Origin of the sequence: Paenibacillus polymyxa, assembly GCF_018614975.1 — a bacterium.
In the GTDB taxonomy this organism is placed as follows: domain Bacteria; phylum Bacillota; class Bacilli; order Paenibacillales; family Paenibacillaceae; genus Paenibacillus; species Paenibacillus polymyxa_E.
Map to the genome: position 1 here is coordinate 1 of NZ_JAGGNR010000030.1, position 57,671 is coordinate 57,671.

Sequence of the window (57,671 nt, forward strand, 5' to 3'; positions counted from 1 at the left end):
TTCAGAGAACAACACTCTGAAATGTAAGCTAAGCTATGCGTTTGGTGGCGATGGCGGAGGGGTTCCACACGTACCCATCCCGAACACGACCGTTAAGCCCTCTAGCGCCGATGGTACTTGGACCGCAGGGTCCTGGGAGAGTAGGACGCCGCCAAGCAAAGAACCACTGCCGATGTTATTCGGTGGTGGTTTTTATTTGTTTATAAGGAATAGATGCGGTGAACGGAAGCTCTGACATGATTAATAGTGGAAGGTAACATTTTTGTTACGGATAACAGCAGCAAAACCAGTATAATAGGACTATGTTAAATATGCTAAAAGTACCTGACCACAGAGCTGGAATGTGCAGCTGTGAAAAGGAGGGTGTGTGTGTTAAGTTGGCGGAGACTTGGACTACAATCATTTCTGTTGCTTTGTTTGACCGTTGTTCTGGCAGGATGCGGTGAAGCTTCAGGATCTGTATGGACTTCATATGAAGGTGCGGTGAACGAGAAGAGTTTTCCGGTGCCTAAAGTAGCGAATAAATCTGACCAGTCTGAAAATAATTCGGATATGGATTATGTTCGATATACGCTGTCTGGTATTAGTGAGAGTACTAGCTTGCCTGAGGTATATCTAGACGAGATTAAAAGCTGGGGTTGGACAGAGAGGCAAGCCAAGGGTACATCCAATGAATCCAGTACCTTGCGTGTATTTGCAAAGGAAGGACATACTGTGCATTTAGCAGTACATGATGGTTCCTTTACACTAATGGTTCCTAGAAATGATGCTACTCAAACGACAATTAAATCATTGGCTGAAGACGATTGAACTGCTGCGTGTAAGGTTGGATATGAAAATTAACGCTGTGATGTCCCTTATCATATAGTAAAGCTCCCGTGTACTTGATCGGGGGCTTTTTGTTATTTGGCGAAGTAGGCTTGAGTAATGATGGAAGAACCTATCACGTATGGTGGATCAGAGATCATAAAGGTACAGAAGGAATGGAGTTGTATCTTTCGTACACGTATAGGTGGTATGGGTGCTTGAAACATAGGGAAGTGTAGAGCGCTAAAAATAGAGGGGGAGAGATGTAATTTGTATAAAGGTATGAGGTAATGAATGGCTGATGGAAAGCGCTAGAAGACAGATAGAACTGAGAGTGAGCAATAGATCGTTCAAAGGTGTAAGATCTACGAGGTATCTGGCGTTATGAGGATATGGAACAGCAGGTGAAAAGAGGAGAAGAACGGAACCACGAGTGGGGATAACTCATTTTACTATACCCATACTGTGGATAAGGAGTAAGAAAGGAAAAAATAAAGGTTATCCACTGTGGATAACCTTTATTTGAGCTTGTGAGGCTGAGTCAACTGAACGGTACAACGATCATGTTTTTGCAACAGATGATCCGGAAGGGCTCAGTTGTTATGTATTACAAGTAAGTGAAGTACATTTAATACTGCTTAAACGAGGGATTGTTATTGCAGATAGTATGAGACATCTTGTTCATTCAATTTGATGAGTCCATCTTTGCGCTCACGGGAGAGAACCATTACAACATACAAGCGAGGACCCAGCAACCACAAATGCCAGAAGATCAGCGAGAGGGTGAAGGACAAAGGCGACCATATCAAACATACTGTAATGATACATAGTCCAATCCAGCTCATGTTAAGGTGTACCCGGACAAACATAAGGAAGCTAAAATGCTGATCAGGGATATAACCTAACCAGGGCATACGCAGATTCCAGCGCCAGCGTTTGGCGTAAGAGGTACGGACCAGAAGTAATATCGTTCTGGCGATGACATAATGAATCCAGATGGTGATTGGACCTGCCAGTACAAAAAAGAAGAGGGCAGTCCAGGAGAATGCGAGCAGATTAAATAAGAGCATGATGACCGGCAGACACAGATAGCTGTAAATGACACTGCGGGCGATAGCCTTTTTTTTCAGAAGCCGGTATTGATAAAATGTTGCCTTATTCTCCGGTTCGGCGATCATACGATTATATATCCTCCTTCGGATTCATGTATGTATATATGAACCTTGTATCTCACGCCATGACGATTGTACAAGATATTGAGATTCGACGGAGCTTATCTCAGTATACTCCCGAATACACGGACTGTCAGGCTTTGATATCGTTATCATGTATTATATATCGGCTGAGATTCCAAGTTTTTTTAAGGAAATTGAATTTAAGTTTGAGTCAGGCCATGGGATACGTGATGTAGAGGTAAATGCGATGGAATGTAGGATAACTGTATATACACAAGCAGGTGATGTTCTTGTAGGGAGAATGAATGTATTTTTCGGTACAGACACCCAAGAGGGGGTGGGCGAATATATATATTTTATAGAAAGAAAGCACTATGAAAATGTTTAAAATAATAGAAACTGTGCAATACTGATAGTAAACGTAAAACAAGGTGGGATGGTTCATGGAAGAACATGCCGAACACACATGTATTATCTGCGAGCAAAGAAAAAGAGAAGGCATTTTTATTGTATCTGAATTCATATGTGACACTTGTGAAGCAGAAATGGTTCATACCGATGCGCAGGATGCCAAGTACAATTATTTTATTCATCAAATGAAGCAAATTTGGGTACAAAAAAACGCATAATGAATGTTGCTGATAGAAGTAGAAGCGAAACATCGCATTGCAATGATGCTGATGTGTATAGAGGCCCAATGGGCCTTTTTCTGTTGTTAAGAGGAGAGAATGTCTTGTTTGCCGTCTTGGGAAGGCGTATGCTGATATAATGATATAGATCATTTGCAGTAGAGCGTGTGGAGATAGGGAAGAAGGGCGTTCCTTGGATTAGGAAGCATTTTGGAGCGCATAGGGCGCACATTATATATGTACAGGATGGTTATTTCATGGATCATAAAAATAAATCAAGTAGTGCCCCTTTATATGAAGCGTTGCTTGCTTATCGTGACTCGAAGCAGCGTTCTTTTCATGTGCCTGGGCATAAGAATGGACAAGCTTATCGACATTTTGTGGAACAAGCAGAAGCAGGGCAATCTCCAGCTAAGGATATCGTCAATGAGGAACACCAGCACAAGGTTGAGATTCAGAGTAATGCAGGAGGGAATGTTAACCGAAGGATAGAGCAATTCAGTTCAGTGGAGAAACATGGGGCTGATCTGGAGAGTGGGGAGCGTTATGGCGATGAAGGGGTTCGTTCAGAAATAGAACTGGCACCAGTGCGTTCATTTCTGGAAATGATGGAGATGGATGTTACGGAGATTACGGGCACCGACGATTTGCATCATCCGGAAGGTGTGATCCGGGAAGCACAGGAGCTTGCGGCAGATTGTTTTGGTGCTGAGGAGAGTTTCTTCCTTGTGGGAGGCAGTACAGCAGGTAATCTGTCCTTACTGCTTACCGTGTGTGATGAGCCGAACAGTATTGTCCTGGTGCAACGGAATGTACACAAATCCGTTATTCACGGGTTAATGCTGGCAGGCGCAAGAGCTGTATTTCTGGAGCCGTGGGTCGATCCTGCATCTGGACTTGCGGTCATGCCGTCGGTGGAGACGGTTCAGGCTGCTGTCCAGTCCTATCCTGAGGCAAAGGGCGTATTCGTCACTTTGCCTAATTATTACGGCATGGGCGCTGACCTGACGCCCATAGCCGAGGTATGCCACGCCGCTGGCATGCCATTGCTCGTGGATGAAGCGCATGGCGCGCATTATGGGCAGCATCCGGAGCTGCCTGTCTCTGCACTGTCATGCGGAGCAGACGGTGTTGTGCAGTCGACGCATAAGATGCTGACGGCCTTCACCATGGGTGCCATGCTGCACATTCAGGGACCACGGTTAAACCGGTCCCTGTTAAGGCAGCGACTGGCCATGGTGCAAAGCTCAAGCCCATCATACCCGGTGATGGCTTCGCTCGATCTGGCGCGCCGCCTGCTGCATGTGCAGGGCGCGAACACATTCACGGCGGGGCTCGCCGCCGTGGATGCCTTTAAGCGCGGTCTCGCGGAGCTGCCGCGCTTTCAGTTGCTGCAGCCTGCACAGCAGCTGCAGCCAGAACCGCCAGCCGGTACAGCGAAGCCGGCTGGCATGCCCGTGTCCGCTGCGCAGCGGACACGGGAGGGCCTGACCGCGGCGACGATGCCATCTGCCGCGGGGTATACCGCTCAGGACCCATTCAAGTCCGTCATCTATGACGGCGCAGGGGTGCTGAGCGGTTATGGGCTACAGCAACAGCTGGAAGCATGCGGCTGTGTGCCTGAGATGAGCGACGAACGGTACGTCGTCTTGCTCTTCAGCCTGGGCTCAACGGTGCAAGATGCTCAGCACCTGTTGCAGGCTTTACACCATATAAGCTCTGCCGATGGGCATGAACAGGTCCAACAATCTAATGCAGAGTCATCTCATCAGCTTGCGAAAGGTTCGGCGCATTATATTTCCACGTGGAACAATTTACAAGAAAAAACTCGCTACTCGGAACCAATCTCCTTTACACTGCAACCGATTGTAGAGACGGATACGATCAATGTCCCGATAGAAGAAAGCGCGGGTTGTCGATCAGCCGAGATGGTTATACCTTACCCTCCAGGGATTCCGCTTGTATATCCGGGTGAACGTATTAGTACATCGATGGTGGCACGTATACAACTCCTGCGGGATGAAGGAGCAAAGTTTCATGGGGTATCCGATGCGTCTCTACAGTCATTGAGGCTCATGAAGGAATGAAGGGAACACATGAAGATCTGAATTGCATTCACCAATAGGTAGGCAATATGACCAATACGGATAGCGATACCGGACCCTACACATGTGAGGGTCTCTTGGTCATTAATCTAGTTGCTATGGTGTGTCTTCAAACTCAAGCATGCAATACGTTGAAGGATGTCAGGGTCCAACATCTTGAAGTCAAGGATTGCTGATCCTGGCGAATTGTCCAGACGATTTTGTAAGGAACCGAGGACGTCTTATTTAGCCTTCGAGTCCTCCTTTTATTTTGTAAGGAACCTGAGACACGTTATTAACCAAATTCACCTAACAAACACGCTGTAAACGGCTGCTTATTCCAAAATAGCGTGTTTCAGATTCCTTAGATTGCTGCGGGCGCTTCAAATCGCTGAATAAGACGTCACAGGGTTCGTTAGCGCTCCGGCTTTCGGCAGGTATGAAGACACGCTCTAGTTCAGCTTACAAAGATAGACATAAGAAAGAAGGGAACAACTTGGGTATTCCGCTAAAAAAATATACAGGAATAGTCCTGCAAGTTTTGTTGATGTACGGTTTTTATTGGATTGGAAACTTGATTCAAGCTGTATTACATCTGCCGTTAACAGGCAGTATTGTGGGCATGTTGGTATTGTTTGTCACCATTCAACTGGGATGGATCAAAATGAGCTGGGGAGAAGAAGGGTCGACGTGGCTTCAATCTCATCTGCAATTGTTGTTCATCCCGCCAACTGTGGGCATTATTAATCATTTTGATTTTTTTCGAGCCAACACATTGTTATTGGTTCTTGGTTTAATCGTTAGCACATTAATCACATGTCTGATATCTGCCAAATTAAGTGAGTGGCTTATGACATGGAGATCGTCTCATTTAGGCAAAAAGGAGGCGATCACTTGTCAGCATTCATCCTCGGAATTGGAATGATCGCGCTAACCATCGCTGTATATATTCCAGCCACTCGACTATATAAAAGGCTGAAATGGCCGATCCTTATGCCTGTACTCACAACGACTGCCATACTGATCCTGATTTTGGTGATTTCCGGTATAAAGCTGGATACGTACATGCTTGGTGGCAAATGGATACAGGAGCTCTTGGGCCCAGCAGTGGTATCTCTCGCTTTTCCCTTGTCCAGACATCTGCATGTGCTGAAGCAAAATATCATTCCAATTGTGGGTGGAACGATCGGAGGCAGTATTACAGGTGTTTCCACAGGGGCTTTAATCGCCATTCTGCTTGGCTATCCTCAAGAGATGGTCATCGCTTTATTACCAAAATCCGTGACTACTCCTGTGGCTATTCAACTTGCTGATCAGGTTGGAGGCAACGCCTCATTCACATCGCTGTTTGTGATGATTGCAGGATTCTCAGGGATATTACTAGGGCCGATGCTCTTGAAATGGGCCAAAGTCCGCAGTAAACATGCCTATGGAATTGGACTGGGTTCAGCATCTCATGCCCTCGGCATGGCGAGGTCTTTCGAATATGGAGAGAATGCGGTAGCCCTAAGTTCAGTTTCCATGATTGTCAGTGCCATTGCCGGATCAATTATGCTTCCATTATGGGTATGGATCATCTACGGTTGAACGCTTTACTTTGTTGTTCATGTTGGAGTAACCGCTGACCTATAGTATGATAGAAAGAAACAAGCTTATATGATCTTGGTGTTATTAATACGTACCGATATAGCTGTAGCTATACACCTCTGGGCGAGGGATATCATATCTTGTAGCAAGAGGGTCTAAGCATATTCAATTACAGCAGCAATAGATGCAATTATCGACATAGAAAGCAGGGAAGCATATGCAGGGCAGAGGTAAATTCATTACGCTGGAAGGGGGAGAGGGTTCCGGTAAAACAACGATGATCGGTAGAATAGGTTCTTATTTTGAAGAACGGGGTATACCTTACGTAGTTACGCGAGAGCCTGGCGGAATTGAGATTGCGGAGAAAATACGTTCCATTATTCTGGACCCTCTTCATACGGCAATGGATGCTCGAACCGAAGCGCTATTGTATGCAGCTGCACGCAGCCAGCATCTGGCGGAGAAAGTAGAGCCTGCGCTGAGAGCTGGAAAAGCAGTCATCTGTGACCGATTTGTCGATAGCAGTCTGGTCTATCAGGGATACGCCCGTGGACTCGGGATAGAGAACGTATGGGCCATTAATCGCTTTGCGATCGGTGATCTCATGCCGGATGTGACCTTATATTTGGACATTGAGCCTGAAGTGGGGCTTGCCCGGATCGACGCTCATGAGGGCCGGGAAGTGAACCGTCTGGATCTGGAAAATCTGGAGTTTCACCGTAAAGTGCGAGAGGGTTACTTCCTATTAAAAAAGCAGTTCCCGGAACGGATCAGGGTTATCGATGCTTCCATGAAGCAGGAGGATGTCTTGGCAGCAATGATTTTGTCGCTGGAGACAGGGATTTTGAAGGATTTTGACGAGTAATTGTCTAATATATAGACAGGGCATTTAGTGAAGGTGCTTATTCTAAAGGAGGTTATGCAGGATGAAACTGATTGTTGCGATTATACAGGATAAAGACAGCAACCGATTATCCAGCGCATTGGTCAAAGCAAACTTTCGGGCAACAAAGCTTGCCAGTACGGGTGGATTTTTGAAGGCAGGCAACACGACGTTTATGATCGGTGTCGATGATGGTCAAGTCGAATCCGTAATGAACGTCATTCGCAGCAGCTGTAAGGTTCGTGAACAGCTCGTGACTCCGGTCACACCGATGAGTGGAACAACCGACTCTTACCTGCCGCTACCTGTTGAAGTTCAAGTAGGTGGAGCTACTGTATTTGTTCTCCCGGTAGATCGCTTCGAACATTTCTAATTAAACCTATTGCCTGGATCCCATGAGGGTCCTTCATGATCCATAGCATGTTGGAAACGATGGATGCAAGAAGAGTTAACAGAGTTCGTGCGTGACACTTACGGAACGCCTTTCTTGATCAGAAGAATTGGCACAGTCTTTCCGGATGAGCATCTCCTGATTGGGGAATGCTCATCCGGGAAGAGGTCGACTACAAACAACAAGTCTTTGATGGTGATGTGTATCTACCATTATATATAGAGTGTGATCAGCATATATAAAGCCTCATCCTCACGCACAGGCGCAACGCGCACTGTGCTGATGGGCGATTGGCTATCTATGATAGAAAGCGGGCGTATCCATGAAAATCAATCCTGGATTCAGACCGATTCAGAGCGGGATCAGTTCTACTGATTCAGGTTCCAAACCGGTTCAATCCAAAAATTTCTCTGATATGATGAATCACCAGGGGGAACGGGCCTCACAAGCTGAACTGAATCGCCGGTTTAGTGAAATCCAGCTTCAGGGCGATCGCCTGGCACGTTCCATGACGATTCGTGAACTGAAGGCGTATAAGCAACTTGTTAAAAGGTTCCTGGAAGAGACCGTTCGTCGCGGTGTATCCATGAAAGAGACAAGAGGTTGGGATCGTCGTGGCAGAGGCAAGCGGTATAAGCTGATTGATGAAATTGACTCCGCTCTGTTATCCATGGCTGATGAATTGCTGGATACAGAAGAAGGAAAAATCTCTCTATTACAACAAGTAGGCGAAATTCGGGGGATGCTTATTAATTTAAGCTTCTGAGGAGGAAGTATGTCCTTTCAACAGATTATGGGTCAACAAGCGGCCAAGCAAATGTTACAAAGCAGTTTGAGACGTCATGCAATAAGTCACGCGTATTTGTTTAGCGGTCCAGCCGGTAGCGGGCAACGGAAGACGGCAATTACCTTTGCCAAGGCAATATTCTGTACAGAGCTTGAAGATGATGCGTGCGGGCAGTGTCTTGAATGTCGTAAGGTGGATCATGGTAACCATCCGGATCTAACCATGCTTGCACCAGATGGAAATAACATTAAAATAGATCAAATTCGGGATCTGCAGCGTATCTTTTCATACCGATCAGAGGCAGGCCATCCCAAAGTATATATTATAGAACAAGCTGAGAAAATGACGGTGCAGGCAGCAAACAGTTTGCTGAAATTTCTGGAGGAACCGCAGGTACCAGCAGTCGGCATCCTGATTACAGATAATGGACAGGCCATGTTGCCAACGATCCGCTCACGCTCTCAATTGGTGCCGTTCAGCGCACTGAATCCGGAAGAGATGCTGCAATCTCTGATCGAGGAAGGGCACCCTGCCAATCTGGCTCGCTCTGCCGTCCATTTAGCGTCAGGATTGGAAGCATGTAGAGAAATTCTCCAGCAGAATTGGTTTGCAGAAATTAGAAACGTAATGTTACAATTAGGGAAGGAGTCCCTGGGTAGAGGAAGTACATCATTGATCTCTGCACAGCAGAAGCTTTTTAAAACCGGACTCTCTGAACACCTGGACATGCTGCTTAGTTTGTTCCATCTATGGTTTAGGGACATGCTGTATGTTCAGTATGATAGGCATGAACATATCGTTTTCATAGATCAGTTAGACATGTTATCTCAGTTGGCACATACCCGCAGCACAGAGCAGTGGGTCTCCTATATGGATATGGCCGCAGCATGCAGGAAAAAATTGCGTTTCAACGTCAATGGCCAGCTTTGTCTGGAGCAATTTTTGATCGGTTTGGCATAAGACTGGGAGAGGGTAGAGTTAGCTCCAATCATATGCAAACGGTTATAACTTCGGCCGGTTCCCTAAGAAAACGGGGCTTCAGACGAAGTGGGGTTGGCTTACAAGGGGGTTAATTTTTTGTACAGTGTAGTGGGTGTCCGTTTCAAAAAAGCGGGCAAAATTTATTACTTCGATCCCCTGGACCTTCCCATTGAGAAAGAAAACTGCGTGATCGTAGAGACAGCGCGGGGGGTTGAGTACGGTAAGGTTGTCGTAGGTAAGAAGGAAGTGGGCGAGTCCGATGTGGTGTTGCCGCTGAAGAAAGTCATCCGCGTTGCGGGCGAGACAGATGCCCGTGTGGTTGATGAGAACAAGCGTGCAGCCAAAGAAGCATTCGGTACTTGTTTAAATAAAATCAAAGACCATGGCCTCAAAATGAAGCTGGTCGATGTGGAATTTACGTTTGATCGCAATAAAATTATATTTTATTTTACAGCTGAAGGAAGAGTTGATTTCCGGGAGCTGGTCAAGGATCTGGCAAGCATATTCCGGACACGAATCGAGCTGAGACAGATTGGTGTACGTGATGAAGCGAAGATGCTTGGCGGAATCGGACCTTGCGGCCGTGTGTTGTGTTGTTCTTCCTGGCTGGGAGACTTTGAGCCGGTATCAATCAAGATGGCTAAAGATCAGAGCCTGTCACTGAATCCGACGAAAATTTCAGGGTTGTGCGGAAGACTCATGTGCTGTCTGAAATTTGAGCATGATAACTATGAAAGTGTGAGAGAAGAACTGCCAGCTGTAGGCAAATTGGTCGTCACCTCATTGGGTGAAGGAAAAGTTGTCGGAATTAATGCCGGTAGCCGCACAGTCCATGTTCAACTGTTCGACATCAGTAAAGTCAAAGAACTTCCGCTGGATGACGTCGTTATCAAGTAAACCATAAAGGTTGCTTCGGGGTGGAAACTTGGAAAAGAAAAATCTGTTTACGCACATTCATGAAATGGAAACCCAACTGGGTCAGTTGCACGGTGATTTAGGAGAGTTAAAAATGATTGTGAAGGAGCTGCTTGAGGATAATCAGCGGCTTACCATCGAGAATGAGCAGTTACGCAAACTGCTCAAACGTGAGGCTCCGGCAGACCTGCCGATCTCCTCAGCACTCGCTCCTGTAGCAAGACCAGCAGGTCCGGCTACAGGTGAAGATGTTGTGGGTGAAGGGTATGATAATCTGGCCCGGTTGTATCACGAAGGCTTCCATATCTGCAACGTCTATTATGGACATCTGCGGACGGAAGGCGATTGTCTGTTCTGCCTGTCTTTTTTGAATAAATGAAGTGACCGTAGGGATCCCCTACGGTTTTTTTTCAAGGTTACAAACCTAAATGAACATGAGATATAGAGTACCGGAGGATGAGCGTAACATATGAAAGCAAATGAAGTTGTGTTACATGAGTCAGAGCGGATTGATGATCTGCTCTCTCATGATCTGAGAATCATTCAAAGTGATGAAGTGTTTAGTTTTTCGATGGATGCGGTATTATTAGCCCGGTTTGCTTCCGTACCTAAACGGGGTCTTGTACTTGATTTGTGTACAGGTAACGGGGTGGTTCCCATTTTGCTTACAACGCGTACACAGGCTAGTCTGGAGGGCATCGAAATTCAGCCTCGTTTGGCGGATATGGCTCGTCGCAGCGTACAATTAAATGCACTGGATGAATCGATTATGATTCGTGAAGGTGATTTGCGGGAACTGGTGAAAGAAACGGGAAATGCTGTATACGATGCAATAACGGTTAACCCCCCATATATGCCCCTGAATGGCAGTGACCTCAAAATGAACACACATCAGGCAATGGCACGTCATGAGATCGGATGTACGCTGGAAGAAGTGATCCAGGCTTGCAGTCGCCTTGTACGTAATGGCGGCAAAGTATCGATGGTTCATCGTCCACAGCGACTTGCAGAGATTATCTCCCTCATGCGTGAGTATAAGTTGGAGCCAAAACGGATTCGGATGGTACATCCACGTGCTCATCTGGAAGCTAACATGGTATTAATCGAAGGCATGAAAGACGGTAAACCTGAAGTAAGGATGCTTCCTCCACTCATTGTCTACAATGAAGAGGGGAAATACTGCGAAGAGATTATGGATATTTACTATGGTCAGCAACATGCTGAGCGTACTACGAAAGGAGGGCTTTAGATGACTTTGCATATTCAGAAAAGCTATGCGGAGCAGCCTGAAGGATCAGGCAAGCTATATCTGGTTGGAACACCCATTGGTAATCTGGAGGATATGACCTTCCGGGCCATCAAGACATTGCAGAGTTGTGACATCATTGCAGCAGAAGATACACGCCAGACCCGAAAGCTGCTTACCCATTTTGAAATTACACCTTCGATGCTGTTTAGTTATCATGAGCATAATAAGGGGGCGAGTGGACCTGAACTGATACGCTATATAATAGAAGGAAAAAATTTGGCACTCGTCAGCGATGCCGGTTTGCCAGCCATTTCGGACCCTGGTTCTGACCTTGTACAGCTTGCACTGGAAGCCGGAATAACGGTCATTCCCATCCCTGGACCCAACGCTGCGTTGTCTGCTCTGATCGTGTCCGGATTACCGACGGAGCGCTTTACATTCGGCGGTTTTTTGCCGCGGGAGAAAAAGGACATGCGAAAAGTGCTGGAGGCTTTTAACGAATCCAACGGGACTTTGTTATTTTATGAATCACCTCACCGTATTCGGAAAACATTAGTCCACCTCGAAGAAATTCTGGGTGATCGCTCGATTGTCCTGGCTCGTGAACTAACCAAGCGTCATGAGGAATTCGCAAGGGGCACTGTGAAGGAATGCATAGACTGGCTTGAGGAGCATCCGCCTCTTGGCGAGTACTGTTTGCTGGTAGAAGGCATTAAGGAAGAGGAGCGTAAGGCTGAGCGCGAAGCATGGTGGCAGCTCATGTCACTCGCGGATCATGTCAGCCATTATGAGGGTGAAGGACATAACCGCAAAGATGCAATGAAAAAAACGGCTACCGATCGCGGTCTGACGAAACGGGATGTATATAATGCATTAATCGAGCAGTAATCTAACCAAATATCTTCTGTTGTGGGGAACATAACCTGAAAAGAAGCTTATATCCAACCTTAGGGGAATATTAAAAAGAGCAGAGTGGCTCAAAAAAATTCCAAACAAAATTCATCGTTCTCTCCCGGTTGGCGTGTGACAGAATCATTTTGGGTAATGGAACCCATAACAAGGAAAAAAAATACCTTCCGCGGTGGGGTTCACACCGGGAAGGTCATTAAGGAATATTAAAAAGGTTAGAAATAACAATTTAGATAAGTCCAGTATACCTGGTTTTCTTATTTTGTCACAGGTGCAGGGATTTCGGAAATACATTCGTTACAAACAATTTTACCTTTGAAGTAAGTAACGTTCTCTGCATTACCACAGAAGATACAAGCAGGCTCGTATTTTTTCAACATGATGCGCTCGCCGTCAACGTAGATTTCCAGAGCATCTTTTTCACCAATACCGAGCGTACGGCGCAATTCAATTGGGATAACTACCCGTCCCAGTTCGTCCACTTTTCTTACAATACCTGTTGATTTCATCATTATAATCAGTGCTCCTCTCAGCTAACTATCATTGTCATTATTCGACATTATTTTATGTTTTATGATACCCATCATACCAACGATTCCCAAAACAGTCAACCTTAAAATTAGCTTAAAATTAAGGCTGTTTTTCACAAGGTTACTGGTGGTAAGGGATTGGAAGCCGTTTTTCGCATTTAAACCTCAATGTCAGCTTTGTCGATTTGGAAAACGACAAAACTACCTCATTCGACAAAGTTCGTCACGGCGTGTCGAATCTTAGATGAATCTTAGAGCTCAAAGCGTTAATATAAAAGAAATTAAAGGAGTTAGTCGACATGGAACAACGTTTAACGGAAGAGAAAGTATTCAAAGATCCGGTACATAATTATATCCACGTGCAAGATCCGGTTATATGGCAGTTAATTAACACCCCGGAATTTCAGCGTTTACGCCGGATTCGTCAGCTGGGTACTTCTTACCTTACCTTTCACGGAGCAGAGCATAGTCGGTTCTCACATTCATTAGGTGTTTATGAGATCACACGCAAGATCATCTCTCAATTTGAAAGAAGTCATTATTCGGATTGGCCGAAGGAAGAAAAGATTGTTGCTCTGTGTGCAGCTCTACTTCATGATCTCGGACATGGGCCATTCTCTCACTCCATCGAGGAAGCTTTTGACATGAATCATGAAGATTGGACTTGTCGCATTATTACAGGTGATACCGAAGTAGGGGCGATCTTAAGACGGTATGCTCCTGATTTTCCTGAGAAAGTCGCGTCTGTCATTCAAAAAACGTATGAAAATCCGATTGTGGTGAACTTGGTGACCAGTCCGCTTGATGCAGACCGAATGGATTATTTGCTCAGGGATGCCTATTTTACAGGTGTAAATTACGGCACGATTGACCTTGATCGTATCCTTCGGATGCTGCGTCCTTATCATGGGCGGATTGTAGTCAAGGAGTCAGGTATGCATGCTGTGGAGGATTACCTAATGTCTCGGTATCAGATGTATTGGCAGATTTACTTCCATCCGGTAACTCGTAGTTCTGAAATTATATTGCGGCAAATATTCAAGCGAGCTAAAACCCTTATACAGGATGATTTTCAATTCCGCTTCATGATTGATCCACTCCCTCAATTATTTGAAGGAGAATTATCCGTGGATGAATATTTGCAGTTGGATGAAGCATTAATTCAGACGGCATTTACGCAGTGGCGCAAGGAGGACGATACTGTTCTGAGTGAGTTATGCGAACGTTTTATGGATCGCAAGTTATATAAGTATGTAGAGCTTGAACAGGTCGACTTGACAATGATGGAAGAGATTCGGGAAGCTTTTGTACAGGCTGGCCTCGATCCCGATTATGATCTTGAAATTGATTTTCCTTCGGATAATCCGTATGATGTGTTTCGTCCGGATGAATCCACAGATAAGCAGATTCTTCTTCTGGATCGACAGGACAATTTACGTGAGTTGTCAGAAGTATCTGACATTGTCCGTTCCATCAGTGGGCTTCACCGAGGGAAACATCATTTGTATTACCCGCAAAACAAGGTGGATGCGATTATTCACGAATTACCGTCACATATACGCCCCTATTTCTTGTAATCGTGTGGGTATAATCCAATGAAGAATTTCGATATCAAAACACTTTCTAAAAGAGCTATTTTTCATGATACAGTAATCTGCTTTAATGGGGAGTATATGTAGATCGACATAATTTTGTAAATACAAGCAGGTAGAATGAGTACAATCAGCAAGATATAGATGAGAATATCCGTATATCTTCTATATATTGTAGTTGTGAAGAAACAAACGTAATGATGTGATACACAGATTACCCAAAATGTTTTATGTATGAGTCAATGAAATATTGAATTTTACAAATTGGATTTTCAAAAGAAGATAGTCGTTATTTCGACATGAAGGGAGATACAGACATGATGCTGTTCGACACACATACACATCTGGATGCACCACAATTCGACGAGGACCGCAAGGACATGATTCAGCGTGCTGTGGATGCAGGAGTTGGTCGCATGATCAACATTGGCTTTAACCGGGAGACGATTCCAACCACAATGAAACTCGCCGAAACGTATGACTTTATCTATGCAGCTGTAGGGTGGCATCCAGTCGATGCGATCACAATGCAGGAGGGCGATTTGGAGTGGATTGCATCTTTATGCAAGCATGAAAAAGTGGTTGCGATCGGTGAGATTGGATTGGATTATCACTGGGATACTTCACCGAAGGAAATACAGCATCGCGTATTACGACAACAAATTGCTTTGGCACGTGAAGTGAACATGCCAATTGTCATCCATAACCGGGATGCTCATGAGGATATTATAAAAATTTTGCGTGAAGAGAAGGCTGGCGAGGTTGGCGGTGTGATGCACTCGTTCTCCGGCAGCTGGGAAACAGCGAAAAGTTGTCTCGATATGGGCTTCCATCTCTCCTTCGGAGGTCCAATCACATTCAAAAATGCAAAGCAGCCCAAAGAGGTGCTGGCGAAGGTTCCTATGGACCGGTTTTTCATTGAAACAGATGCTCCTTATTTAACACCTCACCCTTATCGTGGGAAGCGAAATGAGACAGCGCATGTACGTCTGGTTGCAGAGGCAGCTGCGGAAATTAAAGGCATTTCGGTGGATGAAATTGCTGCAATAACAACCAAAAATGCCATGGAACGATTTGGAATTCGTTAAAAAAGCGAGCAAATGAGGTGAAAAAGGCAGGTAAGCGGAGGTAATTTGCCCTTTGATCCGAATAAATCAAGAATATTACAATATTTTAACCAAATATTCAGAGAAACGTACTTGATCAACGCTTTACAACATGCATCAAAACAGGATATCATCTTTTCAGTGAATTGTTGTGCGGAAAAATGGACAGATGTTCGGGGGATGAACAAAGGGACACTTTCCGATGATACAACATTACTTTCATGAATCAGTCTCGCTGAGTCTCCGTTAACGGAGAGCGGGGGAACCAATAGGGCTTAAACATCGGTGTATTTGGTCGATGCGCAACGTTCGCTGACCCAAAAGCAGCGAAGGGAACTGCGAAGCCGTATTTGATTTCTTCTTTGGGTCTCGGGGTGAATTCAAGGGCGTCCGCCATGAGCGGGTGACCTAAGATAGGGCGGCTCTCTTTCGCCCGAACCCGACAGCTAACCTCGCAAGCGGAAAAAGAGAGGCAACCTCGTGCATGAATTTCCGATATTCAAAATCATTCGGAAGCCACGAAAGAGTTCCTCTTACACTCTTTCTTTGGCTTTTTTGTTTTTGAATAAAAGAAATATTGTCATCATACGGTAGGTATTCAGGAGGATGACATCATGTTGCGAAGATGGATTCATGGTGCAGAACCGGATTATGTTGGTCCGATCTGTGTTCTGTAGAAAATTTGGTATAGTCACGTCAAAGACATCATGCATTACTTTAGACGACGAGGCTATGAAGGAGGACGGAGAAGTGGGCACATTCCAACCAGAAGAGACCCATGAGTCACGATCATCCAGTAAGTCTTTCGCGTTGCGGTGGAAGCATGAGAACATGCGTCAAATGGCATTGATCGCGATTTTCTCAATTGCGCTTACAATCATGATCTTGTTAGTCGTTTACGGTCAGGCCGGGAAACAAATTTCACTGGTTATTGACGGCAAAGCTCAGGTGGTAGAGACTCGTACAGGAATGCTTCAGGAAATGCTGGAGGAGCAGTCGATCACAGTCAGCCCTCACGATAAGGTATCCATGTCCATGAACGGGGCGATTACAGATGGAGACCGAATCGTTATTGAGCGGGCCGTTCCAGTTAACATTACGGCAGACGGAGACACCAAGACTCTGTATACAACCGATTCATCGGTAGAAGATGCAATTCAAAAATCAGGTATTCAAGTTGAAAGTAATGATAAAGTGTATCCGGCGCTTGGAACTGCCATCAAAGCGGATATGAAGATCCGTGTAGTGCGCGTAACAAAGCGTACAGTGAATGTAGAGCAACCGATCGCTTACAAAGTAATTAAAACGGCTGACCCTAGCTTGTACAAAGGGGATAACCGTGTCGTTGTGAACGGCAAAGAAGGCACACTTGTACAGCACATCGAAAAGGTATTTCAGGATGGAGAATTGGTCTCCAAAAAAATGGTCGGCAAATCTGTCGCGAATAATCGTGTAGATAAAGTGATCGCTGTCGGCACCAAAGCAAAACCCGTCGTGAAAGAACCTGAGATTCAGACCGTATCAGCTCAAACTTCAACAACCAAAAAGGCTACAACAACGAACTCGAAGAAAACATCTGCCTCGGGCAGCAAAGTAATTACCGTATCCGGGACTTCTTTTAAATACTCCAAAGTACTTAAAAATGTATCCATGACTGCCTACTCTTCCGAAGAGCCGGGCATTGGAACTAAAACAGCTTCCGGTACTCGTGTAACGGAAGGACGCACCATTGCGGTTGATCCCAAAGTCATTCCAATTGGATGGTGGGTATATATCGAAGGTCTGGGATTCCGTCGTGCGGAAGATACAGGCGGTGCCATTAAAGGCAACAAAATTGATGTATATTATGACAGTGTGAAGCATGCCCTGAATTTTGGACGTAAGAAAGGCAAGACGGTCTACGTGATCGGTCCGGTGAAACCGGAAGCGAACTAAAATCGTTTTACTTTGAAATGGGAATGCTATAAAATAGTTGCATGAATGATTCATGCGGAATATGCGGCGGAGGAGTCTGAATTCAGTCTCCCCCGCCGTTTGGCAGAGAAGAGGATATTCCTCTTCTTTTTGCGTTAGAAAGGAAGAAATGGAACATGATAAAAGAAGTCATTGTGGTGGAAGGCCGTGACGATACAGTAGCCATCCGTCGGGCCGTTGAAGCCGATACCATAGAAACAGGTGGATCAGCAATCAACCAACGCATTCTGAAGCGGATTGCGCTTGCTCAGGAGAGACGGGGAGTCATTGTACTGACAGATCCGGATCATGCTGGCGAACGCATTCGTAAAATTATTGCGAATAAGGTCCCAGGCTGCAAACATGCCTTCATTCCGGAAGCCGATGCAACGCGCAAAGGTGACATTGGGGTGGAGAATGCCTCACCAGAGGCGATCCGCCATGCTCTGGCACGTGTACATACTTCATACGAAGGTGCTCCGAGCCTGATCGATTGGGAAGACCTGATCGCGGCAGGACTTATCGTGCATCCACAGGCTGCTGCACGTCGCATGGAGATGGGCAATCTGCTGGGCATCGGATATTGTAACGGTAAGCAGTTCCACAAACGTCTCAGTGTATTTCAAATTACACGGGAAGAGTTCTCTACAGCATTAGCGCAAATTGAACGTGAAGGATTGTGAACATATGAAGGACATGGAAGAGACGATAGAAATTGCAACGCCCAAGCGAACCAAAGAGATTATCCAAAGACACGGATTCTCATTTAAGAAAAGTCTGGGTCAGAACTTTTTGATTGATCAAAATATACTGAACAAAATCGTTAATGCAGCCGATTTGGACGAGTCCAAGGGCGCACTGGAGATCGGGCCGGGCATTGGAGCCCTTACGGAACGACTCGCTCGGGTAGCCGGTCCTGTCACAGCCGTAGAGATTGATCAGCGCTTGATCCCCATCCTGGGTGAAGTGATGCAGCCTTATTCGAATGTACGTGTTCATCATGGAGATGTGCTGAAGCTTGATCTGGCTGAGTTGTTTAATACGGATTTTGCATCCGTGGACAAAGTCAGTGTTGTGGCTAACCTGCCCTATTATGTAACGACGCCAATCATGATGAAACTGCTGGAAGAGAAACTGCCGGTAGACAGCATTGTTGTCATGATCCAAAAAGAAGTGGCTGAACGCATGGCTGCTGCACCAGGATCAAAAGATTACGGCAGTCTGAGCATCGCAGTTCAGTACTACAGTATGCCGGAACTTGTGTGTATTGTGCCTCCTACAGTCTTCATTCCGCAACCTAATGTGGAATCAGCGGTCATTAAGCTGAAAGTGCGTGAGCAACCGCCCGTGGAGATTCCGGATGAAGCACACTACTTTGAAGTGGTACAGGCTTCTTTTGCCCAGCGGAGAAAAACAATCTCAAACAACTTGAAGGCTCGCTTCTTTACAAAGGAGAACCGAGAACAGGCAGACATTCTGCTGGAGCAGGCAGGTATTCAACCGTCCCGACGTGGAGAGACGTTGAGTCTGCAGGAGTATGCCACACTCAGCACCGTAATGTGGGAAGCAGGGGTACGTGCAGCGCTGTAAAATTTGAATGAACCAAACCGGGTCTCTGCCCATACGATGGGGTAGAGGTGATTACGTTGATGAATATCGGAGACTTGGTCGTTCGGAAGTCATACGGCGGCGATGTGACTTTTCGGGTGGAAGGCCTCCAGTTGGATGCTGCGGTCATTAAAGGGACTGAGTTCCGGCTGATTGCCGATTCCCCGGTGGACGATTTGATACAGGTTCCCTACGAACCACAAAGCGCCAAGACCAGACAGGCGCATATTAAAGCACATCAGACCCTGTCCCGTCTGCAGCAGAATCGTATGGAACAGGCTGAGCGGAATCGTGAAGGTCTGGTACAGGATTGGTCTGCTGCTCAGCAGGAACCGGCTTATTTTGAAATGCCTGGCAAGGTGCTTCATCTGGATGGAGATCCGAACTATTTGAAAAAAAGTATGGATCTCTATGAGCAACTTCGTGTGCCCGCAGAGGGACAATATGTCCATGAATCGGCAATGGCAGATACCTTATACCGCTTATTACCCAAAGTACGTCCAGATATCGTAGTTATTACGGGGCATGATGGGGTGCTAAAGACACGTCAGCCCTATGACTTATATAGTCTTGGTAGCTACAAGAACTCGCAAAATTTTGTGTCGGCCATTCAGGTGGCCAGACAATATGAACGCCATCTGGACGCACTCACTATTGTGGCAGGGGCCTGTCAGTCCCATTTTGAGGCACTGCTGCGCGCTGGAGCGAACTTTGCCAGTTCTCCAGGCAGAATTCTCATTCATGCACTTGATCCGGTCTATGTGGCAGCCAAGGCCTCTTTTACCTCTGTGCGGGATACGGTCAATATGAGTGATGTTCTGCACAATACCATCAGCGGTAGCCAGGGTGTGGGTGGTGTAGAGACACGGGGGAGTTACCGGGTAGGTCTGCCTGGGCTGAATGATTTATCTACGCTAAAAGTGAACCCGTCGGCAGTCTGATGTAGGCCATTTAAAGTCCCAATTTGGGGCTTTTTTTGTTTTCAAAAAAATTCATTGACAACGACTTTTTTATGCTGATATAATATTTGGTTTTGATTTGACATTGACTGTAAAATCCGGTATAATGGACAAGAAAAGAGGTGGTCGTCGACAATGGCTAAAAACACGCTATTGGATATCAAACGCAATCTCGACGTGCATATTGGTCAGAAAATTATGTTGCGGGCTAATGGTGGCCGCCGTAAGACCATTGAGCGTACGGGTGTATTGGAAGAAACGTACCCTTCTGTTTTTATTGTTAAGCTTGATGAAGAGCAAGAGACCTTCAAGCGAGTATCATATAGTTATGCGGATATACTTACGGAGTCGGTGGAAGTCATGGTTTATGACCCGGGCAGCCAGACGCATAGCTCCTATATGGAGACGTAAGTATCGATTTACAGGCGATTCGCCCCACAAGGCGGATCGTTTTTTTGTTTTTTAAACCCTAATTCTCGCTCTAACGTAACCCATACATACTCAGGAATGAGCAAGTAATGGTCGCGGCATACTATATAGACAGGTCAAGGGACAGTTTCTTAAGCAATGCAGGAAACTAAACTAAATTTGGCCTGATGGCAAGATGTCCAAAACGTGAACGATCTCATCATATTATGAAGGATACTTTGGAGGAGGATGGTTCATGAGTCGCAGAAGAAGAAGTTTCATGTCAGAGGATCTGAAGAACGAGCTCGCGAAAGACCTGGGCTTCTATGATACGGTCCAACAGGAAGGCTGGGGTGGAATTAAAGCCAAGGATGCAGGAAACATGGTGAAAAGAGCCATTCAACTTGCTGAGCAGGCTGCCCGCAAATCTTAATCCGGCTCAAAGCAGACTGAAAAGCGGGGAAATCCTTCAGGAACACCCCCGCTTTTTCCCCTTAGATGCGGAATAGAAATGACTTGACAGCCCCATTTTGATATAATATGTTAAGTTGTCTTAGGGAAAAGGTGAGGACGGGTGAACGCCTTGAAAATTTACGAAAAAGCGCCTGCTAAAATTAATTTGATGCTGGACGTTTTACATAAAAGAAGCGATGGATTCCATGAAGTTGAAATGATCATGACCATGGTCGACCTGGCTGATCGGCTGGAAATGTCGGAGCTGCCGCGAGATACTATTTTCATCTCCAGTCAGGCGGGGTATATCCCGCTGGACGAGAAGAATCTGGCTTTCCAGGCAGCCAGACTCATTAAGGAGCGCTATAACGTGCGTACGGGCGTCCATATTCATCTGGATAAAAAGATTCCAGTTGCAGCCGGACTTGCCGGAGGCAGTAGTGATGCAGCAGCAGCTCTGCGTGGATTGAACCGTCTGTGGCGGTTGAATATACCGGATCACGAACTGCAGGAGCTTGGAGCTGAACTCGGTTCGGATGTTCCATTCTGTATCACGGGAGGGACTGCACTGGCCACAGGGCGTGGTGAGAAACTAACTCCCATACCTACCCCGCCGCAATGCTGGGTCATTCTGGCCAAGCCTCCGATCAATGTGTCTACAGCAGATGTGTACGGACGGTTCCGCAGTGACAAGATTGTTCGTCATCCGAGTGCAGCTAAAATGGAGCAGGCTATTCGCAATCAATCATTTACGGAAGTCTGTAACCAGATGGGCAATGTGCTTGAAGATGTAACGTTGAAGCTGTATCCGGAAGTTCAGCATCTGAAGGATGCCATGATTAGATTGGGTGCAGACGGCGTGTTAATGTCCGGTAGCGGTCCAACGGTATTTGGGCTGGTCTCCAAAGAATCCAAGGTTGCCCGGATATACAATGGTCTGCGTGGTTTCTGTAAAGAAGTGTACGCTGTACGTATGTTGACGTAAAATTCGCTTTTATAATGTACAAACACGTATAAAGGTGGTATATTTTTAAATAATTATTCGGATTTGGATGTTTCCGTGATCGTGAGGATGGATCTCTGTGAAGAAGTTAAAACGAAGCGCAAGGTTGGTCGAAATGACGCAATACTTATTGTCCAGACCGCATACGGTTATTCCGTTGACCACATTTGCCGAACGTTATGGAGCCGCAAAGTCTTCAATTAGTGAAGATTTGGCGATTATCAAGGAAGTGTTCGAAGAAGGTGGGTCAGGAGAACTGCATACGCTGGCTGGAGCAGCCGGGGGAGTAAGATGGATTCCGAAGGTATCGCGAGAACTGGCACTGGCATTTGCGGAGCGGCTCTCGACCCAGCTCGCACAACCTGATCGGATCTTGCCTGGAGAGTACCTGTACATGTCCGACTTGCTTGGTCAGCCCGCTTTGATGAATGAAGCCGGCAAGATCTTTGCAACGGCCTTTGGCAGTATGAATATTGATGTGGTTATGACGGTAGAAACCAAAGGAATTCCACTGGCTTATGCGACCGGAGCCCAGCTCAACCTGCCTGTCGTGCTCGTACGCAGGGACCATCAGGCTACAGAAGGATCGGCCGTAAGTATCAATTATGTATCCGGGTCCCATAAAAGTCTGCATACCATGTCCCTCTCTCGTAGGGCGATGCGTGAGCATTCCAGAGTACTTATTGTGGATGACTTCATGAAGGCCGGGGGTACGGTGCAAGGAATGATCGATCTTTTGGCCGAGTTTAATGCTACAGTTGCCGGGGTAGGGGTTCTGGTGGAATCTGGTTCTGTAGATTCAGAAGAACGCCTGCTAACAGATTACGTATCTCTGGCGAAACTGACAGCGGTTGATGCCAAGAGCAAACAGATTTCCGTCAAGCCTGGCAACTATTTTGACCTGTAGAAAGATGACGAATGTTATGTCGTTAAAAGGTCTTTTCCATCGACCTGGCATGAACGTTGTCGAATTGTGTATTAAATAAAAAAATTCCTGAAATTAGGAAATTTTTGTGGTTATAAAAAGAAGGAGTTCGTATATGCTGTGTGGAATTATACACCAAGTTCTGATGGAAAAAGGTGGTGAACACACACATGCAAATTACGGATGTCAGACTCCGCCGTGTTAACTCGGAGGGGAGAATGAAGGCTATCGCATCCATTACCATCGATAACGAATTCGTCGTTCATGACATTCGTGTCATTGATGGTAATAACGGAATGTTTGTTGCTATGCCGAGCAAGCGTACTCCTGATGGAGAGTTCCGTGATATCGCCCACCCGATCTCTTCCGGTACGCGTGAGAAGATTCAGGCAGCAGTTTTGACTGAATACGATCGTGCAGCAACTGAGGAAGAAGTCATTGAAGAAGGTGCCTGAGAACATTATTGGGGTTCGAAGGAAAAGAGAGCCATGTCTTATGGCTCTCTTTTCTTTTTGACCGGAATAAGATATATTCAGTATTGAGTTTATTAGCAGAGAACAAAAAGCGCATCGTGCGCTTGGTGGCAGGGCGGCATCTTAGGAATCATTGGGATTCGGTTAAGCTCGCAGGTACACGGCGTATACATATAGGTCACGATTCGTTGGTGTCCGCGTTGTTACGTGTGATTACAGAGACAGCAGGCGATGAACAGGACCGGCATGAAGCCGGCTGAACGATACTCATTGGATATAGATCAGCAATGCATTTCAATGGGATTTTCAGAACAGGAGGTCGTTAATTTTGAAACGAATGGCAATCGTTCTTGCCGCAGGGCAAGGGAAACGAATGAAATCAAAATTGTACAAAGTACTGCATCCCGTATGCGGTAAACCTATGGTTGGACATGTGCTGGATGCAGCACTCAGCGCAGGCGTTGAACGCAGTGTAGTTGTCGTCGGTCATGGTGCCGAAGCGGTGCAGTCATTTTTGGGTTCCAGAGCAGAGTATGCACTCCAGGCAGAACAACTGGGTACAGGTCATGCGGTGAAGCAGGTTAAATCTTTGCTTGGCGGCGAAACAGGCTCTACAATTGTGGTCTGTGGAGATACACCGCTTGTGACCAGTGAAACGTTGGAAGGTCTGATGAAGCTCCATGAGAGTAGCGGAGCAGCAGCGACAGTTCTTACGGCTCAGTTGGACAATCCCAAAGGTTATGGCCGCGTTATTCGCGGAGAAGATGGATCTGTACAACGGATTGTCGAACAAAAGGATTGCACGGAGCAGGAAGATGCTGTGAACGAGATTAACACGGGCACATACTGTTTCGATAATGCCAAATTGTTCGCTGCTCTGGAAAAAGTGACGAACCAGAACGCTCAGGGAGAGTATTATCTCACAGACGTAGTTGGCATTTTCCGCAATGATGGAGAAGTGGTTGAAGCTTACATGTCGGATGACATCTCAGAATCCATCGGGGTTAATGACCGACTTGCACTTTCGCAAGCCGAAGCCTTCATGCGTGAACGTCTTGCCGTACGCCATATGTTGAACGGTGTTACAATCATTGATCCGTCATCGACATATATCGGAGCGGATGTTACGATTGGATCAGATACCATTTTGTATCCGGGGACGATTCTCAAAGGCACAACTTCCATTGGTGAAGCATGTCATATTGGTCCTCAGGCAGACGTGGAAGACAGTGTTATTCAGAACGGAGTTACAATTAAACATTCGGTAGTATCCAATGCCGAGGTTGGTTCTGATGCAACTGTAGGTCCATTTGCTAATTTGCGTCCAGGGACTAAACTTGGTCGCAACGTAAAAATTGGTGACTTTGTTGAAGTGAAAAATGCTACAATTGATGAAGGTTCCAAAGTATCTCATCTCAGCTATATTGGAGATGCCAAAGTAGGGAAAAACGTAAATGTTGGATGCGGGGCAATAACTGTCAATTATGATGGTTATAATAAAGCTGTGACAACGATTGAAGATGATGCTTTTGTAGGCAGCAACGTCAATCTGATTGCACCGATTACGGTAGGAAAAGGCGCTTATGTGGTTGCTGGCTCTACCGTTACCCATTCCGTTCCCGAGAATGATCTGGCCATTGCTCGTCCACGTCAGGAGAATAAACCTGGTTATGCGGAGAAGATTCGCGGACGTGCCAAAGCCAAGAAACAGAATGCCAAACCCCAATAAGGGGTTTTGATAACAAGATTGCCTCCCGAAGATCGGGGAGGTGCCGACATGTCGCAGACGCTTATTGATTCCAATGAACCAGCACGGAGGGTTTTTATTTTATGACTTATTTTGATTCGAAATTAAAAATATTTACTTGCAATTCTAACCCCAAGCTTGCCCATCAAATTGCTGATTATATCGGGATCCCTATGGGTGAATCTCACACAACCAGCTTTAGTGATGGCGAGATTCAAGTGAAACTCTCCGAGAGTGTTCGGGGCTGTCACGTTTATATCGTGCAGTCCACTTGCTTGCCGGTTAATGATAACCTGATGGAAATGCTCGTTATGATTGATGCACTCAAACGGGCATCTGCCAAGACGATTAACGTCGTTATTCCTTACTATGGCTATGCAAGACAGGATCGCAAGGCACGTTCGCGTGACCCGATTACAGCGAAACTGGTTGCCAACCTTATTGAAAAAGCGGGTGCAACCCGTGTCATCGCGATGGACTTGCATGCAATGCAGATCCAGGGATTCTTCGACATTCCGGTTGACCATTTGCTCGGCGTGCCAATTCTGGCTCAATATTTCCGGTCGAAACAGATCGAAAATCCGGTTGTTGTGTCGCCTGACCACGGTGGCGTAGTGCGCGCACGTAAACTGGCTGATTTCCTGAATGCACCCCTGGCGATTATCGATAAACGTCGCCCTGAGCCAAATGTGAGCGAAGTGATGAACATTATCGGTAACATCGAGGGTAAAACAGCCATCCTGATCGATGACATTATTGACACGGCGGGAACGATTGTACTGGGAGCGAATGCTCTGATGGAAGGCGGCGTAAAAGAAGTATACGCGTGCTGTACTCACCCGGTATTGTCCGGACCTGCGATGGAACGTTTGGAGAATGCACCATTGAAGGAAGTCATCGTAACGGATACCATTCCAATTACGCATGCTAATCCGACAAGCAAACTCAAAGTGTTGTCTGTAGCGCCTTTGCTCGGAGAAGCAATTATCCGGGTTCATGAGGAATTGTCAATCAGCAAGCTGTTTGAAATTGAATAAGGATGTCTGCATAAAGTAGTAGAGGGGTTACGTTTTCCGGTTCAATGGAAAATGTAACCCCTGTCGGCGTGCCATTTTATTAAAAGTGAAACAGACGCTGGTCAGTCCATATAAGTTTGAACTACTAATTTACACAATAACGGAGAGGGCAGAAAAGATCTGAAGAAGCGAAGCGCTCGCCTTTATCACCGGATTTTCCCTTTGAAAAGGGAATCAAAAAATCTGGGTATAACAGCGATCGGAAGATGTTTCTGCACGCGCAGTGTTCCAGTGTAGAATGGTTGGTTCATCTTATATGGTTAATACCCGGGGCGGGAGATAAATCGGAAACGACGCCGATGAAAAAGCGTATCGGCAATTTCGACGAATTGATTATCGAAACGTGTGATGAGACCAATCTCAATATGGGTGTCGCGGTCGTATACCTGTACAGGTACGTGATATTCCAGATGATAGATAAAATCGCTATGTTGAGTCAGTTGTCCATTGTCTTCGCGCAAAACCCGCTCACCTTCCTGGGTTGATAAAATATGAACTGTGAATACTACAGTAAATCGATCTTTACTTTCCTGATATTATATGAAATATAACATTCGAAGTCTATGCCTCACCTCAGGCTAATCCGAAGGAGGGAACAAGATGAAGTGGATTGTCGGACTTGGAAATCCAGGCTCAAACTATGCCAAAACCCGTCATAATATCGGTTTTATGGCACTGGATCGGTTGGCTGATCGTCATAATATCTCCATTACACAGAGTAAATGTAAGGCGCTGATTGGAGAAGGCAATATTGGCGGTGTGAAAACCGTGCTGATCAAACCAATGACCTATATGAATTTGTCTGGTGAATCGGTTCGAGCATATATGGATTTTTATAAAGTTAGTCTTGAAGATCTGATTGTTGTGTACGATGACATGGATACAGAGATTGGCAAAGTCAGATTGCGTTACCAAGGTAGTGCAGGCGGACATAATGGGATCAAGTCCATTATTCAGCATACCGGTACACAGCAGTTTAACCGGGTACGCATGGGAATATCCCGGCCTGAACCAGGACATGCCATTGTTGATTATGTACTGTCGACATTTATGAAGAAAGAAAAGGAAGCCCTGGATCAGACCATTGAGCAAACATGTGATGCTCTGGAGCATAGCTTGACTCATACGTTTGAACAAACAATGGCGAAGTTTAACGGTTAATTTTGTAAGACATACTGGTAAAATGATCATAAAAGACGGGTTCGATTCAGCCATACTGGACATACTGGATGTATAAACCATGTTCAGGAGGCATAAACATGTCAGTGAATTACGTATGTAGGCATTGTCGTACCTTTATTGGACGAATCGATTCTGCCCGGATAACGGAAGTAGAGCTCGGCTTTCATTTCTTGACCCCCGACGAGCGGAGGGATATAATAGCGTATAATTCCGGTGGTGACATTACCGTTCGGATTACATGTGATTACTGCAAGGAAGCCCTGGAGCACAATCCGGAGCTTAGCCTGCTCGCGAGTCCGCTTCAGTAGACATCGCCCGTACAGGATCGAATGACAGTTGAGGGCGGTTGCGTAATAACGCTCCACCTTTTATAGCCTTGGCAGCCTGCTGAGGCTTCTTTTCAGTTGGTATGAAAGCCATCGCTAACTCGAAATCAGGCTCAGCCGCATTAACAGATGTGGCAATGTTGCGAGTAATCCGATATGATGAAACAGGACAAAAAGGAATTTGTATCCATTTTAATAGTGATGCTACGCGTATGCGTTAGATAATCAAGTAAGTTATAAGAGAGGTGCCCCTTTTGTTACAAGCACTTATACAGGCTTTTTCCAAAGATCCGGACTTCGGGTCCATTACAGCCGGAATCAAGTCCGGCATGAAAGAGCAACTGGTTTCCGGTTTGTCCGGATCAGCGCGTCAGATTATGCTGGCTGCTCTGCATCAGGAAATGAATCGACCGTTGCTCGTAGTAACGCATAATATGTTTTCAGCTCAAAAAATTGCAGAAGATTTACAGGAAGCGCTTTCACCTGATCAGGTGTTGATCTATCCTGCCAACGAACTTGTCGCTGCTGAAGCTGCTGTTTCCAGCCCGGAAACATTGGGTCAGCGTATTGATGTGTTGGTCCGCTGCGCCCAGGGATTCAGGGGCGTTGTTGTTATTCCTTTTTCCGGAGTAAGACGTTATGTTCCGCTTCCGGAAGTGATGGCCAATGCTCGAATTTTGATTAAACAGGGCAACACACTTCAACTGGACTCCTTCCTGCTGGAGATGGTAAAGCTCGGATATGAGCGTGTGGAGCGCGTAGAATCTCGTGGTGAGATGAGTGTACGCGGAGGTATCATCGACTTCTATCCGGTTACTTCATCGATCGCATATCGGGTGGAGTTATTTGATGATGAGATTGACTCCATTCGGACATTTGATCCAGCGGATCAGCGTTCGATTGAACGGATTGAAGAAATTACGGTTTTACCATGCAAGGAATTAATTGCAGATCGTGAACGTATGGAAAAGGCTGCCGATGCGGCTGCTCTTTTGCTGGAGCAACAACTGGAGAAAATGACGGACCGGCAGGCGAAGCTACGTCTTCGTGAAGAAATTCACCGGGAGATCGAGCTTTTGCGGGAACACGTGTATTTCTCCGAAATGTATAAATATATTTCTCCGCTCTATCCGGAGAACAAAACGATCTACGACTATATGCCGGAAGATACCCTGCTGGTTCTTGATGAGCCTGCCAGACTATCGGAGACATCGAAACAGCTGGAACGTGATGAATCGGAGTGGAATCTGCATTTGATGCAAAACGGAAAAACACTTCCGGATCTTCCTTTATCCGCAGACGGTGATGAACTCTTGTATGAGCGTACATTCCAGACGCTGTTTATGTCGATCTTTTTGCGTCAAGTTCCACACACTCAACCACAGAACATTCTGAACTTCATCAGTCGTGGCATGCAGGATTTCCATGGACAGATGAACGTGCTGAAGGCAGAGATGGAGCGGTGGCAGAAGGCCGGAGTTCAAGTACTCATGCTGGCGAACGGCGAGGAGCGACTCGAGCGGATGCGCCGGGTACTGATGGACTATGATATTCCAGAGCCAGAGATGATGATCGGTAACTTGCAAACGGGATTTGAAATGCCGTCCATTCATTTGGCTGTCGTGACCGAGGGCGAGATGTTCTCGCAAAAACAGCGTAAAGTACGCAAACCGATTCGGAATGTAGATAATGCTGAACGGATCAAATCTTATAGCGAGCTAAAAGTGGGCGATTATGTCGTTCACCAGAACCACGGGATTGGTAAGTACCTTGGGATCGGTACCCTCGAAGTTGGCGGCATTCATAAGGACTATATGCATATTCTCTATGCGGGTGGAGACAAACTGTCTGTACCTATTGAGCAGATCGATCTGATTCAGAAATATGTGGGTTCCGAAGAGAAAGAACCGAAAATATACAAGCTGGGCGGCAATGAGTGGACACGGGTTAAAAATAAAGTCCGCACATCCGTACAGGATATTGCTGATGATCTGATCAAGCTCTATGCGGAACGCCAAACTGCGAAAGGTTTTGGGTTCGACAAGGATTCTGCTGAACAGCAGGAGTTTGAAGACATGTTCCCTTACGATGAGACACGTGATCAAGTACGTGCGATCGAGGAAATCAAGAAGGATATGGAACAAAACCGTCCGATGGACCGTTTATTGTGTGGGGATGTTGGTTACGGCAAGACCGAGGTGGCTATTCGGGCTGCATTTAAAGCAGCGATCGAAGGCAAACAGGTGGCTGTACTCGTTCCGACAACTATTTTGGCACAGCAGCATTTTGAGACGTTCCGTGAGCGCTTCGCCGGTTATCCGTTCAACATTCATGTACTTAGCCGATTCCGCACGCGCAAAGAGCAGAACGAGACAGCCAAAGGCATTAAGGTTGGTACAGTAGATATTGTCATCGGAACGCATCGACTGCTGTCACAGGATCTGGTGTTCAAGGATCTGGGACTGCTCATTGTGGACGAAGAACAACGCTTTGGTGTAACCCACAAGGAAAAACTGAAGAAGCTGAAAACCAATGTAGATGTACTGACACTAACCGCAACGCCGATTCCGCGTACGCTTCACATGTCCATGCTGGGTGTACGGGATCTGTCGGTTATTGAGACACCGCCGGAAAATCGTTTCCCGGTACAGACCTATGTGGTAGAACACAGTCAGGCCCTTGTTCGCGAAGCCATTGAGCGTGAGCTGGCACGCGGAGGTCAGGTGTATTATCTCTATAATCGTGTTCAGGGGATTCAGGAGATGGCGGCCGAAATCTCTGAGCTGGTGCCTGAAGCCAGGGTTGGTGTCGGACATGGTCAGATGTCGGAAACAGAGCTGGAGAAGACGATTCTGGACTTCCTGGATGGTGAATATGACGTGCTTGTGAGCACAAGTATCATCGAGACCGGGGTAGATATTCCGAACGTAAATACGCTGATCGTACATGATGCGGATAAAATGGGACTCTCCCAGCTGTATCAGCTGCGCGGACGTGTGGGTCGTTCCAACCGTATTGCGTATGCCTATTTTACGTACCAACGGGATAAAGTCCTTACTGAAGTTGCTGAGAAACGTCTGCAATCAATCAAAGAATTCACCGAACTGGGTTCAGGATTCAAAATCGCCATGCGTGACTTGTCGATTCGTGGTGCGGGAAATCTGCTGGGAGCAGAGCAGCATGGTTTCATCGCTTCCGTCGGGTTTGATCTGTATTCCCAGATGCTTGCGGAGGAGATCAACAAACGCAAAGTTACGATGCTTGGCGAGGAGCCGGTACCTTCAGACCAGTGGAATACAACCCTGGATCTCAGTATCGATGCATACTTGCCGTCCGATTATATTTATGACAGTATTCAGAAGATTGAGATCTACAAAAAAGTGGCGGTTATTGCCTCCTTCGACGATGCGATGGAGTTGGAAGACGAATTGGTTGACCGGTTCGGTGATCTTCCAGAAGCCGTCATCAACTTGCTGGCTGTTGCGCGGATGAAAGTATACGGAAAAATCTACGGTATTGAGTCCATTTCCCAACGTGGTGAGGACATTACCGTGAAGTTCTATGAAGGGCGTGAACATGCCTTTGAACTCTCAAAAATCGCGCACATTGGAAATCAGTTTGAAAGACGTGTACAATTTGAACAAGGACCCCATATGCTGATTCACGCTAAAGGCAAGGGGCTTGGGGATAAGCAACTGATGGAGCTGGTAGAGAAAATTCTGGAGTCCATGAAAACTGCTTTTAAATCAAAGGGGGAACTAAAGGATGTTACCAAAGTATAAAAAAGTAGGAAAAGTACTGTCTGTGAGCATGGTCGCAGTACTATCCTTATCAATGCTTGCTGCATGTGGCAAGAAGGAAGAAGCAAAAACACCGGAAACGACGGATACAAGTGCTGTAGTCGCTACGTATGATGGTGGTACTATTACAGCCAATGAATTCGACATGGAGCAACGTGTCATGAAATTCCTCTATCCGGAGTATGCACAAATGATGGATATGGACGATTTCAAAGAGTATTTGGTGAAACAGGAAGTTGCTTATGAATATCTGAGTGGCAAAGCAAGCGAAGATGCCAAAACAGCTGGTACCAAAGCGGCAACTGAGCAATTCGATAAAATGAAAGCTTCTGTTCAGGCAGATCAGTGGACAGAAATGCTCAAAGCTCAGAAACTGACTGATGACAACATTAAAGACTACATGACTCGGATCATGACAGTAATTAAAGACAAAGAAACAGGCGTTACGGACGATGCAATCAAGGCTGAGTTTGAGAAAAACAAAGATCAGTTCACAACGGCTTCCGTTCGTCACGTGCTGATTAACTTCACAGATCCAAAAACGCAAAAAGAGCGTAAAAAAGAAGATGCACTTAAAATTGCAAAAGAAGTAAAAACCAAGTTGGATGGCGGAGCTGATTTTGCTGAAATTGCAAAAAAATATTCAGAAGATCCAGGTTCTGCTGAAAAGGGTGGACTGTATGAAAATACACCTGTAGGCAGCTGGGTAGAGGCATTTAAGGAAGCTGCAAAAACGTTGCCACTGAACAAAATCAGTGATCCAGTAGAGACAGAGTACGGTTACCATGTCATGAAAGTGGAAGCTCGTACAGAAGCTGACTTTGCCAAATTGACGGCTGAACAAAAAGAAAGTCTGAAGAGCCAATTGGCTGCAGCCGAAATCGATACGTTTATGCAAAATGAGTTAGACAAAATCGTAAAAGAAGTTAAGCTGCCAAAAACAGAAAAAGCTGAAGAAGGCAAAACTGAAGGTACAACGGGTACAGGAACTGAAGGAGAGAAAACAACCGAGCCAAAAACGGATGACTCCACAGGTACGGATACCAAGACTGACCAAGGTACGACTGGAACAGACAAAGATGCAACTACAGATGAAGGTACAAGCAGTAAGTAAATATGGACAACTATACAGAGAAGCAAGGGGAGGACTTAGGACCTCCTTCTTGCTTCTTCTTTTATATATTCAAGCCGTATGGGTACATGGTCGCCTTCTTAGAAAGTTACACAACTATATTCTCCGAAGCATGTATAAGGACTTGGGAACAGATGAATACTATGGTCAAGATATCACACTAAACGTTCTGGGACTTTCCTCTACCCATTAAGGAACAGTAGTTGAAAAATCTTCTCGAGAAAGTGGGGCAACATGTGAAATGAAAGCTACTGGTATTGTCCGCCGTATAGATGACCTTGGTCGTGTGGTCATTCCAAAAGAAATCCGCCGTACGTTACGTATTCGTGAAGGTGATCCACTGGAAATTTTCGTGGATCGTGATGGAGAAGTTATCCTTAAAAAATATTCGCCAATTGGCGAACTTGGTGATTTTGCCAAAGAATATGCAGAATCCCTGTATGAGAGTACAGGACATGTAACGATGATTTCTGACCGGGATACCATTATCACGGTGGCAGGCGGCTCCAAGAAAGAGTATTTGGACAAGCAGGTCGGTCAACTGTTAGAAGGATGTATGGAAAACAGGAAGACCATTTTGGAAACAAACAATGGTTCTTATGAACTTAGCAAAGATCATGACGAGACGTTATCCTCTTTTGTTATTGCGCCGATTATTTCAGGTGGTGACCCCATCGGAACGGTTATCCTATTCAATAAGGATGAATTGGTGAAGATGTCTCAAATGGAAGTGAAGATGTCTGAGACGGCTGCCGGTTTCCTTGGCAAGCAAATGGAACAATAGACCGCAGATCAACTCCTGGTGCCCTGTCTTGGGCATACGGGAGTTTTTGCATTTTAAGGGACAAGGAATTGATTCAGACGGGTGTCATGGTGCAGAGTTAGTCTGTGTGCCCTCAGGCAGGTATAATAACAAGGTATGCTTAAAAGGATTACGCAGGAGGGACTTATGAAACAGCCGTCTACAGGCTCGAGGCTGCTACAGGGTGCATTTGTACTTGGGCTTGCTGCTATTATCTCCAAAATCATTGGTGCTTTTCAGAAGATTCCATTGCAGAATCTGGGGGGAGACGGTGTTTTTGGCATTTACAATACGGTGTATCCGTTATATATGCTTATTGTTACGCTTGCTGCTGCAGGGCTGCCTCTGGCCGTATCCAAATTCGTAGCAGAGCAGAATGCACTTGGAAGACCGGACGAGAGCAGAAGAATTATTCGACTATCTTCCCTACTGCTCGGGGGAATTGGAATTATAATGGCGCTCTTGATGTATACAGGTGCGCCGCTGATCGCTGACATGATTGGCAACCGCCATGTGGTTCCATCGATTCGTGCTGCTTCATGGGCGTTATTGTTCGTACCGGTGATGACAGGGCTGCGTGGATATTTTCAAGGGTTACAGCAGATGGTTCCAACAGCGGTATCACAAGTGGTGGAACAGACAATACGGGTCACTGTCATGATTGTTCTGCTTCTGTGGTTGATGAGACGGGACGCTTCGCTTGAGACTATCGCCGCTGGAGCCATGATGGGCTCCGTTGCTGGTGGGATGGTTGGACTGCTTACCATGTTAGGGTACATGGTCCGTCATCGGCGGAAAGGCAAGGAAGAGCGAAACGGGCAATGGGATTCGGAATGGAGCAGTAACGGCAGAGAGGTTGAATCAGATCGTCAGGAGAGTCAGGAGAGTAGACCGGTTACGCCACATAAGAAAACGGTGAGTGCTATTAACCCTGCTCTGGCAGAAAGATCACGATCCAATGGGGAGTGGATCAAGATGCTGCTCATGTATGCCATTCCCGTCTGTCTCGGGTCGCTCGCCGTACCGCTGATGAATCTGGTGGATACCTTCACCGTGCCGCGGCTGCTGCGAGGAGAAGGACTGGATGAGATTCAGTCGATGGTTTCCTTCGGCATCTATAACCGTGGATTGCCGCTGGTTCAACTGGTGACGATGCTGGCTACGTCACTATCTGTGTTGTTTATTCCGGCGATGGCGGAAGCCCGGTTAAAGGGCGGGCCAGAAGCCGTACGGCAGCAAGCAGGCCTCGCGCTGCGCTGGTTCTGGTTGATCGGCCTGGCGGCCTCCGCGGGTCTTGCGGTGCTGGCGGAGCCGATTAACCGCATGCTGTACGGAGATGCCGCAGGCACCGAAGCACTGCGGTATATGGCGCTGACGGCTGCGGGCAGCACCGTCAGCATTATTGCGGCGGCGCTGCTGCAAGGCCTCGGCGCCGTGCGCGCACCTGCGTTCAGCATGCTGGCCGCCGCAGGCGTCAAGGCGCTGCTGAACGTCATGCTTGTGCCGGCGCTGGGCATCAGCGGCGCGGCACTGGCAGGCGCAGTCGCCTACATGCTGGCGGCTGGCCTGAATGTGGCGCTGCTGGCGCGACTTGTCGCCCTGCGCCCTGCCCCTGGCGCCGTCCTGGCAAAGCCGGCGCTGGTGATCGCCGCCATGAGTCTGGCGGCGTTAGGCACGGCCTGGGCCGCCGAAGCGGTACTCGGCGGCATGGGTGTCGCGGCCGACCGCAGGCTGGCCGCGATGGGCGTGAGCCTGCTGGGCATTGCCGCAGGCTCGGCCGTGTTCTTACTCGCGGCGGCCCGGACAGGGCTACTGACCGCCGCGGAGCTGGCGGCTGTGCCCAAGTTGGGGCCTCGCCTTGCCAAGCTGCTGCGCAGACTGCGTGTGCTGCGCTAGCTCCATGCTCACGGTGCTTGTACACCCAGCACAGCTAATATGCAATTATAGGATATCGAATGATTCTGGTATAATACGTGTAATTAGTCCTGTTCAGCACGATAATTGTAAGCTTGCAACAGGATAGTCCGGATGGAGGTTTACGTAATGAGTGCAGCTTTAACCGTAGTGGGTCTTGGATCTGGAGATGCAGACCAACTGACCGTAGGTATTATCAAAAAAATGAAACATGCAGCTACGCTGTATGTACGTACTCTGGATCATCCCGTATTGAATGATCTGAAGCAAGAGGGAATGGAGATGACATCATTTGATGCCATCTATGAGGCGAAGTCCTCCTTCCCCGAGGTGTATGATGAGATCGCGAACCAACTGATAGAAGCCGCTCGCAAGGGTGAGGCCGGAACCGAGATTGTGTATGCTGTACCCGGTCATCCCATGGTGGCAGAAGCAAGTGTACGCCTGCTCAAAGAACGTTGTCCGCAGATGGGCATTTCACTACGTGTCATGGGCGGAGAGAGCTTCCTGGACGAAGCCTTTATCCGGCTTGGATTCGACCCGATTGAAGGTTTTCAACTTCTGGATGCCAGCAGCCTGAACACGGAACTGGTACAACCACAGCTACATACGTTGATCGGACAAGTCTACGATGTGTTCACTGCTTCAGATGTGAAGCTATGCCTGATGGAGGTTTACCCGGATGATTATCCGGTATTTGTGGGTCACGCGTTGGGCGTACAGGGCCAGGAGGTCATTCACAAGATTCCATTGCACGAACTGGACCGGATCGAAGGGTACGGTAATCTGTCACTGATCTATGTACCGAAGAACACCGATGATGCCCTGCGTCGCCGTTCCTTTGCGCGTTTGCATGAGATCGTCAATATTCTTCGCAGTCCGGGTGGCTGCCCATGGGATCAGGAGCAGACGCATCAGTCCATTCGCAAAAACCTGATTGAAGAGACGTATGAGGTCATTGAGACGATTGATGAGGATGATCCCGACCATATGAAAGAAGAGCTGGGTGATCTGCTGCTGCAGATTTTATTGCATTCCCAGATGGAAGAAGAAGTGGGCACATTTAATGTGTATGATGTCATAGAGGGCTTGAATGATAAGCTGATCTTCCGCCATCCACATGTTTTTGGCGATAATCTGGCAGAAGATGTGAATGAAGCTCTTCAGAACTGGGAACAGATGAAGGCAGAGGAGAAGAAGCGCAAAGGCCAGGATCAGCAGAAGGTTTCCGTGCTGGATGGCATACCGCGTGACTTGCCTGCATTGATGAAGGGATACAAGTTACAGAAGAAAGCAGCCAAAGTAGGCTTTGACTGGGATGATGTTGAAGGTGTGTTTGCCAAGATCGAGGAAGAGCTTGCGGAGTTGAAAGAAGCGGTGCAACAAGGCCAGTCTGCGGAAGAACGGAAGCTCGAACTGGGTGATTTATTATTCGCAGCTGCGAACGTTGCAAGATTCATCGATACGGACCCGGAAGAGGCGCTTGCTGCGACCAACCGCAAGTTCGTCGGGCGGTTCCAGTACATTGAGGAGCGTTTACGTGAACAGGGAAGAACACCAGCAGATAGCAATGTAGAAGAGATGGAGCAATTCTGGCAGGATGCGAAGAAGGCAGGATTATAACGGGTTCAATTATCTGGAAAATACCGATAAACCTTATTCCATCATACTATGCAGTGTGTTATGATAATACGAACATGTGTTCATCTGTGTAAACTGGGGTTGGTGTTTAGCGACAGATGGTTTCGGGTACTGGTCATAGACTGTTGCCTGCGGACCATCGACAAAAAGCTAAAAAAAGTCGCGGACCAAGGCAGGATTTCAGATACCAAGCCAGAATACATGTGTAGTGACCTAACGCGAACCAGCGGCAATTGATGTATTGTCAGGGATCGCAGATACTTTTTTTTCAATTTGGGAGGCTTTTAAAAATGAACAAAACAGATCTGATTAACAACATTTCAACCAAAAGTGGTTTGACTAAAAAAGACGTTGAGTCCGTATTGAACGGCTTTTTGGGAGAAATTACAGATGCACTTGCCAGCGGAGACAAAGTACAATTGATCGGCTTTGGCACTTTTGAGACCCGCAAACGTTCCGGTCGTACCGGACGTAACCCACAAACAGGGAATGAAATCGTGATTCCTGAGTCCACTGTTCCTGCATTCAAAGCAGGCAACAAACTTAAAGAAGCCGTAAATTAATGCGTCTTGATAAATTCCTGAAGGTCTCCCGGCTAATCAAACGCCGCACTGTGGCCAAGGACGTCTCTGAACAAGGACGTGTTCTGGTGAACGGACGTGAAGCAAAGCCCAGCGCCACTGTCAAAGTGGGCGATGAGCTGACGGTTCAGTTCGGTCAGAAACTGGTCACCGTGAGGGTGGAACGAATTGCGGAGAGTACCAAGAAGGATGAGGCGAGCAGCCTCTACACCTTGGTGAAAGAAGAGCCGATCGCCAAGGATAACGGAATGAACTGGTAACAGTACATCTGGTATTAAATATTCATTCAATGCAAGTTGAATCGAAACGTCCTCCTGTAACAGGGAGGGCGTTTTTGTTTTTACTAGATGCCAGGTTATTAGTTCAACAACGCTGGTTCTATTCCAACCTTCACCCCCATAAGCTAGGTGTAAGAAGGAGGGGTACATGCCATGGTTGAGCACGGTAAGGCCAAACAGCATCATCTGAGCATGCAGAATCGGAAACTGCTGGATCTGACGGGTGTCTCCAACGTGGAGAGCTTCGACAGTGAGGAATTTTTGCTGCAGACTGAACTTGGGCATCTGACCATCCGGGGGCACAATTTACATATCAAAAACCTGAGCCTGGAGGAAGGTCTGTTATCCATTGAAGGCACAGTCAGTTCGCTCCAATATCTGGACCCCGGTTCCCAGTCCAAAAATGGTAAAGGCCTGTTTGGCAAGATGTTCCGATGAGTCCGGATACTCAATGGATCACATTGATGTGGATGCTTACCTCGGGGGTCGTGATGGGAATGGCCTACGACAGTTACCGGGTACTGTCCGGACAGCTGCGGTTTCCGAGATGGAGTATACACACGCTCGATCTGTTGTACTGGGTTGCTTCCGCGCTGTTCGTTTTTCGGATGCTATACGCCGGAAACCACGGACAGTTGCGGTTTTATGTCTTTTTGGGGCTGATTATAGGGGTTTGCTTCTATTTTTGGCTTTTAAGTGTTACAACCCAGCGTTTTGTGGTAATGTTAATTAAACTCGCAAGGACGCTGATTCATTGGTGTGGACATATCCTTCACATCCTGATCGTTATGCCGGCTAAAGGAATTTATAAGTTAATTCGCGTATTATTCGGTTTTGTAATTGCGATACTATTATTTCTGGGCAGGCTGGTGCTGCAATGTTTGGTACCTTTCGGCAAGTTGTTCCGCTGGATGTTTAGGCCGCTCCTGAAATATTGGGTAACGCCACGCTTCATGATCCGTGTGGGTACAAGAATTGCAGCGATGTGGAAACGCTGGTTTTAAGGAGGTCCGTAATGGGTAGAACACCTGTGGGAAGATCAAAGGCTCCAACTAACCAAGGAAAATCTGCTGGTGCAAAAAGGCGCCTTATGCTTTGGATGACGTTTATGATTGTATTTGTAATCTGGGCAGGATATACATTCCTTGTGCAGACTGCACAAATTTCGGACAAGAGTTCTCATCTGGCCACTCAGCAAGCTTCAAAGGAAGATACGTTGAAGAAGCTGGAACAGTTGAAGTACGAAGTCAGCCGGTTGAATGACCCTGAATACATAGGACAGCTGGCACGGAAAAAAGGATATTATCTTCCTGAGGAAACGCCGATTCAGGTTGAAGAGTCAGGGAACTGATGGAATTCGGTCTATTACCGAGCTAGGTTTGTTATCCGTGTGTCTGAAGCCGTTAAACCGGAAAAAATAGGCTCTCTGATGGGGTAGTGTTCAGTTGACCTTGGTTTACGGCATAAGGTATAATTACATTAGCGCAACATTGATTTTGGCATTCAAAAAATCGGGTTGTATATTTTTAAGGGAGGATCATTTTATTCTATGGCAATTGAAGTGGGCACCAAGTTAGAGGGCAAGGTGACAGGAATCACGCATTTTGGAGCATTTGTGGATCTGTCAGGAGGTGTCACGGGTCTCGTTCACATCTCGGAAATCGCCGACAATTACGTCAAAGATGTCAACGACCACCTGAAGCTGAATGACCTCGTTACAGTGAAGGTTATCAACGTTGACAAGGATGGTAAGATCGGACTTTCCATTAAGCAAGCTGTTGACAAACCGGTTGAGCAACAAACCCAATCTAGACCCCCGAGAGCTCCTAGACCGGAACGCAGTGGAGGAGATCGCGAACGATTCAGCGGCGGAGGCCCAAGTGGTGGCCAAGGTCGTAGTGGTGGCGGCGGTGGATTTAACCGTGGTGATCGCGGAGGCCGTTCTTTCAAGCCCGCAGCAGGCAAACCTTCATTTGAGGATAAAATGTCACGCTTCCTGAAAGATAGTGAAGAGCGGATCTCATCGCTTAAGAAGAACACAGAAGGCAAACGCGGAGGCCGTGGGGCCAAGCGTGTGTAATCTGTCACAACCTGATCTAAACATATAAGTAAAACCGTTAGCCCATAGGCTAACGGTTTTTTTGCGTTTCATTAACAGATAATTAGTTGAATAGCTTTTTTTGTAAGGTGAGGCTCCACATCACCAGTTTTTCTGCATGGCAAAATGGAACCATAAGAACATTTGTCGTCTACCATTTTTTACCGACAGGTTTCCGTGGCATTCCACAGCTATCCTGCTCAAATGATGGCGAGACCAAACCATCTCCGGTTCAAAATCAGACATTCCGATTGTCGGAATCAAGTAGGAGAATGAATGAAACCACAATAAGGCCGGGGGTTTCGCTCCACCGCGCCAGGCTCGTTTCTTTTGTCGTAAACTTTTTGGACCCTGCCCACCTATTCTGACAAACTACGTCTTCTAATCTATCTATAATCAGAACCATCGAGAACGAAACACGAAAATTCAAATTAATCGAATGGGGTGCCTTGAGGATGATGGAAAAGTGGAATGTCATTCAATTTCCGGGAATGAAAGCTGGTAAAGGAGGTACGGAAGCTCGGGAGGAGCTGTCGGTACGTCTGAAACAATGGCTTGGCTCCCGCAAGGTTGTCCAGATGGTTGCTTCCCGCAAATGGGTACTGCTGCTCACGTTTATGGGATTTTTGCTCGGAAAGGCGATGATCCTGAATGAGTTATCTCCTTTTGCCATTGCTTACTTCGCCGTAATTGCTTTCATGCGCAGGGATTACATCATTCCGGTAGGCGCCGCTCTACTCGCAGGTAGTCTCTTTGCACCGTTTCCGGTACCACTCATTGTTGCATCGGAGATCGCCATCTTTTATCTGCTCTTCCGGGGTCTAGAGTCATATGATCGTGCTGAATTATCTTATGCACCTACGATGGTGTTTACCACTACATTTATGGTCAAATTATTCGCGGTTGTGATTGGGCCATCCTTCAGCTGGTACGCGATGCTGATGCTCACGATGGATTCCGTACTAAGCTTTGTGCTCACCCTTGTTTTTATACAAGCCATACCGATCTTCACCTACCGCAAAAAAAAGTTCAGCCTAAAGAACGAGGAGATCCTCTGCCTGATCATATTGCTCGCTTCCGTTATGACGGGAGCCGTAGGGTGGACCATTCAGTCCTTATCCGTCGAGCATATGCTCTCCCGTTATCTCATATTAATCTTTGCGCTGGTGGGCGGAGCCCCCCTCGGAGCCTCAGTCGGGGTCATTACTGGCCTCATTCTGAGTCTGGCTGACATGTCAGCGGTGTATCAGATGAGCCTGCTTGCTTTTGCCGGGATGCTGGCGGGTATGCTTCGAGAGGGCAAACGCGCAGGCGTTGCACTAGGTATGCTGCTGGGTTCGTCCATTCTATCCATATATCTGGGTGGACCGGGTGATGTGATGAACTCATTATGGGAGACATGTGCAGCTATCGTACTATTCATGTTGACACCTAAGAGCCTGATGACGGCGATATCCAAATATGTGCCGGGTACGCAGGATCATACGAAATCCCAGCATGAGTATGCCAAACGGATAAGGGATATCACGGCAGAACGGGTAACCCGGTTCTCGCAGGTATTTCGTCAATTGTCACGCAGCTTCGATCAGATGTCCGGTGCGGGCGAACCTGTACAGAAAGAAGGTGGGATGGATCATTTCATGAATGCGGTTGCCGAGGGCACGTGTGCAAGCTGCTTCAAGCGTACGCAATGCTGGGATGCAAAGTTTATTCAAACCTACAAATATATGACCGACGTGATGAGCGCCATTGAAGGAAACCCGGAGATCTCAGGCAAGCAGATTCCAGTGGACTGGAACAGGGTGTGTGCGAAACCGGAAGAGGTCCTTGAAGTCATGCGTGCCCAGTATGGACTGCATCAACATAACATGCAATGGAAGCGTCAAATTATCGATAGCCGGCAGCTGGTTGCAGAGCAATTGTCCGGTGTATCTCAGGTCATGGAGGACCTGGCCAAAGAAATTCAGCGGGAAAGTGAGGAGATGGTGCAACAGGAAGAGCAGATTCGGGACGCATTGGAGTCACTGGGCTTGTCCATTCACTCCATTGAGATCATCAATCTGGATGCGGGCAATGTAGAGATTGAGATTGTACACGCATATACACGTGGATTCGATGAATGCAGGAAAATGATTGCTCCGCTGATCTCGGATGTACTGGACGAGCATATTGCCGTCTTGCATGAGACCATGACCGACCCTCGTCAGGGACTGGCGACCGTGACGTTTGGTTCAGCCAAAACCTTCGAGGTAACCACGGGTGTTGCTGCCGCCGCCAAAGGGGGAGATGTGATGTCAGGCGACAGCTTCAGTACGGTTGAGTTAGGTAACGGTACATTCGCGGTGGCGCTCAGTGATGGAATGGGCAATGGAGAACGGGCACGCATGGAGAGCAGCGCGGCTCTCAACATATTGGAACAGTTGCTACAATCCGGCATGGACGAGAAACTGGCGATCAAATCCGTGAACTCCGTTCTGATGCTGCGCTCCCCTGAAGAGATGTATGCCACAGTAGATATGGCGCTGATTGATGAATATACGGCAGAGACAACGTTTATGAAAATCGGATCGACGCCAAGTTTTATCAAACGAGGACAGGAGGTTATTCAGGTTTCGGCCAGTAATTTACCGATCGGTATTATTAAAGATATTGAAGTGGATCTGGTGACGGTACAGCTACAACCAGGTGATATCCTCATTATGATGACGGATGGCATCTATGATGCACCGGGGTATGCGGTGAACAAAGAGTTATGGATGAAACGGCTCATTCAAGAGATTGATACAGATGATCCGCAAGATTTGGCCGATTGCCTGCTTGAAAGTGTCATAAGATATCAGCAGCATGAGATTTTGGATGATATGACCGTCGTTGTTGGAAAAGTAGAGCATTTCCGCCCTGAATGGGCCACACTGCGTGTGCCTGGCATCAACCGGATGGAGCGTCCACGGACCGTCAGTTAATTGCATATTCTTCTGTTTGAAGTCTCTTCATTCTGGCAATGCTAGTCATAGAGTTGGAGAGTAACGAATAACGGAGGGATATCGGATGAAGCAAATCTTGTTGATCACCGACGGTTGTTCCAATGTAGGACCAAGTCCGGTGCTGGCTGCGGCCGAAGCACAGGAAGAGGGGATTACGGTTAATGTGGTTGGCGTGATTGATTATGGAACCATTGGTGAATTGGGAAGTCGGGAGATTGAGGATATTGCCAGAGCCGGAGGTGGAATCAGCCAAATTGTAGGTACACGGCAGCTTGCCCATACCATGCAGATGATGACAAGGAAAACGGTGGTTCAGACCATTCAGCAGGCGGTTAATAGAGAGTTAACACAAATTTTGGGAGAGCAGGAGCCCAAAACGGTAACCGATCTGGAGCCTTCACAACGCGCCCGGGTTGTGGAAGTGATGGATGATATGGTTGAAACTACAGCGTTACAGGTTATATTGCTAATCGACGTCAGTGCCAGCATGAAGCCCAAACTGGCTGCTGTAGAAGAAGGGATTCGCGATTTAATGCTGAGTTTGCAGGCGCGTATAGGTCAGAGCAAACTTTCGGTATTTCATTTTCCGGGACGACACAGTGGAGAAGATGCAGTAATGGATATTGACTGGACAACGGATCCAGGCCGTGTTCGCTCCTTGTTTGGAAGGTTGCAGATGAAGGGTGCAACGCCGACAGGTCCTGCAATTCAGAAGGTGATTGATTTTTACCGTTATGGTACACTGGAGAAACAGCAGGAAATAGAAGGGAACTATCGCATTGAAAGAGAAGGGATGCTCGGTGACAACGTTGTCTGACGCCTCTTTCCCGCCAGGAACAGTGGTTACAGGGAAATGGAATCGCAGTCGTTACACGATTCGGAAGCTACTGGGCAAAGGAGCTAATGGCATCGTTTTTCTTGTCCAACGGGGTGAAAATGGCAAACACTACGCGCTAAAAATGGGATTTGATCCGGTTGATCTGCAATCGGAAGTCAATGTGCTCAAATCTTTTCAACTACAGCGTAATCATGAGGCCCTTCGGCAGAGCGGCATTCCTTCCTATCTTAAAGATGTGGATGATTATGCCGTTCGTGGCCGGGATATTCCCTTTTATGTGATGCGTTACGTTCGAGGTGAGGCACTTCATCACTTCATTCGGCGTCAGGGGACAGACTGGACACTTCTGGTGGGGCTTAGACTCTTGCAGAAGCTGGCACAATTGCATCAGGCGGGATGGGTGTTTGGTGATCTTAAACCTCAGAATGTGTTGGTATCCGACTATGGGCAGGTGGAGTTGATCGACTACGGCGGAGTTACGTCTATTGGTCGAAGTGTCAAACAATTCACCGAATGGTATGATCGGGGCTTCTGGAATGCAGGCAGCCGTACCGCAGATGGTACCTATGATGTATTTGCATTTGCATTATTGTTGATTCATGTACTTGAAGCAGACGCGCTTAAGGCACTGGCAGCCGAAGGATTACCGCAACTGCGAAGTGTGAATCAGCTTGTAGCGCTGGTGGAGCGCAGTGAACGACTGGGTCCGTTTCGCAATTGGACGACTCAGGCATTACGAGGTCAGTTTCGTGATGCAGGTCATGCGGCACAAGGGTGGAAGGAATTGATGGCACGCCCCACGCCTCTTCGCCGTCGTTCCAAAAGTACAACACCGCGTTGGCTTAAAAACGCATTTGCTGTATCTGTGATATTACTTATTGGAGTGCTCATCTATGCACTACTTTTCTGATCTGTGAGAGTGCATATACATAACGCAAGGAATGAGGAACAGGTATGGAGGCTTTACGCTGGAACATGCTGGTGAAGAACGTGCTGGATGCAGCGGAAGAGCATCAGTTATGGGTTTCCGGGGATCGGATTGTCGTCGCAGTATCGGGCGGGCCGGACTCGGTAGCTTTTTTGCATATCATGCACGAGATCAGCATGCGGCATGTCCCGCTTGAATTAATCTGTGCCCATGTACATCATGGTTTCCGGACCGAATCTGATGACGAAGCGGAGAAAATGATGGAACTGGCACAGCAGCTTGGTATACCATTTGAATGGACCAAGGCCGATGTACCTTCATATATGGAGATGACGGGTCAAGGGCCACAGGAAGCAGCCCGCAACAAGCGATATGCCTTTTTGCACGAAGTGGCTTCCAAATATAATGCGGCAAGCATCGCTTTGGCACATCATGCGGATGATCAGGCGGAGACGGTCATGCTTCATTTGCTTCGTGGAACCGGCTTGTCGGGACTCTCAGGAATGAAGTTTAAAAGACGAGAAAAAAATGTGGAACTTATTCGTCCATGCCTTCGTATAAACAAGACAGACCTTGTAGAAGCTTGTAATACCCAGGGTTTTATGTATTTCAATGATGAGAGCAACGCCCTGCGTAAATATCGGCGTAATGCCATTCGCTTGGATGTGCTTCCTTTTTTGGGGCAGTATAATGGACAACTCACGCCGTCATTGAATCGGCTTGCCGAAATTGTGGGTGATGAAGACGATTTCATGGAGCAGAGTGCATATGACACATACAGGTGTCTAGTGCAGGTGAACGGCGGAAGGCAAACCTTTGAGGTGCCTTCCTTCTTGAAGTTACATGTCGCTTTACAACGAAGGTTGATTAAACTAATATTGAATTATCTGCCTTTGGACAGTGATTTTGTCGACTTTACCCGTATAGAAACCATTCGACGCAAGGTCATGGAGACCCATGTGACGACCTGGAGCCTGGATATAGGACAGACACTCGCCTGCACTCGGGAGTATAATCTGATTTCTTTTGGCATACGGACGGACGAACAGGATCAATCTTACGAGTATCGTCTTGCGCAATGGAGTGGAACTTATGAGCTTTCACTCACCCCAATTAACCGGTATATTCGGTTGATGACGGTGAGTCCCGAGGACTATCATGTACCGGAATCAGCGGATCAAGCCGCGTTTGATGCGGATCAACTGCTTATGCCGCTGGTTGTGCGTTCACGGTTACCTGGAGATACCATGAAAGTAATGGGATTAAACGGAAGCAAAAAGGTGAAAAATATTTTCATCGATGAGAAAATCCCCCCATCTGTCCGTCCACGTATTCCTGTGGTATGTGATGGAGCAGGTCATATCATCTGGTTACCGGGTGTTCGACGGTCCAATGTGGCTCCTGTCAGGGAGGGCACTTCCGCAATCCTGTACATGACTGTAGGCGATTCAGCGATTCAGGGGTAGTGGTTATGGTTCAGGTAAGGCTTTCATAGTATAACTTAGGAGGTTCGCACAGTTGCAGAACGACATTCAGGAAGTATTGATCAGTGAAGAAGAAATTCAGAGTAAAGTCAAGGAATTAGGCGCAACACTAAGTGCCGAATATGCAAATCGCAATCCTTTGGTCATTTGTGTGCTCAAGGGTGCGTTTATATTTATGGCTGATTTGGTTAAAAACATAACGGTACCTGTTGAAATGGATTTTATGGCGGTATCCAGTTACGGCGCTTCCACCAAGTCATCAGGCGTTGTCAAAATCATAAAGGATCTGGATGTATCCGTTGAAGGACGGGAAGTTCTGATTGTCGAAGATATTATCGACAGCGGACTTACACTCAGCTATCTGATTGAACTGCTAGAAAACCGCGGTGCTGAGTCTGTGCGTGTGGTTACGCTGTTCGACAAGCCTTCAGGCCGTAAAGTTGAGTTGGAAGCTCATTACACAGGCTTTGACATTCCTGACGCGTTCATCGTTGGTTACGGTTTGGATTTTGCGGAGAAGTACCGGAACCTGCCCTATATCGGGATTTTGAAGCCGGAAGTCTATAGTAGCTAATATTCTGCCCGACCCAAGCCTTGAGCTGTTCTTGGCTTCTGTTGAGAAGCCATGTCGGGCTATGTTAAAATAATTAAAGTGTCTCGAGAGGAGGTAGGGGATGAATCGGTTCATCCGGAATTCTGGTTTTTATTTGATTCTTTTTTTAGTTGTGGTGGGGATAGTCCAGTTCGTCAGCAATGGCGGCGAAGCCACCGATAATCCTAGATATGATCAGTTGCGTGCAGCGATCAAAGCCAACAATGTCTCTGAATTGACGGTTCAATTCAACGGTCAAACGTATCTCGTGACCGGTCAATACAAGAAGGCACCTGATGGCGCCAAATCAGAAAATTTCTCAACGTATATTCCTCCTACGGATGAGGCAATTAGTGAGCTTGTAGCTGCAAGTGAAACTAACAAATTCCAATATCATCAGGAGCCAATGAAAGGTGACAGCATCTGGTTGACGTTGCTGACTTCCTTTATTCCATTGATCATTATGTTCCTGCTGTTCTTCTTCCTGTTTAATCAGGCTCAAGGTGGCGGCGGTAAAGTAATGAACTTTGGTAAAAGCCGTGCTCGTCTCTATAACGAAGAGAAGAAGCGGGTTACATTTGAAGATGTTGCGGGTGCTGACGAAGAGAAACAGGAACTTGTTGAGGTTGTAGATTTCCTCAAGGATCCTCGGAAATTTGCAGCAGTAGGTGCACGGATTCCTAAGGGCGTATTGCTCGTAGGGCCTCCAGGTACTGGTAAAACGTTGCTCGCTCGTGCCGTAGCCGGTGAAGCGGGTGTACCATTCTTCACTATTTCAGGTTCCGACTTCGTGGAAATGTTCGTCGGTGTCGGTGCATCACGTGTACGTGACTTGTTCGAAAATGCGAAGAAAAATGCCCCATGTATCATCTTTATCGATGAGATTGATGCTGTAGGACGTCAGCGTGGTGCTGGTCTCGGTGGTGGTCACGATGAACGTGAACAGACACTCAATCAGTTGCTCGTTGAGATGGACGGATTCGGAGTTAACGAAGGTATTATCATCATAGCTGCAACGAACCGTGCAGATATTTTGGACCCTGCCTTGCTGCGTCCTGGACGTTTTGACCGTCAAATTACGGTTGACCGCCCTGATGTAAGAGGTCGTGAAGCTGTCCTGAAAGTACATTCCCGTAATAAACCACTGACCAACGATGTGAAGATGGATATTATCGCGAAACGTACAACAGGCTTCTCCGGTGCAGATTTGGAAAATCTCTTGAACGAAGCGGCGCTGATTGCAGCACGTCGTAACCGTAAAGATATTTCCATGAAAGAAGTCGATGAAGCGATTGACCGTGTTATTGTTGGTACGGAGAAGAAAAGCCGTGTCATCAGTGATCGAGAGAAACGCATTGTTGCTTATCATGAAGCAGGTCATACCATTGTAGGATACTTCCTGGAACATGCCGATATGGTACATAAAGTGACCATCATTCCGCGCGGACGTGCGGGTGGATATGTAATCATGTTACCAAAAGAAGACCGTATGCTGGTTACCAAGCAGGAACTGTTGGATAAAGTAACCGGCCTTCTCGGGGGTCGTGTAGCTGAAGAATTGTTCATCGGAGAAATTGGTACTGGTGCATACAGCGACTTCCAGCAAGCGACAGGTATTGTTCGCAGCATGGTTATGGAATACGGTATGAGTGAGAAATTGGGACCTATGCAATTCGGAAGTTCACAAGGACAGGTATTCCTTGGTCGGGATATCGGTCATGAACAGAATTATTCGGATTCCATTGCTTATGAGATTGATCAGGAAATGCAACGCTTTATCAATGACTGTTATGAGAAGTGTAAGGACTTGCTTGTTAAACATTCAAAAGAGATGCACCTGATCGCTCAAACTTTGCTTGAGGTTGAGACTTTGGAAATGGATCAGATCAAGCAATTGATCGAAACAGGATCTTTGACTCCAAAAGCAGAGAATGACAATGATGGTGAAGGCACACCAACTGAAGGCGGAGAGCCAATCATCGACACCATCGGTGATGTGCGCGTTCGTATTCAAGGTAAAGATGAAACGCCTGAGCCACCAGCCGGAGACATTCCAAACGAAGCTCCGAATCTGGAAAAGGGTAATAACAATAACCCGGATGATGGCGGAACTAAGCCAACGTCTTAATGCATAATACATCTGGCTATGGTAGCAGGTGAAATCAAGAGAGCCCTCGGGCTCTCTTTTTTTGTCCATTATTTTAAAAGAGGATAGATAAAGATAAACGGGAGTTAGATGGCGAACCAGTTAGCAAACAGGTGGTTATAGCGCTGTTCCGGGCCTTTTTCATTTATTGACAGAGTCGTGAACGTTGTGTAAATTAGTTGTTAAACCGCTTGTGATTCGTTTCTCAAGCGAAGATAACGACTTAGGTTAGCCCACGAAACAGCGCATGACGCTGTCCCGATAAAGGAGAGGATCACAGGTGGAAGCTCTGGCTTTAGAGCGCAAGGCTGAGATGAACCGCGAGCTGCGTGAGCGGCTTATGGAGTTGAAGAAGGAACGTAATGCCATTATTCTTGCCCATTATTATCAACGTGACGAAGTACAGGAGGTTGCTGACTTCCGTGGAGATTCGTTTCTGTTAGCCCAGAAGGCAGCACAAACAGATGCGGATGTGATCGTTTTCTGTGGTGTTCATTTTATGGGTGAAAGCGCTAAAATTCTTGCGCCAAATAAAACAGTTATTATCCCGGACGAACGTGCGGGCTGCCCAATGGCAGATATGGTGAATGTGGACGGACTACGCAAATTGAAAGCACAACATCCTAATGCCAAGGTAGTTACGTATATCAATTCCTCGGCTGAGATCAAAGCAGAGACTGACATCTGTTGTACATCGGCGAACGCAGTCCGGGTTATTCAATCGGTGGATTCCGACGAAATTATCTGGGTACCGGATAAAAACCTGGGACATTATGTGCAGCAGCATACAGACAAGAAAATGATTATCTGGGAAGGTTACTGCAACACTCACGATATGCTTACAGTCAAAGATGTGGTGGAGATGAGAGCCAAGCATCCCAATGCAGAGTTTGTTGTCCATCCAGAGTGTCGCCCTGAGGTTGTAGAAATGGGTGATTTTGTAGGCAGCACAACAGCTATTCTGGAGTATTGCAAAAATTCATCAGCGAAGGAATTTATTGTTGGTACGGAAGATGGTACCGGATATCAGCTTCGTTTGGATAGCCCGGATAAACAGTTCCATTTTGCTACCAAGTTCCTCGTATGTCCCAACATGAAGGTGAACAACTTGAAGAAACTGGTGAAATGCCTGGAAACGATGAAGCCGCAAATCTACGTGCCACCGGCCGTTGCCGACAAAGCCAGAGAATCACTAGAGCGCATGTTATTGGTAAAGTAGGATGCGCTACTCTTGCTCCAAGACAGGTGAATAACATGATACCGCAATATTTAGTTGATTTTGATCTGTCTTCGCTACCCATGGTAGAGACGGATGTACTGGTTATAGGCTCAGGGATTGCTGGTTTGTTTACTGCCATTAAGGCAAGTGAACAACAACGTGTATTAATGATCACGAAGAAGTCTTTACTTGAAAGTAACACCAGATATGCGCAGGGAGGCATCGCTGCAGTTATTGCTGAGGATGATTCACCTGCTTACCACTTGCAGGACACACTTGTAGCAGGAGCGGGCTTATGCCGCTCCGAAGCAGTAGAGGTATTGGTGAATGAGGGCCCGGACGGAGTGAAGGAACTGATTCGTTTGGGTACTTTATTTGATCTGGAGAACGGCGAGTTGGCGTTGACGCAGGAAGGTGCGCATAGCCACCGCCGTATTTTGCATGCCAACGGTGATGCAACGGGATATGAGATTGTACGTGCGCTTGCGGTCCAAGTGAATGAACATCCCGGGATTGAAGTATGGGATGAGCATTTTGTTGTTGACCTGATTACAGATCAAGGTCGAGGGGAATGCTTTGGCGCGCTGGTTCAGAAGGATGACGGATCGCAAGTGTTCGTGAAGGCACAGGCAACCGTTCTTTGCTCTGGTGGGGCAGGACAACTGTACCGATACACGACGAATCCGGATGTAGCTACTGCCGATGGTATAGCCATGGCCTATCGGGCTGGGGCTATTGTTCGTGACATGGAATTTATCCAATTCCACCCCACCTCTCTTTGTTACCCGGGGGCCCCGCGTTTCCTTGTGTCAGAAGCCGTACGCGGCGAAGGAGCATATTTGCGCAATGTGAAGGGTGAGCGCTTCATGGATCGTTATCATGCCCAGCTTGAACTGGCCCCACGCGATATCGTGGCACGAGCGATTGTTAGTGAGATGGAGTCCACCAACAGTACCTTTGTGTACTTGGACATTACGCATGAACAGCCAGAGATGATCAAGCATCGGTTCCCTACCATATATGAGACTTGTATGCGTTATGGATTGGACATGACAACGGACTGGATTCCCGTTGCACCTGCTGCCCATTACATGATGGGTGGAGTGAAAACGGATCTTAGTGGAGAGAGCAGCATCTCCCGATTATTTGCTTGTGGCGAGGTGTCTTCTACAGGAGTGCATGGAGCAAACCGTCTGGCAAGTAACTCTTTGTCTGAAGCGATTGTATTTGGCCGGAGAATTGTTGATCGTATTCAATCTCTTCCTCCGCTTGGTTTATTACAAGCAAAAGGGGCTGCGCCTTCATCTGTGGTCATGAATAACAAGATCATGGAAGAGCAAAAGCTGGTATCCGAAAGACGCTTACGGTTACAGAAAATGATGGTTCGTCAGGTAGGCTTGCGCCGGAATGGTGAGGACCTGCAGAAGGCCATGGACAAGCTGCAACAGGAATTGCAATTTTTTGATCAGACACTCACGCATAAGGAAGAGCTGGAGTACGCCAACCTTCTGACCTGTGCCTGGTTAGTTACCAGCGGAGCATTACACCGCGAGGAGAGTCGGGGGGCTCACTATCGTGAGGATTTCCCGGCACGTGATGATATCGTGTGGCAGAAGCATAGTCTGCAGCAGCGAGAACAAGCGATTGTGGAGGAATTGATGTCATGATACTGAACCGATATAATGAAGGGCTTATCGAATCAATCAAAAACTGGCTTCGTGAAGATGTTGGTGCAGGTGACGTTACAACAAGTGTGACGATCCCAGCAGGCAACCAATCCAAGGCCATTATACACGCCAAAGACAATGGTATTATTGCAGGCATGACCGTAGCTGAACTTGTATTTCAAGTCGTTGATCCTGATCTTGTATTTACACCGAAAGTAACAGACGGAGACCAGGTTACCCATGGCACGATTTTGGCCGAGGTAGAAGGAAGTACACATTCACTGCTTACGGGGGAACGACTGGCACTTAACTTGCTGCAACGTATGTCCGGAATAGCTACGCGTACGCGTGCCTACGTGGATGTTCTGGATGGTCTTGAGACCAGGCTCGTGGATACACGTAAGACAACGCCGGGCCACCGATTACTTGAGAAATACGCAGTGCGCGTGGGTGGCGGAGCCAATCATCGATTTGGACTGTACGATGCCGTTATGATTAAGGATAACCACATCAAGGGTGCAGGCGGAATCACCGAGGCGGTACAGCGTGCGCGAACCCTTATCCCACATACGATGACGATTGAAGTGGAGACTGAAGATCTGGAGCAGGTGAGAGAAGCCTTGCAAGCCGGAGCAGATATCATTATGCTGGATAACATGCATCCAGAGCGGATGCGTGAAGCAGTTGAACTTATTCGTGAACAGGCTCCTCATGTGAAGGTTGAAGCATCCGGTAACGTGTCTCTTCAGACCATTCGTGGTATTGCAGAGAGTGGTGTGGATGTAATTTCGGTTGGCAGGTTAACCTATTCCTTTGAGAGCCTGGATATTAGTCTGGATTTAAATGAAAAGAAAGAGGGGTGAACCTCTTTGATTCTAGTTGTAGACGTGGGGAACAGCAATATGGTGCTCGGCGTATATCAAGGCCGTGATTTGCTGCACCACTTTCGTCTGAGTACATCACGTCAGTCAACAGTGGATGAATACGGCGTATTGATTTATAATTTATTTCATATGTCCGGCATCAGGGCAAGTGACATCGAAGGTGTCATCATCTCATCTGTGGTTCCGCCACTGGTGAATGTAATCGAAGCGATGTGTGAGAAGTATGTGGGCAAAAAAGCTTTGCTCGTTGGACCTGGTATCAAAACTGGCTTGAACCTGCGATACGAGAACCCTCGTGAAGTGGGTGCAGATCGTATTGTTAATGCAGTGGCGGCCGTTGAGAAGTATGGCGGCCCTCTCGTCGTGGTCGATTTTGGTACTGCAACGACCTTTGACTGTATTGACGAGAAAGGTCACTATCTGGGGGGAGCTATTGTACCTGGCATTCAGATTGCCACTGAAGCGCTCTATGAGCGGGCATCCAAGTTGCCTCGTATAGAGCTGGAGAAACCCAAAAAGGTCATTGGCCGTAATACTATTCATGCCATGCAAGCAGGTATTATATTTGGCTATGCAGGCCAGGTAGATGGTATTGTAGAACGTATTCGCGAGGAGATGGGAGCAAAGCCCCGAGTTATCGCGACGGGTGGTCTCGCTACACTTATCGCAGAAGAGACCCGTAGTATAGAGGAAGTTGATCCTCTGCTTACGCTTGAAGGGCTGCGTATTATATATGAGCGGAACCGGGAAAGGTGAGCATAGAGACGGCATACAGCGGGCTGAGATTACAGCTTAAGTGTTGTGCCGTTTTTCTGTGTTACAACTATTATGGCGATACGCCAAAGGAGGCTGAATGACTTGGAAAACAACAAGCATGACCGGTTAATTCGTGGTACAGCAATGAATGGAAAGGTAAGAGCCTTTGCTATCCAGACTACGGAACTGGTTGAGGAACTACGCAGAAGACATGATACGTTTCCCACGGCTACAGCTGCCATGGGGCGTACGGTTACAACAGCAGCCATTATGGGTGCAATGCTCAAAGGTGAAGAGAAGTTAACGGTACAAGTCAACGGTGATGGGCCCATTGGACAGATTGTAGCTGATGCCAATGCCAAAGGCGAAGTACGGGGATATGTTTCTAATCCGCATGTACATTTGCCAAGCAATAGTATGGGAAAACTGGACGTTGCAGGCGCAGTTGGAACCGAAGGTTTCATCAACATAACGAAGGATTTGGGACTGAAAGAACCATATCGTGGCAGTGTGCCTATTATTTCAGGAGAACTGGGCGAAGACTTCACGTACTACTTTGCTCAATCGGAGCAAACACCTTCTGCTGTAGGCGTTGGTGTGCTCGTTGATACGGATAATTCCGTTATTGTCGCAGGCGGATTCATTATGCAGCTGTTGCCGGGATTGACAGATCCAGAGATCACGGCGATCGAAAACGCCATTAGTACGTTGCCGCCAGTGACAACGTTGCTGGAGCAGGGGCTTGAATTGGAAGAGTTGCTTCGCCGATTGTTGCCAGATGTACAAGTGATGGAAGGATTGGATATTCAATTTAACTGCGAGTGTTCACGTGAGCGGGTAGAGAAGACACTAATCAGCCTGGGCCAAACGGAAATGGAGCAATTAATTGAAGAAGAGGGCCAAGCTGAAGTAGTTTGCCAATTCTGTAATGAAGCCTATGACTTTAACAAAGAACAACTTGAGACCATCCTAGAGCAAGCCAAGAACTGATCTATGCGGGGACGGGATGCGGAATGACAAGACAGGAAAAAGGGTTGTGGACGGCTGTAATTGTCTTGACGCTGGGCATGTTGGTCATGGGTACGGTGATGGCTATGCATGGTCTCAGACAGGGCAAAGACGAGGCAGATGCATCCCATGATGCCAATACGGAAGAAGGAAGCACCGTAGCAACGATCAACGGAGAAGTAATCACGGATAAAGAGTGGACCGATGCGCTGAAACGACGTTACGGCAGTGAGTTATTACTCCAGATGTTAAACCGTAAAGCAGTATATGCCGAAGCAATTGAACGCAAGCTGATTGTCACTCCCCAAGAGATTGCAAGAGAACTTGCCGCCGCGATGGATGGGTACGATTCAGAGAAATCGTATTTTGACGAAATGAAGTCCCAGTTGGGTCTGTCGAAACAGGAACTTGAATTGGAAGCCGGCTACAGGCTGCTACTTGAGAAAATTGCAACGATTGGCATACAGATCAAGGATGCAGATATTGAGCATTACTGGACTGAACACCGTGAGGATTACGTTTCCCCCGAGAAATATGACTTGTCCATCATCGTAGTGAAGGAAGAAGAGGAAGCCGATTCCTTACTGGATGCGTTGGAGAAGGGGCGAGACTTTGAAGAAGCTGCTCGCACGCAATCGACAGACAGCTTCTCTCGTGATGCTGGTGGGAGGCTGGGATGGATTGAGCAGAATGACCCATTCCAGTCAGAAGAAATCCTTCAACTTGCTGCCGGGCTGGATGTAGGCGATATTGCCGGTCCGGTTCGAGTGGAAGAAGGTTATGCTATTATCAGACTTAATGATAAAGAAGAACGCCAGGTGCAGTCGGCCGAAGAGGTCCGTGAGGAGATTCGAATGCAACTGGCTCTGAGTCAGGCTGATCCGTTGCCGCAGGTAGAGCAAATGCTACGTAACAAGTATGAAGCCGTGATCCTGTCCGAGATTCCTGCCTCCTGAATGCAATGGAAAAGATTGTTTCGTACTGCTGCATCTTGATAAAAATACTCTGTCTGCGGTCTTAGGGCCAAAGGGAGAGTATTTTTTTGAGTACTCATATTGACAATAACGGTTAACGTTGATAAGATGAAAATAATAAATACCTACTCGTTTACTCGGATATAAAAGATTTACTTATGAACAAAGAAACTTTCGGAAACCTCAGCCCTGTCTAGAAATCTTAGCAGTAAGGGGTGGGATCAACACGATTTCCGCAGTTCTTCTATAACATCCAGAGGCTACCGGCAGCACAGTATAAAGTAACAGGACTTAAGTATTACTCATCCCACTAAGGAGGGCATTCATATGGCTAAAGTAGTTAATAACGTAACAGAACTCATCGGGGGTACTCCGCTTGTTCGTCTGAACCGTATCGTACCTGAAGGCAGTGCTGAAGTATTCGTGAAGCTGGAGTACCAGAATCCAGGTTCAAGCGTGAAAGACCGTATCGCAATTAGCATTGTGGAAGAAGCGGAAAAAGAAGGCAAGCTGAAACCAGGTGATACCATTATCGAAGCAACAAGTGGTAACACGGGAATTGGACTCGCGATGGTGGCTGCAGCCAAAGGCTACAAGTCCGTTATTGTAATGCCTGAGACGATGAGCTTGGAGCGTCGCAACTTGCTTCGTGCGTATGGTGCCGAGCTTGTGCTTACACCTGGAGCGGAAGGTATGAATGGTGCTGTTAAAAAAGCCGAAGAACTGCTGAAAGAAAACCCATCCTATTTCATGGCTGAGCAATTTAAAAATAAAGCCAACGTGAAGATCCACCGTGAAACGACTGGCCCCGAGATTGTTGAAGCAATTCAATCTGTAGGCGGTACGTTGGATGCGTTCGTTGCGGGAATTGGTACAGGCGGAACAATTACAGGTACAGGCGAAGTGCTCAAAGAAGCTTTCGCTGGCATTAAAATTGTTGCGGTTGAGCCAGCAGCTTCGCCAATTCTGGCGGGCGGCAAACCAGGACCACATAAGATCCAGGGAATTGGTGCCAACTTTATCCCTGAGATCCTGGATCAGGAAATCTATGATGAGATCATTCACATTGAGAATGATGATGCATTCGAGACGGCTCGCCAGGTAGCGAAGGAAGAGGGCATTCTGTCCGGTATTTCCTCCGGTGCAGCGATCCGTGCGGGTCTTCAGGTTGCAAAACAATTGGGTGCGGGCAAACGCGTTGTCGTAATCGTGCCAAGTAATGGCGAACGTTACCTCAGCACACCTCTTTACAACTTCGAAGGCTAAGTCTACAAATGACTAAACCAATCCTCCTTGCCCGTATGACGGGTATGGAGGATTTTTGGCGTAATGCTTTTAAAAGGGGCGGTGCTTTAGTATACTATCAGACAATAGAACTAGCGACAGATGGAGGGCGGCACACCGCAATGACACACCTGATGACAACATACGCCGACTGGATGGAGTGGGCTGAACAAGGCTGGACCATGATGCCCTATATCACGAAGTCGGATGAGGGGCCGTATCATGGCGGTTTACCGTTATCGTGGGAGGCAGCCTGGGAGCAGGCGTCACCATACGCAATTGTGCTGGAGAATGGCAAAGGCGGGAGATATACATTTCTGGGGTTAGACCCCGTATCTGTAATTTCCGGGAAAGGTCAAGAAGCGGTTATTCATGATGTGACAAAAGGAACCACCTCGACAGACAGCGGCAAGCCGCTTGATGTTTTGAAGAGATGGACTGCCCCGTATAGCGCACCCAAGGTTAATGGGGCTCCAGACTTTGGGGGTGGATACGCAGGTTATCTCAGCTACGATGTAGCAAGATCATTGGAGAAGCTTCCAGTCTTGGCTGAGGATAACCCGGCTCTGCCGGATTATTGGTGGATGCGTTTTGAAGAAATATGGGCGTACGACCATCAGCAACAGGCACTTTTCTGCATGGTTCATCTGACTATAGAGCCTAATCAGGACGAAACCGATATCCGTGGTCTATATGCAGCGGCCGAAGCACGAGGTACAGCGATGCAGCAAAGATGGCTTCATATTATGGGGACTGCACAGGCCGAGGAACAACAACAGGTACTGGAACGCCGCAACAAGCAGGTCAATCGTACACCGCAGCCTGAAGATGCGGAAAAAGAATCGGAAGGATGGGAGACCTCCTTTCCCCAGGAGGACTTTGAACAGGCTGTACGCACGGTACAAGAATATATCAGGCAGGGC

General features: G+C 47.1%; 57 protein-coding genes, 1 rRNA gene and 1 riboswitch (1 of these 59 running past the window's edge). Of the genes, 55 read left to right on the forward strand and 3 right to left on the reverse strand.

Going from position 1 to position 57,671, the window contains the following annotated elements; genetic code table 11:
- Positions 1–40: 40 nt before the first annotated feature.
- Positions 41–157 (forward strand): 5S ribosomal RNA (gene rrf, locus J7E78_RS21380).
- Between the two features lie 212 nt (positions 158–369).
- Complete coding sequence (locus tag J7E78_RS21385) at positions 370–810, forward strand: hypothetical protein (RefSeq protein WP_215078117.1); 441 nt, start codon at positions 370–372, stop codon at positions 808–810.
- A gap of 650 nt (positions 811–1,460) precedes the next feature.
- Here J7E78_RS21385 and J7E78_RS21390 read toward each other — a convergent pair.
- Positions 1,461–1,985 carry a hypothetical protein gene (locus tag J7E78_RS21390; protein ID WP_215078118.1) on the reverse strand — a complete coding sequence of 175 codons (525 nt, stop codon included), beginning with the start codon at positions 1,983–1,985 and terminating at the stop codon, positions 1,461–1,463.
- 440 nt (positions 1,986–2,425) lie between these two features.
- On the opposite strand from J7E78_RS21390, the gene J7E78_RS21395 reads away from it, so the two are divergent.
- From J7E78_RS21395 to rsmI, 12 genes are all read left to right on the forward strand, one after another.
- Complete coding sequence (locus J7E78_RS21395) at positions 2,426–2,611, forward strand: sigma factor G inhibitor Gin (RefSeq protein ID WP_017691396.1); 186 nt, start codon at positions 2,426–2,428, stop codon at positions 2,609–2,611.
- Between the two features lie 257 nt (positions 2,612–2,868).
- A complete protein-coding gene (locus J7E78_RS21400) occupies positions 2,869–4,698 on the forward strand; it encodes an aminotransferase class I/II-fold pyridoxal phosphate-dependent enzyme (protein ID WP_215078119.1) in 1,830 nt (609 codons plus the stop codon).
- Between the two features lie 493 nt (positions 4,699–5,191).
- Positions 5,192–5,620 (forward strand): CidA/LrgA family protein, encoded by a 429-nt coding sequence (locus tag J7E78_RS21405; RefSeq protein WP_215078120.1) that lies wholly within the window; start codon positions 5,192–5,194, stop codon positions 5,618–5,620.
- A complete protein-coding gene (locus J7E78_RS21410; RefSeq protein WP_215078121.1) occupies positions 5,590–6,282 on the forward strand; it encodes an LrgB family protein in 693 nt (230 codons plus the stop codon). Before J7E78_RS21405 ends, J7E78_RS21410 begins: the two co-directional genes overlap by 31 nt.
- Positions 6,283–6,499: 217 nt before the next feature.
- The gene (gene tmk / locus J7E78_RS21415; RefSeq protein WP_215078122.1) at positions 6,500–7,147 is read left to right on the forward strand and encodes a dTMP kinase; all 648 of its coding nucleotides are present in this window, start codon (positions 6,500–6,502) and stop codon (positions 7,145–7,147) included.
- A 61-nt stretch (positions 7,148–7,208) separates the two neighbouring features.
- Entirely contained in the window at positions 7,209–7,538 is a 330-nt protein-coding gene (locus J7E78_RS21420; protein WP_017691391.1) for a cyclic-di-AMP receptor, read from the forward strand.
- A gap of 340 nt (positions 7,539–7,878) precedes the next feature.
- Complete coding sequence (locus J7E78_RS21425; RefSeq protein WP_017691389.1) at positions 7,879–8,322, forward strand: YaaR family protein; 444 nt, start codon at positions 7,879–7,881, stop codon at positions 8,320–8,322.
- Between the two features lie 9 nt (positions 8,323–8,331).
- Complete coding sequence (holB, locus tag J7E78_RS21430; RefSeq protein WP_076216771.1) at positions 8,332–9,303, forward strand: DNA polymerase III subunit delta'; 972 nt, start codon at positions 8,332–8,334, stop codon at positions 9,301–9,303.
- A 117-nt stretch (positions 9,304–9,420) separates the two neighbouring features.
- Positions 9,421–10,221 (forward strand): PSP1 domain-containing protein, encoded by an 801-nt coding sequence (locus J7E78_RS21435; protein ID WP_053778939.1) that lies wholly within the window; start codon positions 9,421–9,423, stop codon positions 10,219–10,221.
- Positions 10,222–10,249: 28 nt separating this feature from the next.
- Entirely contained in the window at positions 10,250–10,618 is a 369-nt protein-coding gene (gene yabA / locus J7E78_RS21440; RefSeq protein ID WP_017691386.1) for a DNA replication initiation control protein YabA, read from the forward strand.
- Between the two features lie 90 nt (positions 10,619–10,708).
- On the forward strand, positions 10,709–11,488 hold the full coding sequence (locus J7E78_RS21445; RefSeq protein ID WP_215078123.1) for a tRNA1(Val) (adenine(37)-N6)-methyltransferase: 780 nt from the start codon (positions 10,709–10,711) through the stop codon (positions 11,486–11,488).
- Positions 11,489–12,376 carry a 16S rRNA (cytidine(1402)-2'-O)-methyltransferase gene (gene rsmI / locus J7E78_RS21450; RefSeq protein WP_215078124.1) on the forward strand — a complete coding sequence of 296 codons (888 nt, stop codon included), beginning with the start codon at positions 11,489–11,491 and terminating at the stop codon, positions 12,374–12,376.
- 278 nt (positions 12,377–12,654) lie between these two features.
- On the opposite strand, the gene J7E78_RS21455 is transcribed toward rsmI, so the two are convergent.
- On the reverse strand, positions 12,655–12,909 hold the full coding sequence (locus J7E78_RS21455) for an AbrB/MazE/SpoVT family DNA-binding domain-containing protein (RefSeq protein ID WP_024633700.1): 255 nt from the start codon (positions 12,907–12,909) through the stop codon (positions 12,655–12,657).
- 317 nt (positions 12,910–13,226) lie between these two features.
- Here J7E78_RS21455 and J7E78_RS21460 point away from each other — a divergent pair, with 317 nt between their 5' ends.
- From J7E78_RS21460 to J7E78_RS21525, 14 genes are all read left to right on the forward strand, one after another.
- Positions 13,227–14,504 (forward strand): HD domain-containing protein, encoded by a 1,278-nt coding sequence (locus J7E78_RS21460; protein WP_215078125.1) that lies wholly within the window; start codon positions 13,227–13,229, stop codon positions 14,502–14,504.
- A 332-nt stretch (positions 14,505–14,836) separates the two neighbouring features.
- Positions 14,837–15,607 carry a TatD family hydrolase gene (locus J7E78_RS21465; RefSeq protein WP_215078126.1) on the forward strand — a complete coding sequence of 257 codons (771 nt, stop codon included), beginning with the start codon at positions 14,837–14,839 and terminating at the stop codon, positions 15,605–15,607.
- Positions 15,608–15,848: 241 nt separating this feature from the next.
- A riboswitch (cyclic di-AMP (ydaO/yuaA leader) is annotated at positions 15,849–16,102 on the forward strand.
- Positions 16,103–16,375: 273 nt separating this feature from the next.
- Positions 16,376–17,560 (forward strand): 3D domain-containing protein, encoded by a 1,185-nt coding sequence (locus J7E78_RS21470; protein ID WP_215078127.1) that lies wholly within the window; start codon positions 16,376–16,378, stop codon positions 17,558–17,560.
- A 155-nt stretch (positions 17,561–17,715) separates the two neighbouring features.
- Positions 17,716–18,261 (forward strand): ribonuclease M5, encoded by a 546-nt coding sequence (gene rnmV, locus J7E78_RS21475; protein ID WP_017691379.1) that lies wholly within the window; start codon positions 17,716–17,718, stop codon positions 18,259–18,261.
- 4 nt (positions 18,262–18,265) lie between these two features.
- A complete protein-coding gene (gene rsmA / locus J7E78_RS21480) occupies positions 18,266–19,168 on the forward strand; it encodes a 16S rRNA (adenine(1518)-N(6)/adenine(1519)-N(6))-dimethyltransferase RsmA (protein ID WP_272907837.1) in 903 nt (300 codons plus the stop codon).
- 59 nt (positions 19,169–19,227) lie between these two features.
- Positions 19,228–20,127 (forward strand): sporulation peptidase YabG, encoded by a 900-nt coding sequence (yabG, locus tag J7E78_RS21485; protein ID WP_215078128.1) that lies wholly within the window; start codon positions 19,228–19,230, stop codon positions 20,125–20,127.
- A gap of 153 nt (positions 20,128–20,280) precedes the next feature.
- A complete protein-coding gene (veg, locus tag J7E78_RS21490) occupies positions 20,281–20,556 on the forward strand; it encodes a biofilm formation stimulator Veg (protein WP_215078129.1) in 276 nt (91 codons plus the stop codon).
- 253 nt (positions 20,557–20,809) lie between these two features.
- Positions 20,810–20,986, forward strand: coding sequence for a small, acid-soluble spore protein, alpha/beta type (locus tag J7E78_RS21495; RefSeq protein ID WP_215078130.1), 177 nt, complete (start codon positions 20,810–20,812; stop codon positions 20,984–20,986).
- Between the two features lie 150 nt (positions 20,987–21,136).
- The gene (gene ispE, locus J7E78_RS21500) at positions 21,137–21,991 is read left to right on the forward strand and encodes a 4-(cytidine 5'-diphospho)-2-C-methyl-D-erythritol kinase (protein ID WP_150364161.1); all 855 of its coding nucleotides are present in this window, start codon (positions 21,137–21,139) and stop codon (positions 21,989–21,991) included.
- Between the two features lie 97 nt (positions 21,992–22,088).
- The gene (gene purR, locus J7E78_RS21505) at positions 22,089–22,916 is read left to right on the forward strand and encodes a pur operon repressor (protein ID WP_215078131.1); all 828 of its coding nucleotides are present in this window, start codon (positions 22,089–22,091) and stop codon (positions 22,914–22,916) included.
- A 188-nt stretch (positions 22,917–23,104) separates the two neighbouring features.
- Positions 23,105–23,389: a septation regulator SpoVG gene (gene spoVG, locus J7E78_RS21510; RefSeq protein ID WP_017691372.1), complete on the forward strand. Its 285-nt coding sequence runs from the start codon at positions 23,105–23,107 to the stop codon at positions 23,387–23,389.
- Positions 23,390–23,472: 83 nt separating this feature from the next.
- The gene (locus tag J7E78_RS21515; RefSeq protein ID WP_215078132.1) at positions 23,473–23,667 is read left to right on the forward strand and encodes a hypothetical protein; all 195 of its coding nucleotides are present in this window, start codon (positions 23,473–23,475) and stop codon (positions 23,665–23,667) included.
- Between the two features lie 77 nt (positions 23,668–23,744).
- Positions 23,745–25,136, forward strand: a complete 1,392-nt coding sequence (gene glmU / locus J7E78_RS21520; protein ID WP_251035185.1) for a bifunctional UDP-N-acetylglucosamine diphosphorylase/glucosamine-1-phosphate N-acetyltransferase GlmU — start codon at positions 23,745–23,747, stop codon at positions 25,134–25,136.
- Positions 25,137–25,237: 101 nt separating this feature from the next.
- Positions 25,238–26,191: a ribose-phosphate diphosphokinase gene (locus J7E78_RS21525; RefSeq protein ID WP_017691370.1), complete on the forward strand. Its 954-nt coding sequence runs from the start codon at positions 25,238–25,240 to the stop codon at positions 26,189–26,191.
- Positions 26,192–26,490: 299 nt separating this feature from the next.
- On the opposite strand, the gene J7E78_RS21530 is transcribed toward J7E78_RS21525, so the two are convergent.
- Positions 26,491–26,691 (reverse strand): hypothetical protein, encoded by a 201-nt coding sequence (locus J7E78_RS21530; protein ID WP_024633712.1) that lies wholly within the window; start codon positions 26,689–26,691, stop codon positions 26,491–26,493.
- Between the two features lie 139 nt (positions 26,692–26,830).
- Between J7E78_RS21530 and pth the strand changes: the two genes are divergently transcribed.
- From pth to J7E78_RS21665, 27 genes are all read left to right on the forward strand, one after another.
- Entirely contained in the window at positions 26,831–27,391 is a 561-nt protein-coding gene (gene pth / locus J7E78_RS21535; RefSeq protein WP_091039104.1) for an aminoacyl-tRNA hydrolase, read from the forward strand.
- 98 nt (positions 27,392–27,489) lie between these two features.
- A complete protein-coding gene (locus J7E78_RS21540; protein WP_017691368.1) occupies positions 27,490–27,720 on the forward strand; it encodes an anti-sigma-F factor Fin family protein in 231 nt (76 codons plus the stop codon).
- Positions 27,721–27,992: 272 nt separating this feature from the next.
- The gene (mfd, locus tag J7E78_RS21545) at positions 27,993–31,520 is read left to right on the forward strand and encodes a transcription-repair coupling factor (protein ID WP_215078133.1); all 3,528 of its coding nucleotides are present in this window, start codon (positions 27,993–27,995) and stop codon (positions 31,518–31,520) included.
- Complete coding sequence (locus tag J7E78_RS21550) at positions 31,504–32,652, forward strand: peptidylprolyl isomerase (protein ID WP_215078134.1); 1,149 nt, start codon at positions 31,504–31,506, stop codon at positions 32,650–32,652. The genes mfd and J7E78_RS21550 overlap by 17 nt, the downstream gene beginning before the upstream one ends.
- A 259-nt stretch (positions 32,653–32,911) precedes the next feature.
- Positions 32,912–33,454, forward strand: a complete 543-nt coding sequence (gene spoVT, locus J7E78_RS21555) for a stage V sporulation protein T (RefSeq protein WP_215078135.1) — start codon at positions 32,912–32,914, stop codon at positions 33,452–33,454.
- Positions 33,455–33,619: 165 nt separating this feature from the next.
- On the forward strand, positions 33,620–35,368 hold the full coding sequence (locus J7E78_RS21560) for a putative polysaccharide biosynthesis protein (RefSeq protein WP_215078136.1): 1,749 nt from the start codon (positions 33,620–33,622) through the stop codon (positions 35,366–35,368).
- A 147-nt stretch (positions 35,369–35,515) separates the two neighbouring features.
- Positions 35,516–37,009 carry a bifunctional methyltransferase/pyrophosphohydrolase YabN gene (yabN, locus tag J7E78_RS21565; protein ID WP_215078137.1) on the forward strand — a complete coding sequence of 498 codons (1,494 nt, stop codon included), beginning with the start codon at positions 35,516–35,518 and terminating at the stop codon, positions 37,007–37,009.
- A gap of 308 nt (positions 37,010–37,317) precedes the next feature.
- Complete coding sequence (locus J7E78_RS21570; RefSeq protein WP_215078138.1) at positions 37,318–37,590, forward strand: HU family DNA-binding protein; 273 nt, start codon at positions 37,318–37,320, stop codon at positions 37,588–37,590.
- Positions 37,590–37,868 (forward strand): RNA-binding S4 domain-containing protein, encoded by a 279-nt coding sequence (locus J7E78_RS21575; RefSeq protein WP_215078139.1) that lies wholly within the window; start codon positions 37,590–37,592, stop codon positions 37,866–37,868. Before J7E78_RS21570 ends, J7E78_RS21575 begins: the two co-directional genes overlap by 1 nt.
- A gap of 171 nt (positions 37,869–38,039) precedes the next feature.
- Positions 38,040–38,324 carry a sporulation protein YabP gene (yabP, locus tag J7E78_RS21580; protein WP_036606119.1) on the forward strand — a complete coding sequence of 95 codons (285 nt, stop codon included), beginning with the start codon at positions 38,040–38,042 and terminating at the stop codon, positions 38,322–38,324.
- Positions 38,321–38,890 (forward strand): spore cortex biosynthesis protein YabQ, encoded by a 570-nt coding sequence (yabQ, locus tag J7E78_RS21585; protein WP_215078140.1) that lies wholly within the window; start codon positions 38,321–38,323, stop codon positions 38,888–38,890. The genes yabP and yabQ overlap by 4 nt, the downstream gene beginning before the upstream one ends.
- 11 nt (positions 38,891–38,901) lie before the next feature.
- Positions 38,902–39,237 (forward strand): FtsB family cell division protein, encoded by a 336-nt coding sequence (locus tag J7E78_RS21590; protein ID WP_215078141.1) that lies wholly within the window; start codon positions 38,902–38,904, stop codon positions 39,235–39,237.
- Between the two features lie 198 nt (positions 39,238–39,435).
- Positions 39,436–39,966, forward strand: a complete 531-nt coding sequence (locus tag J7E78_RS21595; protein WP_215078142.1) for a S1 domain-containing RNA-binding protein — start codon at positions 39,436–39,438, stop codon at positions 39,964–39,966.
- A 473-nt stretch (positions 39,967–40,439) separates the two neighbouring features.
- Positions 40,440–42,947 (forward strand): stage II sporulation protein E, encoded by a 2,508-nt coding sequence (gene spoIIE / locus J7E78_RS21600; protein ID WP_215078143.1) that lies wholly within the window; start codon positions 40,440–40,442, stop codon positions 42,945–42,947.
- Between the two features lie 85 nt (positions 42,948–43,032).
- Positions 43,033–43,785, forward strand: a complete 753-nt coding sequence (locus tag J7E78_RS21605; protein ID WP_215078144.1) for a VWA domain-containing protein — start codon at positions 43,033–43,035, stop codon at positions 43,783–43,785.
- Positions 43,769–44,716 carry a serine/threonine protein kinase gene (locus J7E78_RS21610; protein ID WP_215078145.1) on the forward strand — a complete coding sequence of 316 codons (948 nt, stop codon included), beginning with the start codon at positions 43,769–43,771 and terminating at the stop codon, positions 44,714–44,716. The genes J7E78_RS21605 and J7E78_RS21610 overlap by 17 nt, the downstream gene beginning before the upstream one ends.
- Positions 44,717–44,760: 44 nt before the next feature.
- A complete protein-coding gene (gene tilS, locus J7E78_RS21615) occupies positions 44,761–46,200 on the forward strand; it encodes a tRNA lysidine(34) synthetase TilS (protein WP_215078146.1) in 1,440 nt (479 codons plus the stop codon).
- Between the two features lie 52 nt (positions 46,201–46,252).
- Positions 46,253–46,792: a hypoxanthine phosphoribosyltransferase gene (gene hpt / locus J7E78_RS21620; RefSeq protein ID WP_017691352.1), complete on the forward strand. Its 540-nt coding sequence runs from the start codon at positions 46,253–46,255 to the stop codon at positions 46,790–46,792.
- A gap of 100 nt (positions 46,793–46,892) precedes the next feature.
- The gene (gene ftsH / locus J7E78_RS21625; protein ID WP_215078147.1) at positions 46,893–48,938 is read left to right on the forward strand and encodes an ATP-dependent zinc metalloprotease FtsH; all 2,046 of its coding nucleotides are present in this window, start codon (positions 46,893–46,895) and stop codon (positions 48,936–48,938) included.
- Positions 48,939–49,236: 298 nt separating this feature from the next.
- Positions 49,237–50,175, forward strand: a complete 939-nt coding sequence (nadA, locus tag J7E78_RS21630) for a quinolinate synthase NadA (protein WP_017691350.1) — start codon at positions 49,237–49,239, stop codon at positions 50,173–50,175.
- Between the two features lie 35 nt (positions 50,176–50,210).
- On the forward strand, positions 50,211–51,842 hold the full coding sequence (gene nadB, locus J7E78_RS21635) for an L-aspartate oxidase (RefSeq protein ID WP_215078148.1): 1,632 nt from the start codon (positions 50,211–50,213) through the stop codon (positions 51,840–51,842).
- Positions 51,839–52,705: a carboxylating nicotinate-nucleotide diphosphorylase gene (gene nadC / locus J7E78_RS21640; protein ID WP_215078149.1), complete on the forward strand. Its 867-nt coding sequence runs from the start codon at positions 51,839–51,841 to the stop codon at positions 52,703–52,705. The genes nadB and nadC overlap by 4 nt, the downstream gene beginning before the upstream one ends.
- A 6-nt stretch (positions 52,706–52,711) precedes the next feature.
- Positions 52,712–53,482: a type III pantothenate kinase gene (locus J7E78_RS21645; RefSeq protein WP_215078150.1), complete on the forward strand. Its 771-nt coding sequence runs from the start codon at positions 52,712–52,714 to the stop codon at positions 53,480–53,482.
- Between the two features lie 102 nt (positions 53,483–53,584).
- Positions 53,585–54,472, forward strand: a complete 888-nt coding sequence (gene hslO, locus J7E78_RS21650; protein WP_397330606.1) for an Hsp33 family molecular chaperone HslO — start codon at positions 53,585–53,587, stop codon at positions 54,470–54,472.
- A gap of 23 nt (positions 54,473–54,495) precedes the next feature.
- Positions 54,496–55,446, forward strand: coding sequence for a peptidyl-prolyl cis-trans isomerase (locus J7E78_RS21655; RefSeq protein WP_215078152.1), 951 nt, complete (start codon positions 54,496–54,498; stop codon positions 55,444–55,446).
- A 345-nt stretch (positions 55,447–55,791) separates the two neighbouring features.
- Entirely contained in the window at positions 55,792–56,730 is a 939-nt protein-coding gene (cysK, locus tag J7E78_RS21660; protein WP_215078153.1) for a cysteine synthase A, read from the forward strand.
- A gap of 140 nt (positions 56,731–56,870) precedes the next feature.
- Positions 56,871–57,671 carry the start of an anthranilate synthase component I family protein gene (locus J7E78_RS21665; protein WP_215078154.1) on the forward strand. Its footprint extends 813 nt past the window's final position, so only the first 801 of its 1,614 coding nucleotides appear in the window; it begins with the start codon at positions 56,871–56,873; its stop codon lies off the right edge, out of view.

What these genes read in the sequence shown, in the direction of transcription:
- J7E78_RS21390 (WP_215078118.1), bottom strand. Translation starts at nt 1,985, where the DNA reads ATGATCGCCGAACCGGAGAATAAGGCAACATTTTATCAATACCGGCTT.
- J7E78_RS21395 (WP_017691396.1), top strand. Translation starts at nt 2,426, where the DNA reads ATGGAAGAACATGCCGAACACACATGTATTATCTGCGAGCAAAGAAAA.
- J7E78_RS21400 (WP_215078119.1), top strand. Translation starts at nt 2,869, where the DNA reads ATGGATCATAAAAATAAATCAAGTAGTGCCCCTTTATATGAAGCGTTG.
- tmk (WP_215078122.1), top strand. Translation starts at nt 6,500, where the DNA reads ATGCAGGGCAGAGGTAAATTCATTACGCTGGAAGGGGGAGAGGGTTCC.
- J7E78_RS21420 (WP_017691391.1), top strand. Translation starts at nt 7,209, where the DNA reads ATGAAACTGATTGTTGCGATTATACAGGATAAAGACAGCAACCGATTA.
- J7E78_RS21425 (WP_017691389.1), top strand. Translation starts at nt 7,879, where the DNA reads ATGAAAATCAATCCTGGATTCAGACCGATTCAGAGCGGGATCAGTTCT.
- holB (WP_076216771.1), top strand. Translation starts at nt 8,332, where the DNA reads ATGTCCTTTCAACAGATTATGGGTCAACAAGCGGCCAAGCAAATGTTA.
- J7E78_RS21445 (WP_215078123.1), top strand. Translation starts at nt 10,709, where the DNA reads ATGAAAGCAAATGAAGTTGTGTTACATGAGTCAGAGCGGATTGATGAT.
- rsmI (WP_215078124.1), top strand. Translation starts at nt 11,489, where the DNA reads ATGACTTTGCATATTCAGAAAAGCTATGCGGAGCAGCCTGAAGGATCA.
- J7E78_RS21455 (WP_024633700.1), bottom strand. Translation starts at nt 12,909, where the DNA reads ATGATGAAATCAACAGGTATTGTAAGAAAAGTGGACGAACTGGGACGG.
- J7E78_RS21460 (WP_215078125.1), top strand. Translation starts at nt 13,227, where the DNA reads ATGGAACAACGTTTAACGGAAGAGAAAGTATTCAAAGATCCGGTACAT.
- J7E78_RS21465 (WP_215078126.1), top strand. Translation starts at nt 14,837, where the DNA reads ATGATGCTGTTCGACACACATACACATCTGGATGCACCACAATTCGAC.
- rnmV (WP_017691379.1), top strand. Translation starts at nt 17,716, where the DNA reads ATGATAAAAGAAGTCATTGTGGTGGAAGGCCGTGACGATACAGTAGCC.
- rsmA (WP_272907837.1), top strand. Translation starts at nt 18,266, where the DNA reads ATGAAGGACATGGAAGAGACGATAGAAATTGCAACGCCCAAGCGAACC.
- yabG (WP_215078128.1), top strand. Translation starts at nt 19,228, where the DNA reads ATGAATATCGGAGACTTGGTCGTTCGGAAGTCATACGGCGGCGATGTG.
- veg (WP_215078129.1), top strand. Translation starts at nt 20,281, where the DNA reads ATGGCTAAAAACACGCTATTGGATATCAAACGCAATCTCGACGTGCAT.
- J7E78_RS21495 (WP_215078130.1), top strand. Translation starts at nt 20,810, where the DNA reads ATGAGTCGCAGAAGAAGAAGTTTCATGTCAGAGGATCTGAAGAACGAG.
- spoVG (WP_017691372.1), top strand. Translation starts at nt 23,105, where the DNA reads ATGCAAATTACGGATGTCAGACTCCGCCGTGTTAACTCGGAGGGGAGA.
- glmU (WP_251035185.1), top strand. Translation starts at nt 23,745, where the DNA reads ATGGCAATCGTTCTTGCCGCAGGGCAAGGGAAACGAATGAAATCAAAA.
- J7E78_RS21525 (WP_017691370.1), top strand. Translation starts at nt 25,238, where the DNA reads ATGACTTATTTTGATTCGAAATTAAAAATATTTACTTGCAATTCTAAC.
- pth (WP_091039104.1), top strand. Translation starts at nt 26,831, where the DNA reads ATGAAGTGGATTGTCGGACTTGGAAATCCAGGCTCAAACTATGCCAAA.
- J7E78_RS21540 (WP_017691368.1), top strand. Translation starts at nt 27,490, where the DNA reads ATGTCAGTGAATTACGTATGTAGGCATTGTCGTACCTTTATTGGACGA.
- J7E78_RS21550 (WP_215078134.1), top strand. Translation starts at nt 31,504, where the DNA reads ATGTTACCAAAGTATAAAAAAGTAGGAAAAGTACTGTCTGTGAGCATG.
- spoVT (WP_215078135.1), top strand. Translation starts at nt 32,912, where the DNA reads ATGAAAGCTACTGGTATTGTCCGCCGTATAGATGACCTTGGTCGTGTG.
- J7E78_RS21560 (WP_215078136.1), top strand. Translation starts at nt 33,620, where the DNA reads ATGAAACAGCCGTCTACAGGCTCGAGGCTGCTACAGGGTGCATTTGTA.
- yabN (WP_215078137.1), top strand. Translation starts at nt 35,516, where the DNA reads ATGAGTGCAGCTTTAACCGTAGTGGGTCTTGGATCTGGAGATGCAGAC.
- J7E78_RS21570 (WP_215078138.1), top strand. Translation starts at nt 37,318, where the DNA reads ATGAACAAAACAGATCTGATTAACAACATTTCAACCAAAAGTGGTTTG.
- J7E78_RS21575 (WP_215078139.1), top strand. Translation starts at nt 37,590, where the DNA reads ATGCGTCTTGATAAATTCCTGAAGGTCTCCCGGCTAATCAAACGCCGC.
- yabP (WP_036606119.1), top strand. Translation starts at nt 38,040, where the DNA reads ATGGTTGAGCACGGTAAGGCCAAACAGCATCATCTGAGCATGCAGAAT.
- yabQ (WP_215078140.1), top strand. Translation starts at nt 38,321, where the DNA reads ATGAGTCCGGATACTCAATGGATCACATTGATGTGGATGCTTACCTCG.
- J7E78_RS21590 (WP_215078141.1), top strand. Translation starts at nt 38,902, where the DNA reads ATGGGTAGAACACCTGTGGGAAGATCAAAGGCTCCAACTAACCAAGGA.
- J7E78_RS21595 (WP_215078142.1), top strand. Translation starts at nt 39,436, where the DNA reads ATGGCAATTGAAGTGGGCACCAAGTTAGAGGGCAAGGTGACAGGAATC.
- spoIIE (WP_215078143.1), top strand. Translation starts at nt 40,440, where the DNA reads ATGATGGAAAAGTGGAATGTCATTCAATTTCCGGGAATGAAAGCTGGT.
- J7E78_RS21605 (WP_215078144.1), top strand. Translation starts at nt 43,033, where the DNA reads ATGAAGCAAATCTTGTTGATCACCGACGGTTGTTCCAATGTAGGACCA.
- tilS (WP_215078146.1), top strand. Translation starts at nt 44,761, where the DNA reads ATGGAGGCTTTACGCTGGAACATGCTGGTGAAGAACGTGCTGGATGCA.
- ftsH (WP_215078147.1), top strand. Translation starts at nt 46,893, where the DNA reads ATGAATCGGTTCATCCGGAATTCTGGTTTTTATTTGATTCTTTTTTTA.
- nadB (WP_215078148.1), top strand. Translation starts at nt 50,211, where the DNA reads ATGATACCGCAATATTTAGTTGATTTTGATCTGTCTTCGCTACCCATG.
- nadC (WP_215078149.1), top strand. Translation starts at nt 51,839, where the DNA reads ATGATACTGAACCGATATAATGAAGGGCTTATCGAATCAATCAAAAAC.
- J7E78_RS21655 (WP_215078152.1), top strand. Translation starts at nt 54,496, where the DNA reads ATGACAAGACAGGAAAAAGGGTTGTGGACGGCTGTAATTGTCTTGACG.
- cysK (WP_215078153.1), top strand. Translation starts at nt 55,792, where the DNA reads ATGGCTAAAGTAGTTAATAACGTAACAGAACTCATCGGGGGTACTCCG.